At 71.5% G+C, this 55,871-nt stretch carries 54 protein-coding genes and 7 pseudogenes (1 of these 61 running past the window's edge); 24 read left to right on the top strand and 37 right to left on the bottom strand.

Annotation, left to right across the window (positions count from 1 at the left end):
- Positions 1–1,482, top strand: a pseudogene (locus tag R2740_RS03115) (amidase) (it extends 14 nt beyond the left edge of the window).
- A 1,043-nt stretch (positions 1,483–2,525) separates the two neighbouring features.
- Here R2740_RS03115 and R2740_RS03110 read toward each other — a convergent pair.
- Positions 2,526–2,951, bottom strand: a complete 426-nt coding sequence (locus tag R2740_RS03110; RefSeq protein ID WP_371301233.1) for a pyridoxamine 5'-phosphate oxidase family protein — start codon at positions 2,949–2,951, stop codon at positions 2,526–2,528.
- A 102-nt stretch (positions 2,952–3,053) separates the two neighbouring features.
- Here R2740_RS03110 and R2740_RS03105 point away from each other — a divergent pair, with 102 nt between their 5' ends.
- Both R2740_RS03105 and R2740_RS03100 read left to right on the top strand, forming a co-directional pair.
- Positions 3,054–4,574, top strand: a complete 1,521-nt coding sequence (locus tag R2740_RS03105) for an AMP-binding protein (RefSeq protein WP_371301232.1) — start codon at positions 3,054–3,056, stop codon at positions 4,572–4,574.
- A 161-nt stretch (positions 4,575–4,735) separates the two neighbouring features.
- Positions 4,736–5,722, top strand: coding sequence for an LLM class flavin-dependent oxidoreductase (locus tag R2740_RS03100; RefSeq protein WP_371301231.1), 987 nt, complete (start codon positions 4,736–4,738; stop codon positions 5,720–5,722).
- A 20-nt stretch (positions 5,723–5,742) separates the two neighbouring features.
- Here the strand turns inward: R2740_RS03100 and R2740_RS03095 are convergent, their stop codons facing one another.
- Positions 5,743–6,726 carry a TIGR03619 family F420-dependent LLM class oxidoreductase gene (locus R2740_RS03095; protein ID WP_371301230.1) on the bottom strand — a complete coding sequence of 328 codons (984 nt, stop codon included), beginning with the start codon at positions 6,724–6,726 and terminating at the stop codon, positions 5,743–5,745.
- Between the two features lie 62 nt (positions 6,727–6,788).
- On the opposite strand from R2740_RS03095, the gene fgd reads away from it, so the two are divergent.
- Positions 6,789–7,802, top strand: coding sequence for a glucose-6-phosphate dehydrogenase (coenzyme-F420) (gene fgd, locus R2740_RS03090; protein WP_371301229.1), 1,014 nt, complete (start codon positions 6,789–6,791; stop codon positions 7,800–7,802).
- Between the two features lie 330 nt (positions 7,803–8,132).
- Here fgd and R2740_RS03085 read toward each other — a convergent pair whose 3' ends face one another.
- The 9 genes from R2740_RS03085 to R2740_RS03045 all read right to left on the bottom strand — a co-directional run bounded on the left by R2740_RS03085 (position 8,133) and on the right by R2740_RS03045 (position 17,618).
- On the bottom strand, positions 8,133–8,834 hold the full coding sequence (locus tag R2740_RS03085; protein WP_371301228.1) for a biotin/lipoate A/B protein ligase family protein: 702 nt from the start codon (positions 8,832–8,834) through the stop codon (positions 8,133–8,135).
- A gap of 30 nt (positions 8,835–8,864) precedes the next feature.
- On the bottom strand, positions 8,865–9,308 hold the full coding sequence (locus R2740_RS03080; RefSeq protein ID WP_371301227.1) for a thioesterase family protein: 444 nt from the start codon (positions 9,306–9,308) through the stop codon (positions 8,865–8,867).
- Positions 9,305–10,249: a 3-hydroxyacyl-CoA dehydrogenase NAD-binding domain-containing protein gene (locus R2740_RS03075; protein ID WP_371301226.1), complete on the bottom strand. Its 945-nt coding sequence runs from the start codon at positions 10,247–10,249 to the stop codon at positions 9,305–9,307. The genes R2740_RS03080 and R2740_RS03075 overlap by 4 nt, the downstream gene beginning before the upstream one ends.
- Positions 10,246–11,133 (bottom strand): 3-keto-5-aminohexanoate cleavage protein, encoded by an 888-nt coding sequence (locus R2740_RS03070; protein WP_371301225.1) that lies wholly within the window; start codon positions 11,131–11,133, stop codon positions 10,246–10,248. The genes R2740_RS03075 and R2740_RS03070 overlap by 4 nt, the downstream gene beginning before the upstream one ends.
- The gene (locus R2740_RS03065; RefSeq protein WP_371301224.1) at positions 11,130–12,293 is read right to left on the bottom strand and encodes a serine hydrolase domain-containing protein; all 1,164 of its coding nucleotides are present in this window, start codon (positions 12,291–12,293) and stop codon (positions 11,130–11,132) included. Before R2740_RS03065 ends, R2740_RS03070 begins: the two co-directional genes overlap by 4 nt.
- 5 nt (positions 12,294–12,298) lie before the next feature.
- Positions 12,299–14,098 carry an ABC transporter ATP-binding protein gene (locus R2740_RS03060; protein WP_371301223.1) on the bottom strand — a complete coding sequence of 600 codons (1,800 nt, stop codon included), beginning with the start codon at positions 14,096–14,098 and terminating at the stop codon, positions 12,299–12,301.
- A 73-nt stretch (positions 14,099–14,171) separates the two neighbouring features.
- The gene (locus R2740_RS03055) at positions 14,172–14,960 is read right to left on the bottom strand and encodes an ABC transporter permease (protein ID WP_371301222.1); all 789 of its coding nucleotides are present in this window, start codon (positions 14,958–14,960) and stop codon (positions 14,172–14,174) included.
- A complete protein-coding gene (locus R2740_RS03050; protein ID WP_371301221.1) occupies positions 14,957–15,994 on the bottom strand; it encodes an ABC transporter permease in 1,038 nt (345 codons plus the stop codon). The genes R2740_RS03055 and R2740_RS03050 overlap by 4 nt, the downstream gene beginning before the upstream one ends.
- A gap of 10 nt (positions 15,995–16,004) precedes the next feature.
- Positions 16,005–17,618 carry an ABC transporter substrate-binding protein gene (locus R2740_RS03045; protein ID WP_371301220.1) on the bottom strand — a complete coding sequence of 538 codons (1,614 nt, stop codon included), beginning with the start codon at positions 17,616–17,618 and terminating at the stop codon, positions 16,005–16,007.
- 137 nt (positions 17,619–17,755) lie between these two features.
- On the opposite strand from R2740_RS03045, the gene R2740_RS03040 reads away from it, so the two are divergent.
- On the top strand, positions 17,756–18,475 hold the full coding sequence (locus tag R2740_RS03040) for an IclR family transcriptional regulator (RefSeq protein ID WP_371301219.1): 720 nt from the start codon (positions 17,756–17,758) through the stop codon (positions 18,473–18,475).
- 29 nt (positions 18,476–18,504) lie between these two features.
- Here R2740_RS03040 and R2740_RS03035 read toward each other — a convergent pair whose 3' ends face one another.
- The 3 genes from R2740_RS03035 to R2740_RS03025 all read right to left on the bottom strand — a co-directional run bounded on the left by R2740_RS03035 (position 18,505) and on the right by R2740_RS03025 (position 21,905).
- Positions 18,505–20,739: an arylsulfatase gene (locus R2740_RS03035; protein ID WP_371301218.1), complete on the bottom strand. Its 2,235-nt coding sequence runs from the start codon at positions 20,737–20,739 to the stop codon at positions 18,505–18,507.
- 114 nt (positions 20,740–20,853) lie between these two features.
- Complete coding sequence (locus tag R2740_RS03030) at positions 20,854–21,384, bottom strand: nitroreductase family protein (protein ID WP_371301217.1); 531 nt, start codon at positions 21,382–21,384, stop codon at positions 20,854–20,856.
- 56 nt (positions 21,385–21,440) lie between these two features.
- Complete coding sequence (locus tag R2740_RS03025) at positions 21,441–21,905, bottom strand: TetR family transcriptional regulator C-terminal domain-containing protein (RefSeq protein WP_371301216.1); 465 nt, start codon at positions 21,903–21,905, stop codon at positions 21,441–21,443.
- 499 nt (positions 21,906–22,404) lie between these two features.
- On the opposite strand from R2740_RS03025, the gene R2740_RS03020 reads away from it, so the two are divergent.
- Entirely contained in the window at positions 22,405–23,562 is a 1,158-nt protein-coding gene (locus tag R2740_RS03020; protein WP_371301215.1) for an acyl-CoA dehydrogenase family protein, read from the top strand.
- A gap of 5 nt (positions 23,563–23,567) precedes the next feature.
- Positions 23,568–24,371: an enoyl-CoA hydratase-related protein gene (locus R2740_RS03015; protein WP_371301214.1), complete on the top strand. Its 804-nt coding sequence runs from the start codon at positions 23,568–23,570 to the stop codon at positions 24,369–24,371.
- 7 nt (positions 24,372–24,378) lie between these two features.
- Here the strand turns inward: R2740_RS03015 and R2740_RS03010 are convergent, their stop codons facing one another.
- Together R2740_RS03010 and R2740_RS03005 are read right to left on the bottom strand one after the other, a co-directional pair.
- Positions 24,379–25,755, bottom strand: a complete 1,377-nt coding sequence (locus R2740_RS03010; RefSeq protein ID WP_371301213.1) for a M24 family metallopeptidase — start codon at positions 25,753–25,755, stop codon at positions 24,379–24,381.
- Between the two features lie 49 nt (positions 25,756–25,804).
- Positions 25,805–26,701, bottom strand: coding sequence for an NAD(P)-dependent oxidoreductase (locus R2740_RS03005; RefSeq protein ID WP_371301212.1), 897 nt, complete (start codon positions 26,699–26,701; stop codon positions 25,805–25,807).
- Between the two features lie 104 nt (positions 26,702–26,805).
- On the opposite strand from R2740_RS03005, the gene R2740_RS03000 reads away from it, so the two are divergent.
- Entirely contained in the window at positions 26,806–27,525 is a 720-nt protein-coding gene (locus tag R2740_RS03000) for a cupin domain-containing protein (RefSeq protein WP_371301211.1), read from the top strand.
- Here the strand turns inward: R2740_RS03000 and R2740_RS02995 are convergent.
- The 4 genes from R2740_RS02995 to R2740_RS02980 are packed head-to-tail and all read right to left on the bottom strand — an operon-like array spanning position 27,501 to position 30,317.
- Positions 27,501–27,812 (bottom strand): hypothetical protein, encoded by a 312-nt coding sequence (locus tag R2740_RS02995; protein WP_371301210.1) that lies wholly within the window; start codon positions 27,810–27,812, stop codon positions 27,501–27,503. The genes R2740_RS03000 and R2740_RS02995 overlap by 25 nt on opposite strands.
- Positions 27,746–28,582 carry a zinc-binding dehydrogenase gene (locus tag R2740_RS02990; protein ID WP_371301209.1) on the bottom strand — a complete coding sequence of 279 codons (837 nt, stop codon included), beginning with the start codon at positions 28,580–28,582 and terminating at the stop codon, positions 27,746–27,748. Before R2740_RS02990 ends, R2740_RS02995 begins: the two co-directional genes overlap by 67 nt.
- Positions 28,579–28,887 carry a Dabb family protein gene (locus R2740_RS02985; protein WP_371301208.1) on the bottom strand — a complete coding sequence of 103 codons (309 nt, stop codon included), beginning with the start codon at positions 28,885–28,887 and terminating at the stop codon, positions 28,579–28,581. The genes R2740_RS02990 and R2740_RS02985 overlap by 4 nt, the downstream gene beginning before the upstream one ends.
- The gene (locus tag R2740_RS02980) at positions 28,884–30,317 is read right to left on the bottom strand and encodes an amidohydrolase family protein (protein WP_371301207.1); all 1,434 of its coding nucleotides are present in this window, start codon (positions 30,315–30,317) and stop codon (positions 28,884–28,886) included. Before R2740_RS02980 ends, R2740_RS02985 begins: the two co-directional genes overlap by 4 nt.
- Before the next feature lie 141 nt (positions 30,318–30,458).
- On the opposite strand from R2740_RS02980, the gene R2740_RS02975 reads away from it, so the two are divergent.
- A complete protein-coding gene (locus tag R2740_RS02975; RefSeq protein WP_371301206.1) occupies positions 30,459–31,184 on the top strand; it encodes a ketopantoate reductase family protein in 726 nt (241 codons plus the stop codon).
- A 16-nt stretch (positions 31,185–31,200) separates the two neighbouring features.
- On the opposite strand, the gene R2740_RS02970 is transcribed toward R2740_RS02975, so the two are convergent.
- Both R2740_RS02970 and R2740_RS02965 read right to left on the bottom strand, forming a co-directional pair.
- Positions 31,201–31,911 (bottom strand): SDR family NAD(P)-dependent oxidoreductase, encoded by a 711-nt coding sequence (locus tag R2740_RS02970; protein WP_371301205.1) that lies wholly within the window; start codon positions 31,909–31,911, stop codon positions 31,201–31,203.
- Positions 31,912–31,971: 60 nt separating this feature from the next.
- Positions 31,972–32,361 carry a ketopantoate reductase family protein gene (locus tag R2740_RS02965; RefSeq protein ID WP_371301204.1) on the bottom strand — a complete coding sequence of 130 codons (390 nt, stop codon included), beginning with the start codon at positions 32,359–32,361 and terminating at the stop codon, positions 31,972–31,974.
- Here R2740_RS02965 and R2740_RS02960 point away from each other — a divergent pair.
- Complete coding sequence (locus tag R2740_RS02960) at positions 32,356–32,505, top strand: hypothetical protein (protein WP_371301203.1); 150 nt, start codon at positions 32,356–32,358, stop codon at positions 32,503–32,505. The two genes, R2740_RS02965 and R2740_RS02960, sit on opposite strands and share 6 nt — an antisense overlap.
- Positions 32,506–32,587: 82 nt before the next feature.
- On the opposite strand, the gene R2740_RS02955 is transcribed toward R2740_RS02960, so the two are convergent.
- Entirely contained in the window at positions 32,588–33,007 is a 420-nt protein-coding gene (locus tag R2740_RS02955; RefSeq protein WP_371301202.1) for a ketopantoate reductase family protein, read from the bottom strand.
- Positions 33,008–33,192: 185 nt separating this feature from the next.
- Here R2740_RS02955 and R2740_RS02950 point away from each other — a divergent pair, with 185 nt between their 5' ends.
- From R2740_RS02950 to R2740_RS02930, 5 genes are all read left to right on the top strand, one after another.
- On the top strand, positions 33,193–34,458 hold the full coding sequence (locus R2740_RS02950; RefSeq protein ID WP_371301201.1) for an amidohydrolase family protein: 1,266 nt from the start codon (positions 33,193–33,195) through the stop codon (positions 34,456–34,458).
- Positions 34,452–34,628 carry a hypothetical protein gene (locus tag R2740_RS02945; RefSeq protein ID WP_371301200.1) on the top strand — a complete coding sequence of 59 codons (177 nt, stop codon included), beginning with the start codon at positions 34,452–34,454 and terminating at the stop codon, positions 34,626–34,628. The genes R2740_RS02950 and R2740_RS02945 overlap by 7 nt, the downstream gene beginning before the upstream one ends.
- Positions 34,629–34,749: 121 nt before the next feature.
- A complete protein-coding gene (locus tag R2740_RS02940) occupies positions 34,750–36,135 on the top strand; it encodes an amidohydrolase family protein (protein WP_371301199.1) in 1,386 nt (461 codons plus the stop codon).
- Entirely contained in the window at positions 36,132–36,851 is a 720-nt protein-coding gene (locus R2740_RS02935; RefSeq protein WP_371301198.1) for an ABC transporter permease, read from the top strand. The genes R2740_RS02940 and R2740_RS02935 overlap by 4 nt, the downstream gene beginning before the upstream one ends.
- A gap of 111 nt (positions 36,852–36,962) precedes the next feature.
- Positions 36,963–37,181, top strand: coding sequence for a hypothetical protein (locus R2740_RS02930; protein ID WP_371301197.1), 219 nt, complete (start codon positions 36,963–36,965; stop codon positions 37,179–37,181).
- Positions 37,182–37,431: 250 nt separating this feature from the next.
- Here the strand turns inward: R2740_RS02930 and R2740_RS02925 are convergent, their stop codons facing one another.
- Positions 37,432–37,602, bottom strand: a complete 171-nt coding sequence (locus tag R2740_RS02925; RefSeq protein WP_371301196.1) for a hypothetical protein — start codon at positions 37,600–37,602, stop codon at positions 37,432–37,434.
- Positions 37,603–37,668: 66 nt separating this feature from the next.
- Here R2740_RS02925 and R2740_RS02920 point away from each other — a divergent pair, with 66 nt between their 5' ends.
- The 6 genes and pseudogenes from R2740_RS02920 (at position 37,669) to R2740_RS02895 (ending at position 40,934) form a co-directional block, all read left to right on the top strand.
- Complete coding sequence (locus tag R2740_RS02920; protein ID WP_371301195.1) at positions 37,669–38,346, top strand: substrate-binding domain-containing protein; 678 nt, start codon at positions 37,669–37,671, stop codon at positions 38,344–38,346.
- Between the two features lie 141 nt (positions 38,347–38,487).
- Positions 38,488–38,544 (top strand): annotated as a pseudogene (locus tag R2740_RS02915) (hypothetical protein); the annotation flags it as partial.
- A gap of 91 nt (positions 38,545–38,635) precedes the next feature.
- Positions 38,636–38,833: pseudogene (locus R2740_RS02910) on the top strand (hypothetical protein); the annotation flags it as partial.
- A 385-nt stretch (positions 38,834–39,218) separates the two neighbouring features.
- A pseudogene (locus R2740_RS02905) lies at positions 39,219–39,326 on the top strand (hypothetical protein); the annotation flags it as partial.
- 86 nt (positions 39,327–39,412) lie between these two features.
- Positions 39,413–39,601, top strand: a pseudogene (locus tag R2740_RS02900) (hypothetical protein); the annotation flags it as partial.
- 181 nt (positions 39,602–39,782) lie between these two features.
- Positions 39,783–40,934, top strand: coding sequence for an ABC transporter permease (locus R2740_RS02895; protein WP_371301194.1), 1,152 nt, complete (start codon positions 39,783–39,785; stop codon positions 40,932–40,934).
- Positions 40,935–41,113: 179 nt separating this feature from the next.
- On the opposite strand, the pseudogene R2740_RS02890 reads toward R2740_RS02895, so the two are convergent.
- The 6 genes and pseudogenes from R2740_RS02890 to R2740_RS02865 all read right to left on the bottom strand — a co-directional run.
- A pseudogene (locus tag R2740_RS02890) lies at positions 41,114–42,255 on the bottom strand (dihydrolipoamide acetyltransferase family protein); the annotation flags it as partial.
- A 19-nt stretch (positions 42,256–42,274) separates the two neighbouring features.
- Positions 42,275–43,018 carry a transketolase C-terminal domain-containing protein gene (locus R2740_RS02885; RefSeq protein WP_371301640.1) on the bottom strand — a complete coding sequence of 248 codons (744 nt, stop codon included), beginning with the start codon at positions 43,016–43,018 and terminating at the stop codon, positions 42,275–42,277.
- On the bottom strand, positions 42,991–43,422 hold the full coding sequence (locus R2740_RS02880; protein ID WP_371301193.1) for a hypothetical protein: 432 nt from the start codon (positions 43,420–43,422) through the stop codon (positions 42,991–42,993). Before R2740_RS02880 ends, R2740_RS02885 begins: the two co-directional genes overlap by 28 nt.
- 95 nt (positions 43,423–43,517) lie before the next feature.
- On the bottom strand, positions 43,518–43,883 hold the full coding sequence (locus tag R2740_RS02875; protein WP_371301192.1) for a thiamine pyrophosphate-dependent enzyme: 366 nt from the start codon (positions 43,881–43,883) through the stop codon (positions 43,518–43,520).
- Between the two features lie 21 nt (positions 43,884–43,904).
- Positions 43,905–44,135 carry a hypothetical protein gene (locus tag R2740_RS02870; protein WP_371301191.1) on the bottom strand — a complete coding sequence of 77 codons (231 nt, stop codon included), beginning with the start codon at positions 44,133–44,135 and terminating at the stop codon, positions 43,905–43,907.
- Positions 44,132–44,449 carry a hypothetical protein gene (locus R2740_RS02865; RefSeq protein ID WP_371301190.1) on the bottom strand — a complete coding sequence of 106 codons (318 nt, stop codon included), beginning with the start codon at positions 44,447–44,449 and terminating at the stop codon, positions 44,132–44,134. The genes R2740_RS02870 and R2740_RS02865 overlap by 4 nt, the downstream gene beginning before the upstream one ends.
- A 601-nt stretch (positions 44,450–45,050) precedes the next feature.
- Between R2740_RS02865 and R2740_RS02860 the strand changes: the two are divergent.
- Positions 45,051–45,236 (top strand): annotated as a pseudogene (locus R2740_RS02860) (GntR family transcriptional regulator); the annotation flags it as partial.
- Between the two features lie 95 nt (positions 45,237–45,331).
- Complete coding sequence (locus R2740_RS02855; protein ID WP_371301189.1) at positions 45,332–45,592, top strand: FCD domain-containing protein; 261 nt, start codon at positions 45,332–45,334, stop codon at positions 45,590–45,592.
- Positions 45,593–48,854: 3,262 nt separating this feature from the next.
- Here R2740_RS02855 and R2740_RS02850 read toward each other — a convergent pair.
- From R2740_RS02850 to R2740_RS02825, 6 genes are all read right to left on the bottom strand, one after another.
- Positions 48,855–49,745, bottom strand: coding sequence for a hypothetical protein (locus tag R2740_RS02850; protein WP_371301188.1), 891 nt, complete (start codon positions 49,743–49,745; stop codon positions 48,855–48,857).
- A 61-nt stretch (positions 49,746–49,806) separates the two neighbouring features.
- The gene (locus tag R2740_RS02845) at positions 49,807–50,412 is read right to left on the bottom strand and encodes a GNAT family N-acetyltransferase (RefSeq protein WP_371301187.1); all 606 of its coding nucleotides are present in this window, start codon (positions 50,410–50,412) and stop codon (positions 49,807–49,809) included.
- Positions 50,409–50,891, bottom strand: coding sequence for a molybdenum cofactor biosynthesis protein B (locus tag R2740_RS02840; protein WP_371301186.1), 483 nt, complete (start codon positions 50,889–50,891; stop codon positions 50,409–50,411). The genes R2740_RS02845 and R2740_RS02840 overlap by 4 nt, the downstream gene beginning before the upstream one ends.
- A complete protein-coding gene (gene moaC / locus R2740_RS02835) occupies positions 50,884–51,354 on the bottom strand; it encodes a cyclic pyranopterin monophosphate synthase MoaC (RefSeq protein WP_371301185.1) in 471 nt (156 codons plus the stop codon). The genes R2740_RS02840 and moaC overlap by 8 nt, the downstream gene beginning before the upstream one ends.
- A complete protein-coding gene (gene glp, locus R2740_RS02830; RefSeq protein WP_371301184.1) occupies positions 51,354–52,571 on the bottom strand; it encodes a gephyrin-like molybdotransferase Glp in 1,218 nt (405 codons plus the stop codon). The genes moaC and glp overlap by 1 nt, the downstream gene beginning before the upstream one ends.
- A complete protein-coding gene (locus R2740_RS02825; RefSeq protein ID WP_371301183.1) occupies positions 52,564–53,970 on the bottom strand; it encodes a UTP--glucose-1-phosphate uridylyltransferase in 1,407 nt (468 codons plus the stop codon). Before R2740_RS02825 ends, glp begins: the two co-directional genes overlap by 8 nt.
- Before the next feature lie 22 nt (positions 53,971–53,992).
- Here R2740_RS02825 and R2740_RS02820 point away from each other — a divergent pair, with 22 nt between their 5' ends.
- Entirely contained in the window at positions 53,993–54,619 is a 627-nt protein-coding gene (locus R2740_RS02820) for a 5-formyltetrahydrofolate cyclo-ligase (protein WP_371301182.1), read from the top strand.
- Here the strand turns inward: R2740_RS02820 and R2740_RS02815 are convergent.
- On the bottom strand, positions 54,579–55,871 hold a 1,293-nt coding region (locus R2740_RS02815; RefSeq protein ID WP_371301181.1), incomplete at its 5' end, for a penicillin acylase family protein. The genes R2740_RS02820 and R2740_RS02815 overlap by 41 nt on opposite strands.

Below are 55,871 nucleotides of genomic sequence, written 5' to 3'. Positions count from 1 at the left end.
GTACCTCAGCTCCGACGCCACCGCCCTCGCCGCACTGGTGGCTGACAAGCAGGTCACCGCTGCGGAGCTGTTGTCGCTCGCGCGGCAGCGCACCGATCAGGTCAACCCGACGATCAACGCGGTTGTCAGGATGCTGGACCAGGTCGCCGACGCCCGGGCCGCCGAGCAGCTGACGGGCCCCTTCGCCGGCGTACCGTTCCTCGTCAAGGACCTCGCTCAGGAGTACGCCGGCTTCCCCACCAGCAACGGCTCACGCGCGCTGGCGAACGACGTCGCCGAGGAGCACGCGGTGGTCACCCAGCGCTTCCTCGACGCCGGACTGGTCGTGTTCGGCAAGACCAACACCCCCGAGTTCGGCGCGAAGGGCATCACCGAGGACGACTTCCTCGGGCGGGCTCGCAACCCCTGGAACCCGGCCCACACCCCGGGCGGGTCGTCCGGCGGCTCCGGTGCCGCCGTGGCGGCGGGGATCGTCCCCGCGGCGGGCGCCAACGACGGCGGCGGGTCGGTCCGCATCCCGCGGCCTGCAACGGTCTGGTCGGCCTCAAGCTCAGCCGCGGCCTCACGCCGTATGGCCCCCAGGGCAGCGAGATGATGTTCGGGATGGTCACCCAGGGAGTGGTCTCCCGCACTGTCCGGGACAGCGCCGCACTCCTCGACGCGATCGTCGGCGCGCCGGCTCGCTACGCGGCGTACGTCGCCGGGGCGCCCGACCCGTTCCTCCCTCGGCTGGACCAGCGCCCTGCCCGCCTGCGGATCGGGTTCACGGTCGCCTCGGCCATCAACCCCAGCCCGGACCCGGAGGCGGTCGCCGCGGTGGAGAGCGCGGCCACCGTGCTGACCGAGCTCGGCCACGAGGTCGAGCCCGTCGAGCCGCCCCACGACGACGAGGCGCTCGCGCGTGACTTCCTGACCATCTGGTTCGCCCAGCTCCACGGTCAGATCCGCTCGATCAAGGCGCGCCTCGGCTCATCCGACAGCGCCTTCGCCGCGGACTCCCTCGCCGTCGCCGAGATCGGACGAGCCGCGGGCGTCGGCGCTCTCTTCGCCTCGCTGGACAACGTCAACACGCACATCCGCGCTCTCGATGACTTCCACCAGCGCTACGACCTGTTGCTCACTCCGACCCTCGCCAAACCCCCGCTGGAGGTGGGTTCGGTCGACACCCCGGCGATGCTGCAGCGCGCCTCTCGGGTCATCGCCAAGGTTCGCGCCGGCAAGCTCCTCAACGCGACCGGCATCCTCGACCAGCTGATCACCGACAACCTCGGCTGGGTGCCCTACACCCAGCTGGCCAACATCACCGGCCGACCCGCGATCTCCGTCCCGCTCCACTGGACCGCCGCCGGGCTCCCGCTGGGCGTCCAGTTCGTCGGCCCCCTCGCCTCCGACGGCCTCCTGCTCCGCCTTGCCGCCGAGCTCGAGCAGGCACGGCCCTGGTTCCACCGCTACGCCGAGCTGCACCCCTCGCTGAGCACCTAGACCTCGGCCTCGTCCGCGACCGGTGGCCGCCGCGGCGGCACTGGGAGAACGTCGTCTTCGCCCGTGGAGAGCTCCTGGCGGGTGCGCGGATCGCGGCAGAGTCGGGCGAGCGTAGCCGCCCCCAAAGCGGCTAACCTGAGCGCTACGGAGCCGGGCAATCCGTGGGTCTGTGGCGCCCAAGACCTCAGCCGCCCCGTTGGCAAGCGAGCCGAGCGGCGCACGTCTAGACGATCCCACAGACCCAGCCAGGCACCTGCGCAACGGCAGAGCTGCGCACGCCTGGCAGCAGAGCCGGATGGATCAGTCGGCTCCCGGAGACTCTGGAGTCGAACCACCAAATCTCGGCAACAAGCCGGTCGCGTCGCCCCCCGTTGGGAGGCCAACGAGCCTCACGACGCCGACTGCCAAGAGCCGAAACACCTCCCACGAGCTATCAACCTCGTGCACAGCGGCGTGTTCAAATCGCAGCGTTCCGGGGCCAACCCGTTCGGGTTCTTGAAGGGCCCCTGCGAGCACGCCTCCGACGTATCCGAATGGAAGACCCACCCGGGCGCCCCCGAACTTGCCGGGGGCAGGACTACCCACATCGACCGTGGTCGCAACATGCACAGCGAGGTACGGGTACTCGTGTGGCTCGAAAGTCGCGCCGAGGACCCCGTACTCACCCATGCCGCCGAAGCCCGCTCGGTACCCCCATCCCGCAGCGCGCCTGATCGCAGAGGCCGGCGCGGTACCTCGCCAACGCCAGTACCCGGTCACCTGGCCCACTGACGACACAACTGACACCGGAGGTAACTCGTCCACCCACGCGACAGCCTCACCGGCTGGACGGCTGAACTCGAGCTGCACTGGGCCATCGTGACAGCGTGACCGCGCCCGCAGCCGCTCATCGGCGAAGTTGGGCATGGAGCCAGGCCCGATCCGGGCGGCCGACCGTTGGGGGTCGGGCTCGCATGGCCTACCGACTGGCCGTGGGCGCGGAACCCGCCAGCCAGCGGTGCGGCGGACCTCGGTTCGGCCCCGGACCGCGTCGAAGGCACCCCTCAGTCGCCCACGGCCGCCCAGCCCGTGACGCCGACGATCCGGCAGACGAGGATCCGATGGAAGGGGCGGTCGACGTACTGCGGGACGGCCCGAGCCAGCCGGAAGGCGAGGTCGTCGAGCAGGGCCGGCCCAGGGTCGGCGACGTGGGACAGCTCAGCCCGCACCCACCACAGCCGCGACCAGTCCTCGAGCTCCCAGTGCTCGACCAGCAGGGAGGCGCGAGGGTCGGCCTCCAGGTTGGCCTCGCGCTGCAGGCGCGCGGACGACTTGGGCTTCACGGTGTCGATCGGGACGCCGACGTGGCCGTCGCTGACGGCGTAGACGACCGGCTGCGGGTCGGGCCCACGACGCGGGTGGAGGGTGCACAGCACCCCGTGCACCTGCCCGGCGAGCCGGGCCCGGGCGTCGTCCTCGTCCAGTCGCACCCTGCCAGCGTGACCCATCGCGCCGACCCTGACCATCACGTGGTCCTCAACGCGACCACGAGCACCTTGACCCGTACGACGACCGGCCGTCAGGTTGTGGGCATGAACCTCGCCAGCTGGGTCGAGCGCAACGGACGCCGGCTCCGGGACCGGCCTGCCCTCGCCGAGGGCACCCGCGTGCACGCCACCTGGGCCGAGCTCGCCGCGCGGGTGGCGGCGGCGGCCGGCGGGATGCGCGACGAGCTCGGGCTCGCGCCCGGCGACCGGGTCGCGATCGTGATGCGCAACCGGCCGGAGTACCTCGAGGCACAGTTCGCCGCCTGGCACGCCGGCCTGGTCGCCGTCCCGGTCAACGCGCGGCTGCACCGCGAGGAGATCGCCTACGTCCTCGGCCACAGCGGCACCCAGGTCGTCGTCACCGACGAGGAGCACGCCTCCGACGTCGAGGCGCTGGTCGGCAGCGTCGCGTCGCTGCGCACGGTCGTGGTCGCCCCCGGCCCGTCGTGGGACGCCCTCATCGGAGCCGACCCGATCAGCCTCGTCGACCGGGGTCCGGACGACGCGGCCTGGCTGTTCTACACCAGCGGCACCACCGGCCAGCCCAAGGGCGCCACGCTGACCATGGGCAACCTGCTGATGGCCTCGCTGAGCTACTACGCCGACATCGGCGCGATCGCCGACCACGACAGCGTGCTGCACGCCGCGCCGCTCTCCCACGGAGCCGGGCTCTACGGCCTCCCCCATGTCGCGAAGGGCGCGGTCAGCGTGATCCCCGCGTCGGGCGGGCTCGACGGGCCCGAGCTGCTGGAGCTGCTCGAGCGCTGGCCCGGCATGTCGTTCTTCGCCGCGCCGCTGATGGTACGACGGCTGGCCGGCGACCCCGCCCTCCGCGACGCCGACCTGACGGCCCTCAAGACGATCATCTACGGCGGCGCCCCGATGTACCTCGCCGACCTCGAGGACGCGCTGGAGACCTTCGGCCCGCGACTCGCCCAGATCTATGGCCAGGGCGAGACACCGATGACGATCACCGGGCTGTCCAAGGCCGACCACGGCGACCGCGACCACCCCCGCTGGCGGGAGCGGATGCAGAGCGTCGGCTTCCCCCGCACCGACGTGGAGGTGCGGGTCTTCGACGACGACGACCAGCCGCTGCCCGCCGGTCAGGAGGGCGAGGTCGTGGTCCGCGGCCGGGTCGTGATGGCGGGCTACTGGAACCAGCCCGAGGCGACCGCCGAGACCCTCCGGGGCGGCTGGCTGCACACCGGTGACATCGGCAGCTTCGACGACGACGGCTTCCTCACCCTCCACGACCGGTCCAAGGACCTGATCATCAGCGGGGGGATGAACATCTACCCCCGCGAGGTCGAGGAGGCACTCCTCACCCACCCGCAGGTGGAGGCGGTCGCGGTCGTCGGGCGTCCCGACCCGGAGTGGGGCGAGTCGGTGGTCGCCTTCGTGGTCGCCGGCGATCCGGCGCCGACCGAGGCGGAGCTCGACCAGACCTGCCTGGACCGGATCGCCCGCTTCAAGCGGCCCAAGGACTACCACTTCGTCGACGCGCTGCCGGTCAACAACTACGGCAAGGTGCTCAAGCGCGAGCTGCGCGAACGGCTCCGTTGAGCGGGATCCGGCTCCGTTGAGCGGCGTTGAGGAAACCATGAGCAGCCGAAGCCTTGTGAGCCTCCGCGGCCGCTGGTGAGGATCGTCACACGGGTCCGGACCGGGGTCCACCCCACGAACCCCGGCCGGCCTGGCGCCCGATCCCGAGGAGATGTCCGCCCATGAAGCTCGCGCTCTATCTGCCCACCTACCGCAACCACGTCACGGTCCAGGAGCTCGAGGATCTCACCGACCTCGCGGAGGAGCTCGACTTCGACTCGGTGTGGACCCTCGATCGGCTCGTCACACCGGAGGCCTCCGACCGCGGTGAGCTGCAGTACTCCTTCGGCATGATGAAGGAGTTCCCCACCCAGCTGCCGGTGGAGGCCCGGGGCAAGTGGTTCCAGGGCTGGCCGATCCTGCCGTGGCTGGCCGCCCGCACCGAGAAGCTGCGGATCGGGATGAGCATCACCAACACGCCGTTCCGAGGGCCCGCCCTCTTCGCCGCCGAGTGCGCGACCATCGACCAGCTCTCCGGTGGCCGCCTCAACGTCGGCATCGGCTCCGGCTGGATGCCGGAGGAGTTCGCCGCGGCCAGCGTCCCGGAGCGCTTCGCCCGCCGGCACTCCCACGTCCGCGAGACGATCGAGATCTGCAAGGGCGTGTGGACCAACGAGCTCTTCGAGTACCACGGTGAGCACGCCGACTTCGAGCCCTGCGGCTTCGGCCACAAGCCGGTCCAGGACCCGCACCCGCCGATCTACTTCAGCGGGCTGCGCGATCCCAAGCGCTCGGCCAACCGCGTCGCGAAGTACGGCCTGCACGGCTGGATCGGCATCCAGGACACCCCGCGCGAGCTCACCGAGTGGCGGACGGCGATCGCCCGCGAGCTCGAGGAGCTCGGCAAGTCGATCGACGACCTCGACATGTGCAGCATGATCTGGTTCACGATCACCGACGAGGACGTCGACCAGACCGACAACGGCAAGGTGTCCAACATCCTGGTCGGCAGCGAGCGGCAGATCACCGACATGCTCAAGCGCTACCAGGAGGCGGGCCTCACGATGCCGCTGCTGTGGCCGCCGTTCGCCGACGTACCGGTGTCGAAGACCCTCGACGACATGAAGCGGCTGAAGAACGACATCATGCCCAAGGTCGAGGCCTCCTGAGCCACGAGTACGCCGACCGGTCAGGCCGAGACGTGCGCCGGGGCCAGCGCCTCGAGCACGTGCTCGGCCTCGGCCGTGGCCGCTTCGGCATCCACGTCGGGCGAGCCGATCCGGGGCATGAAGTTGAGGTCGACGAAGACCTCGGTGACACCCTGGGCGCGCAGCATCGCGAAGTCCTCCAGCACCTGCTCACGGGTGCCGTGCAGCGGGCGGCGGTCGGGACCCGGGTCCGCGTCGGCCAGGTCGACCAGCGAGCGGACCACGAACCGCAGGGCGTCGGGGTCGCGGCCCGCCTCCCGGGCACCCTCGCGCACCAGCTCGATGGGCTCGGAGATCCGGCTCAGGTTCTGACGACTGCTGCTGATCCACCCCTGCGCGAGCCGGCCGGCGCGACGCAGCGCGGCCGGCGCGGCACCGCCGAGGAGCAGTGGCGGATGCGGACGCTGGACCGGCTTGAGGCCGGTGCGCGAGCGGGGCACGGTGTAGAACTCGCCGGCGTACTCGACCGGGTCCTCGCCCCACAACGCCTGCAGGCACTGGAGATAGTCCTCCATCCGCGCTCCGCGGCGGGCGAAGGGAACCCCGGCGGCGGCGTACTCCTCCGGCATCCAGCCGATGCCCACCCCGACGGTGAGCCGGCCGCCGGCAAGATGGTCGAGCGTGGTCGTCTGCTTCGCCAGCCAGGCCGGCGCGACGAACGGCGCGCAGATCGTGGCGGTGCCCAGACCGATCCGCTCCGTGTGCCCGGCGACGTAGGCGAGCGGCAGCAACGCGTCGTGGACGGCCTGGTAGGCCGGCGAGTCGGCCGGCCGGTTCGCCGGGTTGCCGACCGCGTCGCGAGCCGCGGCACTTCCGGTCTCCGGCACCAGCAGCCGCTGGAAGCTCCACAGCGACGCATAGCCGAGCGCTTCGGCCCGGCGAGCGACGCGAAGCATGGTGGCCGGGGTGGCCCAGCTGCCCGACACCGGCAGGCCGAACCCGATCAGCGGCAGGTCCTCGCTCATCCTTCGATCCTGCCACTCGACGCCAGCGTCCGACCTCCCCACAGACAGGGCATCATCGACTCATGACTTCTGACCTCACCATCGGCTACAAGGCCTCGGCGGAGCAGTTCGGCCCGCGGGAGCTGGTCGAGCTCGGAGTCCGGGCCGAGCAGGTCGGCCTGGAGAGCGTGATGGTCAGCGACCATCTCCAGCCCTGGCGGCACGAGGGCGGCCACGCGCCCAACGCACTGGCGTGCCTCGCGGCGATCGGCGAGCGGACCGAGCGGGTGGTGCTCGGCACCAGCGTGCTGACCCCGACCTTCCGCTACAACCCGGCGGTGCTGGCCCAGCAGTTCGCCACCCTCGCCCTGCTCGCGCCCGGCCGGGTGATCCTCGGCGTCGGCAGCGGCGAGGCGCTCAACGAGATCTCCGTGGGGTTGGCCGAGTGGCCCGACTTCAAGGAGCGCTACGCCCGGCTGCGCGAGTCGCTGCGACTGCTGCGTGCACTCTGGTCGGGCGAGCGAGTCACCTTCGAGGGGGACTACTACCGCACCGTCGACGCCACGATCTACGACCGCCCCGAGGCCGGCGTACCGATCTATGTCGCGGCCGGCGGCCCCCAGATGGCGAAGTACGCCGGTCGCGTCGGCGACGGGTTCATCTGCACCAGCGGCAAGGGCATGGACCTCTACACCGAGGCGTTGCTGCCCGCGGTGGCCGAAGGGCTGGCCGCGCGGGACCGCGCACCGGCCCACTTCGGCCGGATGATCGAGATCAAGCTGTCCTATGCCCCCACCCGCGAGGAGGCGCTCGAGAACTGCCGCTTCTGGGCGCCACTGTCGTTGAGCGCGGAGCAGAAGCATGCGCTGGACGACCCGATGGCGATGGCCGCGGCGGCAGACGCGCTCCCCATCGAGCAGGTCGCCTCCCGCTGGATCGTCGAGACCACCCCCGAGGGTGTCGTCGACGCGGTCCGCCCCTACGTCGACGCCGGCTTCGACCACCTGGTCTTCCACGCCCCCGGCCACGACCAGGAGGCCTTCCTGTCGTCCTTCGGCGCCGAGGTGCTGCCGCTGCTGCGTGGCCTGGTGGGCTGACCCTCCCCCACCACTCGGACAGACAATCGGCTCCCACGGGTCGAACGTCTCGCGTGGCGCCCGCCGGCGATGCCCCCATTGTCTGTCCGACCGGCTGCTCCCGGGGATCTGGGCAACCTTGCCCTCGGATGCGGCTCGGCACGATGGACTGGCCGAGGTCAGGGCCTCGAGGTCCGGGCGTCATGCGTTGCCCACCCCGCGCCCCGGGACGTCATACGCTCCGACCTGCCTGGCGACCACCTCGTATGACGTCACTCAGCACCGGCCACGTCGCGGCGCTTGTCGGGCGGCGCCGGCCTGGCCCGCGCACTTCGCCCGGTGAAGCGCCGCCTACGCCTCCGTCCGTACGACGTCCGCAACGGCCCCGAGGATCGCGTCGGAGACCTGGCCGAGCGTGACGTCCGGCAGGGCGTCGGCCACGCAGCCGACCGTCTCGGGCCGCAGCTCGAGGCCCAGGGCGGCGTACCCGTCGACGAGCGCCGCGCGGGCCCGGTCGGCGCCGTGGACCATCACCACCGCGCTGAAGAGGAAGCCGCGGCCGGTGAGCCGCTGGCCGGTGCCGACCAGCTTGGTGAGGCCGGCGTGGTTGACGCTGAACTCGCCCTCGCAGTACTCCCCCGGCACCCGACCCACCCGGGCGTCGACGCCCAGCGACCGCAGCGCCGCGGCCAGCGCCTCGCCCATGAGAGAGAACCGCTCTCGCAGGTGCCGCGTCGGCTCGGGATGCGGCGCAAGCAGCTGCAGCACCAGCGAGCCCTCGTCATAGACGGCCAGCCGGCCGCCGACCGGGCGCAGCACCGGCGGGTAGCCGTGCGCGGCCACCGCCGTCGACGCCGCCTCGAAGCCCGGCAGCAGCGTGTCACGACGGCTGAACGCCGCGGTCGGCCGCGCCGCCGCCAGCGCCAGCACCGCTCCCTCACCGGCCACCAGCCCGGAGACCCGCGCCCGCGCGCCCTCGAGGTCGTCGACGAGCACCCGCGCCTCGACCGGGTCCAGCACCCGCACGGGTCCGTCGCCGAAGGGGCCGCTCACCCGGGCGAGCCTAGCCCGCGACGACCGATCTCAGGAGCGCAGCCGGATGCTGCGCCCGGCCTCCGGCGGTGGCTCCACCAACAGCCGGTCGAGCTCGGCGCGCACGGGGTCGGGGAAGGGCGTGACCCGGTCGGTGGCGGTGGAGACGTGCAGCCCGAGGATCTCCTCGGTGGCGCGCAGGGTGCCGCCGACCCAGAGCTCGTGCCAGATCCACACCCCCTTGCTCGACACCCCGACGACCTGCGAGCGGGTCTCGATCTCGTCACCGTCGGAGACCTCGTCGAGATAGCGCACGTGGGCCTCGGTCGTGAAGACCGACGTCTGCTGCGCGGTCCGGTGGTCGGCGTCCATGCCGATGGCGTCGAGCACCGCATCGGTGGCATAGCCGAGGACCAGCACGTAGTAGGCCTCGGACATGTGGCCGTTGTAGTCGACCCACTCGGGCAGGCAGCGGACGTGGGTGACGACCGTCATGCCCGACCGAGGGCCCTCAGGATCGCGATCACGCCCGCGTCCCGCTCGCGGTTGAGCTCGTCGATGGTGCGGCCGGCGGCCTCGTCCTCGCAGCCGGCGATCATCGCGTCGCGCAGGTCGTCGGTCAGCTCCGGCGAGATCAGCCGGGTCCACGGCGACTCCAGCGCGGGGCCGAAGTGGTGGAGCATGTGCGCCATCCCGCCCTGACCGCCGGCCAGGTGGAAGGTGAGGCACGGCCCGTGGATCGGCCAGCGCAGCCCGGGGCCGTCGGTGATCGAGAGGTCGATCTGCTCGACCGTGGCCTCGTTGGCCGCGACCATGTGCAGCGCCTCGCGCCACAGCGCCTCCTGCAGCCGGTTGGCGATGAACCCGGGGACCTCGCGGTCCATCGTGATCACCGACTTGCCGGCGGCGGTGAAGAACGCCGAGGTCCACTCGACGACCTCCTGGGTGGTCTTCTCGCCGCCGACCACCTCGACCAGCGGGATGAGGTACGGCGGGTTGAAGGGGTGGCCGACGATGGTGCGCTCGGGCGTCGCGCAGTCGACCTGCATGTCGGACATCAGGTAGCCCGACGTCGAGGACGAGATCACGATGTCGGGCGCGGCCACGGCGTCGATGTCGGCGAGCAGCCTGCGCTTGAGCTCGAGCGTCTCGGGCGCACTCTCCTGGATGACGTCGACGCCGTCGACCGCGGCCGCCAGGTCGGGCTCGAACCGGAGCCGGTCCTGGCTGGCGCCGTCGGCGAGCCCGAGCTCGGTGAGCGCCGGCCAGGCCTGCGCCACCAGGTGCCGCAGCCGGTCCTCGGCGCCCTCGCTCGGGTCCCAGGCGACCACGTTGTAGCCGCGGCCGAGGAAGTGCGCGGCCCAGCCGCCGCCGATGACGCCGGTGCCGACGCAGGCGACGGTGCGGACGGCGTCGGGCGCCGGCCGCCCGCTCACGAACGGCTCCGCAGGCGCAGGATCTCGCGGGCGTCGTCGGGGGTGGCGACGCTGGCGCCCATCGCCTCGACGATGGTGCGGGCCCGCTCGACCAGCTGGGCGTTGGTGGCCTTGACGCCGCGGGAGAGGTAGAGGTTGTCCTCCAGGCCCACCCGCACGTGGCCGCCGAGCAGCACCGACTGGGCGACCCACGGCATCTGCATCCGGCCGAGTGCGAACGACGTCCACACCGAGCCGGCGGGGAGCCGGTTGACCATCGCCATCAGCAGCGCGGGGTCGGCCGGGGCGCCGTAGGGGATGTCCATGCAGAGCTGGAACATCGCCGGCGCGTCGATCAGCCCCTCCTCGACGAGCTGCTGGGCGAACCACAGATGACCGGTGTCGAAGATCTCCATCTCCACGCGCACCCCGAGCTCCTGGATGCGCTTCGCGCCGTCGCGCAGGATGTCGGGCGTGCTGACATAGACCAGACTGCCCTCCCCGAAGTTGAGGCTGCCGCAGTCGAGCGTGCAGATGTCGGGCTGCACCTCGGCGACGTGCACCAGCCGCTCCACGCCGTTGACCAGGTCGGTGCCCTCGACGAAGCGCGTCGGCTCCTGCGGGTCGAGCATCAGGTCGCCGCCCATGCCGGCGGTCGTGTTGATGACGACGTCGACGCCGCTGTCGCGGACCCGCTCGACGACCTCGCGATAGAGCGCGACCTCGCGCGACCCCTTGCCCGTCTCAGGATCGCGCACATGGACGTGCACGATGGCGGCCCCCGCTCGCGCGGCCGAGATCCCGGCCTCGGCGATCTGCTCGGGCGTCACGGGCACGTGCTCGGACCTGCCGACGGTGTCGCCTGCTCCGGTCAGAGCACAGGTGATGATGACGTTGCGGTTCACGGGGTGTCCTCCTTCGGTGTCGAGATCGGGGTCGGGGCGACGGGGTCGCCGAGGGTGTCGAGGATCGCGTGCAGGCCGAGATAGCTGAGGTCGCGCGCCTGCCGGTCGACCACGACGTCGTCATAGGGCCAGGCGGAGGTCTTCACCACCACCGCGCCGGTCCGCCGGTCGGCGCAGGCGAACTGGCCGCGGCTGCCGTCGGCGGTCACCCGCCGACCGGCGTCGTCCATCGGCCACCAGTGGAGGCCGAAGCCGGCGTGCGTGGTGATCGTGCTGGGCAGCCGGCCCACCCCCGTGAACGGGTACGCCGGCCGCGCGGCCGCGTCGGCCCAGTCGGCGCCGACCAGCCGCTCCCCCGACGCGGCGACCCCGTCGACGGCGAGCAGCGCCACCCGCGCCCAGTCGCCGGTGGTCGCCGCCAGGCCGCCGCCGGCCATCGCGACACCATGACCGTCGACCGCGACGACGGCGTCGCGGGTGCAGCCGAGGTCGCGCCACAGCCGCGCCGCGTCGTCGACGTAGCCGCGGCCGGTGGCCCGCTCCCGCACCCAGTCGAGCACCTGCGAGTCGGCGGTGTTGTAGGCGAAGCGGGTGCCGGGCGGCACGTCGGGCCGCACCTCGCGCAGCAGCGCCCGCGAGTCGCCGCCCTCGGCGAAGCAGGCGAGCAGCCGCGAGGCGAGGCTGGCGGGGTCGCGGTGGTCCTCGACCCAGGCGACACCGGTGGTCATCGTCAGCACGTCGAGCACGGTGGTGCCGTCGTAGCCGCTGCCGGCGAGCTCGGGGACATGGGCCGTCACCGGGTCGGAGACCGCCAGCGCGCCGTCGTGGACCGCCCGCCCGACGAGGTGCGCCAGCACCGACTTGGTCATCGAGGCACCGAGGAACAGCGTGTCGGGCCCCAGCCCGTCGGCGTACCACTCGTGGACGACGGTCCCGTGGTCGAGCACCAGCAGCGAGGTCGCCCAGGTCTCCGCGAGCCACTCCCCGAGCCCGCGGCGGCGGCCCGCGCCGAGGACCTCCACGGCGAGCCCACGCTCGGCGCGCGGCAGCGCGGCGGCGTCCGGGCGAGCGCCGAGGACGGCGTGGGTCCAGCCGGGGACGTGCTGGGGATCGGTGAAGGTGAGCCCGGCGAGCCGGGAGCCCGCGTTCGTGGTGGGCACCGGCGTCAGTCGATCCTCGGGCTCTTGGAGAGCAGGTTGCGGGTGTAGTCCTCCTGCGGCGTCTCCATGACCGTCACCACCGAGCCGGCCTCGACCACCCGGCCCGCCTGCAGGATCTCCACCCGGGCGGCGATCGAGCGGACCAGGGCGAGGTTGTGGGTCACGAAGAGCATGCTGATGCCACGCTCCTTGCGGAGCCCCTCGAGCAGGGCGACGATCGACCCCTGCACGGAGACGTCGAGGGCCGAGGTGATCTCGTCGCAGATCAGCACGTCGGGCTCGGCGGCCAGCGCCCGGGCGATCGCGACCCGCTGCCGCTCACCGCCGGAGAGCCGGTTGGCCTGGTACTTCAGCATCCGCGGGCCGAGGGCGACCTGGTCGAGCAGCTCGACGACCCGGTCGGTGGCCTCCTTGCCGGACGCCAGGCCGAACAGCTCCATCGGCCGCTTCACGATCTGCTCGATCGTGAGCCGCGGGTTCAGCGAGAGGTAGGGGTTCTGGAAGATGTACTGCAGCCGCTTGCGGTGCACCGCGCTGCGCTGACGGGCGCTGTGGGCCAGCGGCTCGCCCTCGAAGGTGATGGCGCCGGTCCAGTCCTTGTGGAGGCCGCCGATCGAGCGCGAGATGGTGGTCTTGCCGCTGCCGGACTCGCCGACCAGCGCGACCACCTCGGCCTTCGCGAGGTCGAAGGTCACGTTGTGGACGACGTGCTTGCGCCCGTAGAAGACGTCGAGCCCGTCGACGGAGAGGATGACCTCGCGCGCCTTGTCGGGGTCGGAGTCGGGCACCGTGCCGCGGGAGATGTCCCAGTGACCGATCTCCTCGGCGCGGATGCAGCGTACGTCGTGGGCCGGGGCGATCTGGTGCAGCTCGGGCACGGCCTGCGCGCAGGCGTCGACGGCGAACGAGCAGCGGTCGTGGAAGCGGCAGCCGCTCGGCCGGGCGCCGGGCGCGGGCGTGCGGCCGGGGATGCCGGTCAGCGCCCGGGCCTGGCTCAGGTGCGGGATCGAGTCGAGCAGGGCGCGGGTGTAGGGGTGGGCCGGCTCGCGGAACATCTGCTCCTTCGGACCGAGCTCGACGATCTGGCCGGCGTACATCACGGCGACCCGGTCGGCGATGTTGGCGACCACGGCCAGGTCGTGGGTGACGTAGAGCGCGCTGACCCCGTGGGTGCGACACAGCTGGGCCATCGTGTCGAGCACCATCGCCTGGGTGGTCACATCGAGGCCGGTCGTGGGCTCGTCGAGCACCAGCACCTTGGGCTTCGGCAGGAACGCCATCGCCAGCGCGACGCGCTGCACCTGACCACCGGAGAGCTGGTGGGCATAGCGGCTGAGGAACTCGTCGTCGTTGGGCAGGCCGACCTCGGCCAGGCCGTCGCGGGCGCCCTGCAGGCGCGAGGCGTCGGTGCCGATGCCGCGCAGCGCGAGCAGCTCGACGATCTGCTTGCCGATCCGGATGCTCGGGTTGAGGGCGGAGGCCGGGTCCTGCGGGACGTAGGCGATCTCCTCGCCGCGGATCTGGCGGACCTGCTGCCACGGCAGGTGCAGCACGTCGCGATCCTCGAGGAGCACCTTGCCCGAGGAGATGTGCGCGCCGGCGCGGGAGTAGTTGAGCAGCGACGTGCCGACGGTGGTCTTGCCCGAGCCGGACTCGCCCACCAGGCCGACGACCTCGCCCGGCTTCAGCACCAGGTCGATGTCGTTGACGATGTCGATGTCCTTGCCGGTGATCATCACCCCGAGGTCCTCGACGACGAGGCCGCCGACCTTGCCCTGCGTCGGCTCCTGCTCCATCGTGGCCATCAGCCCTCACCTCGCTGCGCCACCTGGGCGATGCCGTCGGCCATCAGGTTGGTGCCGATCGCGAAGATCGCGATCACCAGCACGGGGCCAGCACCGCCCACGGCTGGGTCGAGAGCGCGAGCCGGTTCTCCTGGATCATCTGGCCCCAGTTGGCCGCGCCCGGGTCGGTCGAGAAGCCCAGGAAGCCCAGGGCGCCGACCAGGCCGATGGAGTAGGTCAGCCGCAGACCGCCCTCCGCCAGCAGCGGGGCGCTCATGTTGGGCAGCACCTCGGCGAGCATCACCCGGGTGCGCTTCTCGCCGAGCGCCTCGGCGGCGATCACGAAGTCCCGGGTCACGATGCCGAGCGCCACGCCGCGCGCCAGGCGGGCCACGCGGGGGGCGTGGGAGATGCCCACGAGCAGCACCAGGATCCACGCCGTCGGCTGCTCGACGGCGGTCAGCACGACCAGCGCCAGCAGGATCTGCGGGAAGGAGAGGACCACGTCGTTGCCGCGCATGATGATCTCGTCCCACCAGCCGCCGGCATAGGCCGCCACGACGCCGACCAGGATGCCGAGGACCATGCCGACGAGCGTGCCGAACACCGCGATCAGCAGGATCGAGGTGCCGCCGTACATCAGCCGGCTGAGGACGTCCTGGCCGAGATAGTCGGTGCCGAGGACGCCGTCCTTGCTGAACGGCGGCCCGGCGACCTCGGTCTCGCCGAAGGGGGCCAGGTGGGGACCGATCACCACGAACAGCACCAGCAGCACGGTGATCGTCAGGCCGACGACGAAGCGCTTCTGGCCCATCGCCTTGCGGAACGTCGACGGCTCGGCGGGCGCGATGTCGGGGGGCGGGGCCGCTTCTTCTGCACTCATGACGAGATCGCCGTCCTCGCGCGGGGGGTGAGCAGGATGGACAGCACGTCGGCGATGAGGTTCACCACGACGTAGACGCCGGCGATGATCATGCTCAGCGCCTGCACCATCGGGACGTCGTGGTTGCGCACCGAGTCGACGAGCTGCAGACCGACGCCGGGATAGGAGAAGAGCGTCTCCACCACGACCACGCCGCCGGCGAGCCACGCGAGCTGGAGCGCGATCACCTGGATGCCGGGGACGATCGCGTTGAGCAGCGCGTGCTTGCGCATCACGACCCGCTCGGGGATGCCCTTGAGCCGCGCCAGCTCGACATAGTCGCTGTCGATGACCTCGAGCAGCGAGGCGCGCACGATCCGGGAGACGTACGGCGCCACCGCGAGCACCAGGGTCAGCGTGGGCAGCACCATCGACTTCCAGTTGTCCCACGGGTGCCCGGTGGGTGAGCTGATCGTGACGGCCGGGAAGATCTTGAACACCGTGGTCGCGAACAGCGCGATCAGCAGCACGCCGATCACGAACTCGGGCAGGCCGGCCATCGCCAGCAGCACGGTCTGGATGGCGGTGTCGGGACGACGGCGGCGGTAGTGCACCGAGATCATCGCGATGGCGAACGCCAGCGGGATCATCACGATCGCCGACAGCAGCACCAGCATCGCGGTGTTGGCGACGTTGCTGGCGATCAGCTCGCTGACCGGCTTCTGGCTGGCCAGCGAGGTGCCGAGGTCGCCCTTGAACAGGCCGCCCAGCCACGAGAAGTAGCGCGAGACCAGCGACTGGTCGGCGTTGAGCAGCTCCTCGAGCTGCTTCACCCGGCCCGGGTTGGAGTTGTAGTCGCGGCCCAGGATCGCCCGGATCGGGTCACCCAGGGCGGCGGTGGCCAGGAAGGTCAGGATCGAGACCAACCAGAGGGTCAGCACGGCCAGCCCGAGCCGGCGCACGAGCCACACCACCCACGCCGACGCGCCGGACCGGCGCTTCGGCGGGGCCACCTCCTCCAGCGGGTCCGTCAGGACGGTCGCGGCGTCGGTCATCGGCCGCGCCCTACTGGACGGAGACCTTGTTGAACTTGTAGGACCCGAGTGGGAGGTACTTGCTCGGCTCCAGACCCTGGACGTTGGCGCCGTAGCCGTCGACCTGCTGGCGGAAGCCCCAGATGATGTAGCCGCCCTCGTTGTACTCGATCTCCTGGGCCTGGTGCAGCAGGTCGGCGCGCTTGGTCTCGTCGAGCTCCTGGGCCGCCTGGTCGACGAGGTTGCGGTGCTTCTCGTTGTCCCAGTGGGTCTCGTTGTAGGTGCCGCCGAGGTTGGGCGGGAAGGTGCCGACCACGGCCTGCGGGATGTAGTTGCGGGTGTTCCAGAAGTCCTGGGCGAACGGGTAGGAGAGGTAGTCGTCGCCGTAGAACGGGGTCTTCTTGGTGACCTTGACGTCGACGCCCGCCGCCTTGGCCTGCTGCGCGAACAGGTTGGCCGCCGCCGGCGCCACCGACCCGATGTCGTCGCCCGTGAACAGCTCGACCTGCAGACCCTCCTGGCCGGCCGACTTGAGCAGCGACTTGGCCTGGTCGATGTCCTGCTCGCGCTGCGGCAGGTCGCTGGCGTAGGCCACGTCGAACGGTGCGTACATGTCGTTGCCGAGCGAGCCGTAGCCGCTCAGCGTCTGCTCGATCATCTGGTTGCGGTCGACGATCAGCCGCAGCGCCTGGCGCACCTTGTTGTCGGAGAACGGCGCCGTGTCGACCCGCATCGTGAACGGCACCCACGCGCCGGTGTCGGACACCAGCGCCCCGCCGCCGGCACCCTTGATGGTGTCGATCAGGTTGTAGGGCAGGTTGTCGACGGTCTGGATCTGGCCGGCCTGCAGCGCGTTGACCTTGGCGCTGTCGTCGGCGAAGTCCTGGATCTGCAGCTCGTCGACGAAGGCCGCGTCGCCCCAGTAGTCGGCGTACTTCGTGAAGGTGCTGGTCTTGCCCGGCTCGAACGACTTGTAGGCGAACGCCCCGGTGCCGACCGGGTTGTTGATGTCGAAGTCGCTCGGGATGATGCCGAGGGTGTACTCCGCGAGCAGCGAGTCGAGGATCGCGTAGGGCACCTTGAGGACCAGCTGGAGCGTGGTGGGGTCGACCACCTTGGTCGACTGGAAGTCGATGATCTGGGCGAGCTGGCCGCCCGCCGAGAGCGGCGCCTTGGGGTTGGCGACCCGCTGGATGCTGAACCAGGCGTCGTCGGCGGTGACGTCCTTGCCGTTGTGGAAGGTGACGCCCTGGCGCATCTTGATGGTCCAGGTCTTGCCGTCCTTGGACGACTCGACGGACTCGGCCAGCGCCGGCTCGAGCTCGTAGTTGTTGTTCCAGAACAGCAGCGGCTCGTAGAGGTTGTTGACCCGCGCGATGTCGGGGTTGGTCACCGGCGCGTGCGGGTCGAGGGTGTCCTTGGTGCCGCCGCCGGTGGCGCCGTGAATCAGGATGCCGCCCGAGCCCTGGGCCCCGCCCCCACCACCGCTGCCGCCCCCGCCACCGGAGTCGCCGCCACAGGCACTCAGCAGACCGCCGCCGGCCACGGCCGCGGCCGCGAGGCTGGAGTACTGGAGGAAGAGCCTCCGGGAGAGGCCGTTTCCCTGGCCGTTGGTGCTGCCGCGATGCGAGGGTGAGTTCACCATCCGTACACCTCCTTGGGTGATGCGAACCTAGGGGTGATCCAGATCACGGTCAAGGGCAGTAGGGTCACGGTGTGGTGTCAGCCGCCGACGAAGGTCTCAGCGAGGCTTCTCCGCTGCGCTCGTCGCGTGTCCAGTCCGTGGACAGGGCGGTCCGGCTGCTCAGGTCGCTGGCCGAGAACGGCGACGACCAGAGCCTCGCAGACCTGGCCGCCGACACCGGTCTGAACCGGGCCACCGCCTGGCGGATCCTGACCACGCTGGCCGACCATCGGCTGGTCGCCTACGACCGGGCGCAGGCCCGCTGGTCGATCGGCGAGGGCCTCGTGGGACTGGTCTCGCCCCTCGACCTGGACCGGCTGGTCGCCGCCGCGCGCCCGGTCCTGGCCCACGTGGCCCTGCAGACCGGGGAGACCGCGGCCCTGGCCGTGCTGCGCGGGCGCTCGCTGGTCTACGTCGACGAGGTGACGCCGCCCGCGGTCGTCGCCGCGACCTGGAAGGGGCGGGAGGTCGCCCTGCACGCCACCTCCACGGGCAAGGTGGTGCTGGCCTTCGGCGGCACCCGCGGCCCCGAGCTCGCCGAGGACGCGGAGCTGCCGCGGTTCACCGACCGCACGATCACCTCGCCGGTCGAGCTCGGGGCCGAGCTGACTCAGGCCCGGGAGCGCGGCTACGCGGTCTGCCGGGGTGAGCTCGAGGCGACGTTGTACGGCGTCTCGGCGCCGATCTACTCGCCGTCGGGCGCCCTGCGTGCGGTGATCAGCGTGTGGGGACCCGCGGGCCGGCTGTCCGAGGACCGGTTCGCCGAGCTCGGGGCGGTGGTGGTCGACGCCGCCACCGCGATCAGCGGTCAGCGCTAGCCGGTCGCCCGCTCGATGCGGGGCGTGGGTCAGTCCATCGCCCGCAGGGCGCGCAGGTCCTCGGTCTCGTCGGCCGACGGCGGCCGCTCGGCGAGCAGCACCCGGACCCGGTGGACCTCGCCGTCGAAGGCGTTGTCGGCCGGCGGGTAGTCGGGCGAGACCGGGGAGCCGAGGTCGACGCCCACGTCGAGGGTCTCGTCGAAGGCGAGGTAGTAGGCCGCGGTCGCCGGCACCCGGCCGCGGGCCACGGACTCCCCGTCCACCAGGAGGTCCACGTCGGCGGGCCCGCCGGGAGGCCCGTCCTCGAAGGTGACCACGGCCGTCACGGTGGCCGCCCCCTCGGGGAGCACGCCACCCCGCACCACGGTGAGGTCGCGGCCGAACCGGTTGTAGGCGTAGCGCAGCTCGCCGGAGACGGCGTACAGCGACCAGCCGCCGAACCGGCCGCCCTGCGCCACCAGCACCCCCGTCGCCGCCGGCCCGGCGGTCAGGTCGACCTCGAGACGGTGCGTCCGGTTCTTGAGGTTGGGCGCGACCTCCTCGGTGAGCCGGCGGGTGCGGCCGTCGTAGTCGAAGTCGAGACGGCCGGCGCGCGGGTCGGCCCGGCCGGCGAGCTCGGGGTTCTCGCGCTCGGTCACCCGGTCGTCGAGCGGGAACACCTGGTGCCGGCCGGCCTCGGCCTCGAAGACCGCCTGCAGCTCGGCGACCCGGTCGGGGCGCTCGCCGGCGAGGTCGCGGGCCTGGCTCCAGTCGGCGGTGGTGTCGTAGAGCTCCCACCGGTCGTGGTCGAACGGGCGCGGCTCCTCGACCATCTTCCAGGGCACGGAGTGCTGTGCCGAGGCGGTCCAGCCGCGGTCGTAGATGCCGCGGTTGCCGATCATCTCGAAGTACTGCGTGGTGCGCTGGTCGGGCGCCTCGGCGTCGTCGAAGCAGTAGGCCATGCTGGTGCCCTCGAACCGCTGCTGCTGCACGCCGCCGACGCGGTCGGGCAGCTCGAGCCCCGCGGTCTCCAGCAGCGTCGGCAGGATGTCGATGACGTGGTGGAACTGGTGGCGGACGTCGCCGCGCTCCGCGATGCCGGCCGGCCAGTGGACGACCAGCCCGTCGCGGGTGCCGCCGAAGTGCGAGGCGACCTGCTTGGTCCACTGGTAGGGCGTGTTCATCGCGAGCGCCCAGCCGACGGGATAGAGCGCGTACGTCGTCGGGGAGCCGATCTCGTCGAGGGCGGCGTCCATGTCGTCGACGTCGTCGGCGAAGCCGTGGCCGACCAGGTGCTCGTGGGTGGTCCCCTCGATGCCACCCTCGCCGGAGGCGCCGTTGTCGCCCAGCAGGTAGACGAACACCGTGTCGTCGAGGTCGCCCCGCTCCTCGAGCGCCTCGAGCAGCCGGCCGACCTGGGCGTCGGTGTGCTCGGCGAAGCCCGCATAGGTCTCCATCAGGCGGGCCGCCACCCGACGAGCCGGCTCCGAGAGCTCGTCCCAGTGCGGGACGCCGTCGACCCAGGGCGCCAGCTCGGTCTCGGGCGGGACCACGCCGAGCTCCTTCTGGCGGGCGAGGATCCGCTCGCGGGCGACGTCCCAGCCGTCGTCGAACCGGCCGGCGTACCGCTGGATCCAGTCGGGCCACACGTGCAGCGGCGCGTGGGTCGCACCGAACGCCAGGTAGAGGAAGTACGGCGACTCGCCGTCCTGGCCGGCCACCCAGTCGACGGCGTGGTCGACCAGGTCCTCGCTGAGGTGGTAGCCCTGCTCGGGGAGCCGGTCGGGCTCGACCGGGGTCGTGTCGTCGTAGAGCAGCGGGTACCAGTGGTTCATCTCCGCGCCCATGAACCCGTAGAAGTGCTCGAAGCCCTCGCCGGTGGGCCACCGGTCGAACGGCCCGTCGGGCCCGATCTCGCTGGGCGGGGTCTGGTGCCACTTGCCGAACGCCGCGGTGCGGTAGCCGGCGCCGCGCAGGATCTGGGCGAGGGTGGCGGCCTGCTCGGGGCGGCGGCCGTTGTAGCCGGGATGGTCGGTGGACATCTCGGTGGTGACGCCCATGCCGACGGAGTGATGGTTACGCCCGGTCATCAGGGCCTGCCGGGTCGGCGAGCACAGCGCCGTCACGTGGAAGCGGCTGAACCGGAGCCCGCCCGCGGCCAGCCGGTCGGCCACCGGCATCCGCACCGGCCCGCCGTAGCAGCTCGACGCGCCGAAGCCCATGTCGTCGACCAACACCATCACGATGTTGGGGCGCCGCGGCGCCGTCGACCCGCTTCCTGACAATCCGACCTCCTCGACGTCCGCCGGCTGGATCCGGCGCCACGGCCTCGCCGGCCGGGGGCAGCCTGACAGACGAGAGGCCCGGCGCGCATCCGGACGGCCTCGACCGCTCGAGGCTCAGCCGATCATCAGGTCGTCGATCCCTCGTCGCTGTCGACCGCCCGGGTCGGGACCGACCGGACGCCCGACGGCGAGCATCGTGAGCACCTCCCACCCGTCGTCGATCCGCAGGTGTGCGGACAGGCCGTCGAGGTCGAAGGCGCGGAACTGCCGGCAGCCCAGTCCGAGCGCATGGGCCTGGATCGTCAGGTGGGCCACCGCCTGACCGACGTCGTACTCCGCGAAGTCGGAGTACGGCCAGTCAGTGCCGGCGACCCGACGGTGCACCAGGTTGACCACCAACGCAGAGGCGTCGGGTGCCCAGCGTCGCGAGCTCGGAGCCAGGAGGGGCACCAGCGCCGCGTGCTCGTCCGTGCCTCGCCGGGCCAGGTGGAAGGCCCACGGCTGCGAGTTGCCCGCTGACGGCGCCCATCGGGCCGCCTCCAGGAGCAGGGTGGCGTCGCGGTCCGTGAGGTCGCAGGCGGGGTCGAAGGTCAGCGGGCTATACCGGTCGCGCAGCAGCGGGTGCAGGTCGACACGATGGTCCATGGAAGGTACGACGCCGCGCGCCGGCAACACATTCCCGGCCGGTTCCCCGCAGCCCGTCAGGACGACGGCAACAGCTCGGCCGCCACGAACTCCGTCAGGATCCGGCGCATCTGGGGACCCGTGATCGTGGGACTCCCCGTCGCCACCTGGATGCCCAGCCCGTCGGCCAGGGCCGTGAAGCGGGTCGCCACGGCCGCGGCGTCGACGGGCCGGAAGACGCCCTGCCGTTGCCCGCGGACGATGGTCCGCTCGACGACGCTCCGCCAGCCCTGGTAGTAGCGATGGTGAACGGCGCGCAGGTCGGGCCGCAGCGCCGACTCGGCCCAGACTTGCAGCCAGACGCTCCACTCGCGCCGCACCTGCCCGGTGTCGGGGACCTGGTGGTCGATCAGGAGCTCCAGCCGGGCGCGGGCGTCGTCCTCCTCGCGCAGCGCCTCGCGCTGGCGCTCGAAGGCACGGCGTACGGCGTCGTCCATCGCCGCCGCGAGCACCTCCTGCTTGCTGGCGAAGTGGTAGTGCACCGCGGCCGGGCTGGTGACCTGACAGCGCCGCGATGTCGGCGACCCGCACCGCGTGCATGCCGCGCTCGGAGATCAGCTCCCACGCGGCGGCGACGTAGCGGTCCCGGCGGTCGTCCGTGCGGCTCGGCTCCGGGTCCGCCTCACCGATCGCCGGCGCCGGGCCGCGCCCCTCGAGCAGCCAGGTGAGGTCGACCTCGGCGAGCTCGGCGATCCGCACGGCTTCGGCGAGCGTCAGCCGCCGGACACCGTGGAGCGACTTGGACAGCTGGGTGGGGCCGAGCCCGATCTCGCGGGCCGCCGCGCGATGAGTCGGCGCGATCCGGCGCAGCGCCAGGCGGAGCCGGGCGGGGAGGGCGTCGTCCACGCGGAGCAGACTAGCGCGGGCCGTTGCCATGATCGCAACCCAGTCGCCGGCTGAGGGCCGAGAGTGCCATGCTTCTGGGACCTTCGGTCCCATCCATGACTGATCTGTCAGTCAGATCCACCCGAGGAGATCGCCGTGTTCGACTTCGCCATGACCGACGAGCAGCGTGCCGTCGTCGAGGTGACGCGCGCGTTCGTGGAGCGCGAGCTCTACCCCCACGAGGAGGAGGTCGAGCGCACCGGCGTGCTCCGGCCCGAGCTGGCGACCGAGCTGCGGGCCAAGGCCCTCGCGGCCGGGCTCTATGCCGCCAACATGCCCGAGGAGGTCGGCGGCGCCGGGCTCGATGCCGTCACGCTGGTGCTGGTCGAGAAGGAGCTCGGCAAGGCGAGCTATGCACTGCAGTACACGACCGTCGCCCGCCCCTCGAACATCCTGATGGCCGGCACCCCCGAGCAGCAGGAGCGCTACACGCTCCCCTGCGTGCGCGGCGAGCGCATCGACTGCCTCGCGATGACCGAGCCGGACGCCGGTTCCGACGTCCGCGCGATCCGCACCCGAGCCGTCCGCGAGCCGGGCGGCTGGCGGATCCACGGCACCAAGCACTTCATCAGCCACGCCGACGAGGCCGACTTCGTGATCCTCCTCGCGCGCACCGGCACCGACGACGCCGGCCGCGGCACGATGTCGATCTTCCTGGTCGACCTGGACACTCCTGGGGTGTCGGTGCGCGAGGGCTACCGCAACGTCTCCCACCGCGGCTACACCAACTCGATCCTCGACTTCGACGAGGTGCATGTGCCGGCCGACGCGCTGCTGGGTGAGGAGGGCGAGGGCTTCGCGCTGGCCGGCACCTGGCTCGGCGCGACCCGCCTGCAGGTGGCCGCCACCTGTCTGGGTCGGGCCGAGCGGGCGCTGGAGCTGTCGGTCGGCCATGCCGCGACCCGGCAGCAGTTCGGCCAGCCGATCGGGCGCTTCCAGGGGGTCGGGTTCAAGCTCGCCGACATGACCACCGAGCTGCGGGCCGCCGAGCTGCTGACGCTCCACGCCGCGTGGAAGGCCGACCGGGGCACGGCGACCGACGCCGACATGGCGATGGCCAAGGTGAAGGCCAGCGAGGTACTCGCGATGGTCGCCGACGAGGCGATCCAGATCCACGGCGGCATGGGGCTGATGGACGAGCTGCCGCTGGAGCGGATCTGGCGCGACGCCCGGATCGAGCGGATCTGGGACGGCACCTCGGAGATCCAACGGCACATCATCGCCCGCTCGCTGCTGCGGCCACTGGGAGCATGAGCCCCATGACCGAGTCCCCCACGCCGGGCCCGACGCTCCGCACCCGCCGCGACGGTCGGGTCCTCGAGGTGACCCTCGACCGGCCGCCCGCCAACGCCATCGACCTGACCACCAGCCGGGCGATGGGCGAGGTGTTCGCGGACTTCCGCGACGACCCCGAGCTGCGGGTCGCGATCCTGCGCACCGAGGGCGACCGCTTCTTCTGCGCGGGCTGGGACCTCAAGGCCGCGGCCGGCGGTGACCCGGTCGACGGCGACTACGGCGTCGGTGGCTTCGGCGGGCTGCAGGAGCTCCCCGATCTCAACAAGCCGGTGATCGCCGCGGTGCACGGCATGGCGGTGGGCGGCGGCTTCGAGCTGGCGCTGTCGTGCGACCTGATCTATGCCTCGTCGGTCACGCGCTTCGGGCTGCCCGAGATCAACGCCGGCACCCTCGCCGACGCGGCCACGGTCCGGCTGCCGAAGCGGATGCCCTACCACGTGGCGATGGAGCTCCTGCTGACCGGACGCTGGATGGCCGCCGACGAGGCCGCCCGCTGGGGGCTGGTCAACGAGGTGCTGCCCGACGAGGACGCCGTACTCCTGCGCGCGTGGGAGGTCGCCCGCCTGCTCGCCGACGGTCCCCCTCTGGTCTTCGCCGCGATCAAGGAGACCTCCCGGGCCGCCGAGTCGCTGGGCTTCCAGGACGCGATGGACCTGGTCACCTCGGGGTCGCTGCCGACGGTCGCCGCGCTCTATGCGTCGGAGGACCAGCTCGAAGGTGCCCGGGCCTTCGCCGAGAAGCGACCACCCGTCTGGAAGGGCCGCTAGCCCGGCGCTACTCCTCGCCGCGGCCGGCGGCGGTGTTGAGGTGCGACTGCGAGTCCCGCTCCAGGCTCAGCGCGCCGCCTGTCGCGTAATAGCGCTTGCCGGCGACGAGGAGCTCCTCGGCAGGGAACTTGGTGATCACCTCGGCACCGTCGGCCCGGACGATCACCTCCTCCTCGATCCGGGCCGCACCCCAGCCGTCCTTGGCCGGCCAGTAGGTCTCCAGGGCGAAGACCATGCCCTCCTCCAGCACCTCGGGCGCGTCGAAGGACGTGTAGCGGCTGAAGATCGGCCGCTCCCAGATGCTCAGGCCGACGCCGTGGCCGTACTGCAGCGCGAACGCCGCCTCCTCGGACGGGAAGCCGAACTCCTCCGCGGTGGGCCAGACCTCACAGACATCGGCGGTCGTGACCCCGGGCTTGACCATCGCGATCGCCTTGTCCATGTACTCCCGGCAGATCTTGTAGGCGTCGCGCTGTGCGGTCGAGGCACTCCCCACGGCGAAGGTGCGGTAGTAGCAGGTGCGATAGCCGTTGTAGGAGTGCAGGATGTCGAAGAACGCCGGGTCCCCGGGCCGGATGATGCGGTCGGAGAAGACGTGCGGGTGCGGAGAGCACCGCTCCCCGGAGATGGCGTTGACCCCCTCGACGTGCTCCGAGCCGAGGTCGAACAGGGTCTTGCTGACCAGGCCGACGCACTCGTTCTCGCGGACCCCGGGGCGCAGGAACTCATAGAGGTCCTCGTAGGCCGCATCGACCATGGAGGCGGCCTGAGTCAACAGGCCGATCTCGTCGGGAGTCTTGATCCGGCGGGCCTCGAGGAAGACCTGCTGGCCGTCGACGACCCGGATCCCCAGCTGCTGGAGGGCGAAGAGCACCGGCATCTCCACGATGTCGACGCCCACGGGCTCGTTCTGGAGCCCGCGCTCGGCGAGCACCTCGTAGATCTTCTTGGCGACGTCCTCGGCGCGGCGGGCCCCTTCGCCGATGGCGCCGCGAAGCGTCGAGATGCCCGCACGGGCTCCCGAGCCGACCTCCGCCTGGGCGCCGTGGTGCGGCTCGTGACCCGTCATGCCGGCGTCGGTGTGCGCGGCGTCCAGCCAGGTCGCGTGGAGCTGGTGGTGACGCGCCGCGGAGCCGAAGTCCCACAGCACCGGGGCACCGCCGCGCGGCAGCACCGCGAAGCGGATCATCTTGTCCATCGCCCAGGTGCCGATGTGGGTGCCGGTCATGTAGCGGATGTTGTGGAAGTCGAAGGTCACCACGGACCCGAGGTCGGACTGCTTGAGTGCATCGTTGAGCCTGGCCAGGCGCTGCGTCCGCAGCCGCTGCATGTCCAGCCGGTCTTCCCAGTCGACGCTCATGGGCCCGTAAGTGGGTGACGCCATCTCCACTCCCTTCGTTAACTCTAACTTAACAGGATGGGTAGGTTCTTCGCTAGGACTGAACACCGTTGTCCAGGGAGGCGCGGGTGACCTGGGCAATGGCCGACCAGTCGGACTCGCCCAGCCCGGCGGCGATCGCCTGTTCGAAGACCTCGGTCAGCACCCCACCGGTCGGGAGGGTCAGCCCGGCGCGCTCGGCGGCGGCGAGGGCGAGGTTGAGGTCCTTCAGGCCGAGGGTGGCCGTGAAGCCGGGAGGGAGGTAGCGCTCCTCGGCGATCATCGCGCCGTAGGTGGCGTAGACGACGCCGGGGAAGAGGCTGTCCCCCAGCACCTCGACGAAACGCGAGGTGTCGATGCCCGACTGCTCGAGCACCGCGATCGACTCCCCCATCGCCTCGAGCGCATGGATGATCAGGTAGTTGGTTGCCACCTTCACCCGCAGGCTGTTGCCCACCTCCTCGGCGGTCTCCCCGAACCTCCAGGTCCGCTTGCCCAGTGCGTCGAACACCGGCTGAGCACGCTCCAACGCAGCCGCCTCGCCGGAGCACAGGACCGTCAGTTGGCCGGCCGCGGCCAGGGGTGAGCGGCCGAGGACCGGCGCGGCGACGAAGCCGACGCCGTGCCGCTCATGGAGCGCGGCCATCGACTCAGCGGTGAGGGGGTCGATGGTGGCCATGGAGATGTGCACGCTGCCCTCCGGCAGCGCCGGAAGCAGCTCCTCCCCGAACACCTGCTCGAGGGCGGCGTCGTGGGCGAGCATCGAGACCGCCAGCCCGTCGGCGAACACACCGTGCGGCCCTTCGGCCACCCGGGCCCCGCGCTCCACCAGCTCGGGCGGTACGCCGGAGCGGTTCCACACCGTCACCTGGAAGTCGCGGTCGAGCAGGCGCGAGGCCATCGCGGCACCCATGGTGCCGCTGCCGATGAGACCGACGGAGAGCACGAGCATCAACTCCTAGGATGTGACCAGCGGGCAGCGGGCACCCGACGCGGGCCACCCCGCGTCACTCTGTATAGTACGGATGAACACTCGACACCTTCTCCGGGGGAACCGTGGACAACGAGATCGGACCTCGCCTTCGCGAGGCACGCACGGCCCGCGGGTCGAGCCTGCGGAGCGTCGCCCAGGCGGTGGGCGTCTCCGCCTCGCTCCTGTCCCAGGTGGAGACGGGCAAGACCCAGCCCTCGGTCTCGACGCTCTACGCCATCGTCAACCACCTCGGCATTTCGCTCGACGACCTGCTGGGCATCGGGTCGACGTCGGCCACCTCCGACCAGCAGGCCTCCGGTGCCGCCCCGACCCAGCCGCCCGTGCAGCGGTCCGAGGACAACCCGGTCCTCGAGATGGAGAACGGCGTCCGCTGGGAGCGGCTGGCGGGTGGGCTGGACGATGCCACCGAGTCGCTGCTCGTCACCTATGCCCCCGGAGCCGCGAGCTCGATCGAGGGCAAGCTGATGCGGCACTCGGGCGTGGAGTTCGCCTACCTCGTCGAGGGCGAGCTCACCCTGCAGCTCGAGTTCGACACCTACGTGCTTCGCCCGGGCGACTCCTTGCAGTTCGACTCGGTGCGTCCGCACCTCTACCACAACCACGGTGACGTCCCTGCGCGCGGCATCTGGGTCGTGATCGGGCGTCGCGCACAGAACCTGTCGCTGCCGGCGGCGCCGCAGCTCGGCGAGGTCGCCAACGGCGGCGCGACCCTCACCTCTGCGGTCGACGTCCTCGCAGCCATGGAGCGCCTGCAGCCTCAACAGGCCGAGCCTTCCTCCTGAGGACGACGCGAGTGGTCGGCCGGGCGCGGCGCTGCCGCCCACGGGTCGACGAGCAGCTTGTTGTGCTGTGTCCTCCCCTCCGCCAGCGGCACCAGCCCTCGGTCGACGACCTCGGCGAGCGAGATCACCTCGGGGGCCATCGACATCCAGTCGAGATCGAGCTCGAGCAGCCGGACCGCCTCGGGGAGGTCCTGGGCCAGCACGTGCGCCACCGTGCCGATCACCGAGAACTCGTCGAGGGTCCAGCGCGCGAGCGCGGCGGGGAACGGCTCACGCTGGATCCCCACCGGCACCACTGTGCCGCCCCGCGGGACCGCGGCGAACGCCTCCTCGAGGCCGGGGCGGACCCGCTCGCCTCGAAGATCACGTCGGCGCGCAGCTCGCGGGCGGCGAGGAAGTCCGCGAGCGGGGTGGTTCCGGCCAGCACGACCTCGGTCGCGCCCAGTCGCTTCGCGAGACCAAGTCGCTCGCGGTCGAGATCGGACACCACGACGGTGGCGCCCAGGGCTGAGGCCGCGACCGTCAGGTAGCCGCCGATGCCGCCCACGCCGATCACGACGGCGACCTGTCCCGCAACCAGGCCGCTGCGGCGTACGGCATGCACGGCGATGGCCATCGGCTGGGCCATCGCGAGCGTGTCGACGCTCAGCCCCGTGTCGCTGACGTCGAACAGCGTGGAGGCGGGGACCACGGCGTGACCGGCCAAGCCCCCGTCGCGGTCGAAGCCCACGGTGTGGTAGCCCAGGCACAGGTTGGTGCGGCCCTCCCGGCACCGCGAGCAGGAGCCGCACGAGACCCCCGCGCCGCTGACGACCGTCGCGCCGACGGCGAGACCGTCGACGTCTTCTCCGACCTCCTCCACCACGCCGACGAACTCGTGGCCCAGCACGACCGGCGGGACGGCCAGCACCGGTCCATGCGACCACTCGGCGCCGTCACTGCCGCACATGCCGCAGGCCCGCACCCGCACCAACGCGTCGGCGGGACCGAGCTCCGCGAGCGTCCGATCCTCGATGCGCACGTCGCCGGCCGCGTGGAAGACGGCCGCCCGGGTCATGACAGCATCGCCCGCTCCACCTCGAGCTGGGCGGCGTCCCGGCTCTCGATCATCCACTCGAGCCAGTCGGCATAGACAGCCCGGTGCGCGTCGGAGTCGAGGTACGCCGACAGCCCGGCCTCGTCGTCGACGACGGCCGCGACCGCGAAGTCGGCCCCGGGGCGCAGCCGGAGGTTGGTGCCACAGACATAGCTGCGGATCTCGGGGATGGAGGCGGCCATGGTGCGCAGGCCGGCCGTCAGACCCGCCACGTCCTCCTCGGTGACCGTCGGCTTCCAGCGGAAGGTCGCCACATGCAGGATCACCCGTTGTTCTCCCCGCCGTAGGAGTAGGGGTTCGGGATCGGCTCGTCCTCGGGGAGCTCGGGGTGCATGCCCGCGTCCCACTGGTCGCCGATCGTGCCGCGGACGAACTCCACGGAGGCGGCCACGGCGTCGCGGGCCGGCCCCACGTCGAGGTCGATGCGCCGGCCGTCGTACTTCACGACCTTGCCGTCGACGACGACCGTGTGGATGTCGGCCGTGTTGGCCTGGTAGACCACGTGCGCGTAGGGGTTGAGGATCGGCGTCATCGCCGGCGACTGGTCGTTCTTGATCAGCAGGAGGTCGGCCTTCTTGCCGACCGTGATCGAGCCGATCGAGTCCTCCATGCCCAGTGAGGCGGCGCCGCCCATGGTCGCCGCGCGGACGATGTCCTCGGCGCGCATCTTGTTGGCCACGATGGTCTCGCCCTTCGCGTGGGCCTCGAGGTGGTCACGCGACCGGTCGGCGCTGAGCGTGGCTCGCATCGCCGAGAAGAAGTCCGCACTCCACCACACACTGGTGTCCATCGACAGTGAGAAGGGAATGCCGTGACGGCGGATCGCCCAGGTCGAGGGATAGCCCTGCCCGGCGCTCTGCTCGCTCTCGGTCGCCACCGAGACGGTGCCGCCCGTCGCCGCGATCATCTGATAGCTGTCCGCGCTCAGGCTCGAGGCGTGCACGTAGGTCACGTCCGGCCCCATGCACCCCGCGTCGTACATCCGCTTGACCTGGTCGTCACCGTTGGCACCCCACACGCCGGCGTGGGTGGTGACCCGCAGCCCCAGGTCGCGAGCGGCCCGGAACGCGGCCTCCTCCTGGAAGGTCTCCGCGTCGGTGACGTCGAAGGCGACACCCAGCGTCACCAGGTCGCTCTTGGTGGCGTTGCGCTCGACGAAGGCCTTGAACTCGGGCGAGGTGGACCAGTCCCAGGGAGCACCCATGTAGTTGCCGTAGGCCAGCACGAACCGTCCGGGGATCTCCTGGAACGCCTGGAGCGCGGCCTCGCCGTGGTCGGGGGTGCGCAGTCCGTGCGACCAGTCCAGCGTCGTCGTCACCCCGGTGTCGACGGACTCCAGGGCGCTCAGCAGGTTGCCGGCGTAGATGTCCTCGGGCCGGAAGATGTCACCCCAGGTGAGGTAGTAGAAGACGAAGTACTGGCTCAGCGCCCAGTCGCCGCCGTAGCCGCGCAGCGCGGTCTGCCACATGTGCCGGTGGGTGTCGACCATGCCGGGCATCAGGATGCCGCCGCGGGCGTCGATCTCGATCGCGGACTCCGGGGCCTCGAGCTGGGGACCGACCGCGGCGATCTTGTCGTCGACCACGAGCACGTCGGCGTCGTCGAGGACCCCCTGGGAGTCCACGGTGATCACGAGTGCGTTGCGGAAGACGAGCGGACGACCAGCCTCGAACTCACGGGGACCGAGATCAGCCATGGCGTTTCCTCCTGGTAGACAATTTAAGCATTACTGCACACACTACTGAACGGACGGCCGCCCGGCTAGGGTCCGGACACGGGCACCGGAGAACCGGTCGTGGACAGGCCGGGTGAACAGACCGAGGGGCAGGGAGGTGCCATGACCGGACGGCGGGTGGCCGTGCTCGGCTCGGGGGCCAACGGCACGTCGATCGGCGTCGACCTGGCCCGCGCGGGGGTCGACGTGACGCTGATCGAGCAGTGGCCCGGCCACGTCGAGGCGATCCGCACCACCGGCGCCCGGGTGGCGGTCGGGGCCGAGGTGCAGGTGGCGCACCCGCCGGCCCTGCACCTGTGCCAGGTCGCCGACCTGCTGCGGCACAGCGGGTCCGTGGAGCTGTTCGGCGACATCCGCTCGGCGAAGTGGATGAAGCTCGTGAGCAACTGCTCGGTGCTGGTGCCGACCGCGGCTCTGAACCTGCCGATGGCCGACGCCATCGAGGTGCCGGGGTTCCGAGCGCTGATGGTCGCGGCGGGCCAGGAGGCGCTGGACGTCGGAGTCGCTCGGGGGCACGCGATGCTGCCGATCTTCGGGCTGGAGGGCGACGACATCGCCCGGCCCGACCAGGTGGTCGAGGTGATGCTGGACCGGCTCTACGAGCGGTTCGTCAAGCCCGGCGCGACGACCACGATCCTGCACGACTGGGAGAAGGGACGGCGCAGCGAGGCGGGCGACCTCAACGGCCTGGTCGGTCGCCTGGGCCGGGAGCTGGGGGTGCCCACACCGGTGAACGACGCCGTGCACGCGCTGGCCCGCGAGGTCGAGACGGGCCGGCGCAGCCCGGATCCGGGAAACGCTCGTGTCCTTCTGGCAGCGCTGGGCTGACGGCGCCACCCCGGGCTCAGGTGACGTTGACCGCCCGGTCGACGTACAGGTTCTGCGCGGACATCCCCTGGTTGTCCAGCAGGAAGCGGGTGACGCCCACGACGTCGGCCATCGTGGCCAGCTCCCCGCCGGGCGTGCGGGCCTTGACCGCGTCGAGCGCGGCCAGCTTGTCGGCCCAGAACGGGCTGTCCCCGATGATGCCCGGGTGGATCGCGTTGACGCGGATGGGCGCCAGCTCGAGCGCCAGCGTCGTGACCATGCCGGTCACCCCGCCGTTGATGGTGGAGACCGTCGTCGACCCGGGGTACGGCGCGTCCTTGGCGCGACCGCCGAACAGGACGACGCCGGTGGCCCGCTCGGGCACGAGCCGCTCCCCGAGCGCGTGGATCACCTCGGTGTAGCCGACGAGCTTCAGCGTGACCAGCGCGATGGCGCCGGCGATGTCGTAGTCCTTGACGGTGTTGGCGTCGCGATAGATGGCCGACAGCACCAGCCCGTTGACCGGCCCCAGCCCGGACAGCGCGGCCGCGATGGTCTCCGGCGCCGAGAGGTCGAGCGCGAGACCGGTGGCCGCCCCGTCGATCGTGGCCGCGACGTCGCGGGTGCGCGCCTCGTCGCGACCGGTGATCACCACGTGCTCGCCGCGGCGTGCGGCGTCCTTGGCGATCTCGAGGCCGATGCCGGAGGTGCCTCCGACGACGACGGTGGTGCGGGTGGGTTCGCTCACGATGGTCCTCTTTCGGTCAATGGTCGTCGTGGTGGTGGTCGGGGCCGGCGGCCGACCCGGTCACCGACGGTGCGTGGTCGCCCTAGGGCCCCAGCAGCAGGTCGAGGTTGTCGCGACTCCGTTCCAGGTCCCGGCCTCGATCCGGGTGGCCAGCTCGACGGTGCGGGCGTTGTGGGGTGCCTTCTCACCCTGCCCCTCGAGGACCTTCACCACCAGTCCGTTGACGTCCTCGACCTCAGCGCGCCTGCCCTTCATCCAGTCCTGGAGCACGGTGGTCAGCGTGTCCGGTCGGGAGAACCGCTCCAGCACCTCGCCCAGCAGGTCCTCGGCGTACTGGTCGGGACCCGTCACGTCCTTGTCGGTGAGCCCGAAGATCGGGACCAACGTGCAGCCGTCGGCGATGGCGGCGCGGGCGGCCTCCTTGCCGCACTCGACCATGAACTCGTGCACGCCGGGGATCCGACCGCCTCGGCCAGGGGCGCGTCGAGGATCGCGGAGGGCACCAGCTCTCCGGCGTTGGCCACCAGCTTCATCCACTTCGACGACCTGATGTCGGTGGAGATCTCGACCTCGCCCGCATGGCGGAGCACCTGACGGACCTCCTCCTCGCGCCCCCGGGCCCGGTCGTCGTAGGCGCCGACGGTGAACCACGACTCCGAGGGGGCGTTCTGTCGCGTCACGACGCCGGGCTCGAACATGTTGGAGGCCATCTCGATGACCGCCCGATCGTCCGGGAGGGTCCGACGATGTCGGCCATGTCGTCGATGGTCATGCCGTTCTGCAGCCCGACCACCAGCCCGTCGTCGGCCAGCACCGGCTTGACGAGCTCGACGGCCCAGCGGGTGTCGTAGGCCTTGACCAGGACGAAGACGAGGTCGAACGGCTCGCGCAGGGTGGCGACCTCGCACAGGTGCAGCGCGCGCACCGGCGTCACCTGGGTCTCCTCGGGCAACCGCACCTCGATCCCGTTCGCCCGCATCGCCTCGACGTGGGCCGGCCACTGTTCGATGAACGTCACGTCGAGGCCGGCGCGGGTCAGGTCCGCGGCGATGGAGGCGCCCTGGGCGCCGGTGCCGATGAAGCCGATGCGGGTCACGATCTCTCCCTCTGGAAGGCGGCCGACCACAGGGTCAGGTTCCTCGAATGTACATCTAGACTTCACGCCGTGTACAGGATAGAAAGACATGATCACGGGCCGGACCGGCGAAGTGACCGCCGTACCCCGCCCGTGACGACAGGTTCGTTCACTCGAACTGAATCCATCCGACGGAGGTCAGCGCCATGGTCGACAGGCTCCTCATCCAAGGCGCCGCGGTGGTCACGATGGACCCCGAGCTGGGCGACCTGGAACGGGCCGACATCCTCGTCGAGGACGGCCGGATCGCCGCCATCCGGCCCGACCTCCAGGTCGACGCCGAGGTGATTCGGGCCGACACCATGATCGCGATGCCGGGCATGGTCGACACCCATCGCCACACCTGGCAGACCGCGCTGCGTGGCATCCTCGCCGACGGCAACATCCCCGACTACCTCCGCGGGATCCGGCTGCAGATGGCCCCGCGCTACCGCCCCGAGGACATGTACGCCGGCAACTACGTCGGCGCCCTGGACGCGATCAACTGCGGGATCACCAGCGTCGTGGACTACTGCCACAACATCCTGGAGCCGGACCACGCGCACGCCTCGGTGCAGGGCCTCCTGGACGCCGGCATCGGCGGGCTCTACGCCCACGGGATGACGCCGGTCACCGAGAACACCTGGTCGGAGAGCCGGGGAGGGACCGTCGGCGGTGACGGCAACCCGGCCAGCTACGCCACCCGCGAGCACCTGGCCCGGCAGATCAAGGACACCCACTTCGCCGCCGACGGGGTGCTCCGCTTCGGCATGGCGCCGCAGGAGCTTGCCATCACGCCCGAGGCGGAGGTGGTCCGCGAGTACGCCCTCGCTCGCGAGCTGGGCGCCCGGATGACCCAGCACGCCAACCAGGTGATGGTGCGACAGCTGTTCAAGGACGTGGAGGCGCTGCACCGGCTCGGCCTGCTCGACGACGACCTGCTGCTCGTGCACTGCACGTTCAACACCGACGAGGAATGGCGGCTGCTCGAGGACACCGGGGTGATGGTGTCGGTCTGCGCCGAGACGGAGATGCAGATGGGCATGGGCTACCCGGCGATCGAGGAGGTGACCCGCCACACCCCGGGTCCCAGCCTCGGCATCGACTGCGTCAGCGGCAACAGCGGCGACCTGATCACCCACAGCCGCCTGGTGCTGCAGGCCAGCCGCTACCGGGCCGACGAGCCCGGATACCAGCAGTGGCTGGCGCCCCAGGAGATGTCGTGGACCACCCACGACGCCCTCTCCTGGATCACGATCAACGGCGCGAAGGCCGCCGGGGTCGCCGACGTGGCCGGGTCGCTCACCCCGGCAAGCGGGCCGACGTGGTGCTGCTCGAGATGGGCGGGATCAGCCAGGCCGGGTGGAACCGCCACGATCCGGGCGGCGCGATCATCTCCCAGGCCGGCCTCGGCTGCGTCGACACCGTGCTGATCGACGGGCGGGTCGTGAAGCGGCACGGCGAGCTGGTCCACGTCGACGTCGCCGCCGCCCTGGCGACGCTCGAGGAGTCCCACGAGCACCTCTATCGCGAGATGCACGACCACGGCGGGTTCATCCCGCAGCCCCCGGTGGACATCCCGCTCTACCGAGACCGGGCCTGAGTTCAACGTGACTTAACGAATTGGTAACCGCTGCTTGACGGCCATTCACTGTGACTTCTAGTCTCCGTGCTGTGACCGCACTCACACCTCGAGCCGAGGTTGGCGAAGGAGCTCCGACACCATGACCAAGCGCACCCTGCTCCGCGGTGGCACCGTGATCACGGCCCAGACCGTCGGCGAGGTCCTCCCCGACACCGACGTGCTGATCGGCGAGGACGGCACGATCGAGGCGGTGGGCCCAGCGCTGGACGCGGAGGCCGAGGTGCTCGACGTCTCCGGCCGTGTGGTGCTGCCCGGATTCGTCGACACCCACCGCCACACCTGGCAGTCGGTGGTCCGCAACGTCGCCTCCGACTGGTCGCTGACGGAGTACCTCGCCGGGCTGCACACCGGCCTGAGCAAGTACTTCCGCCCCGAGGACACCTACGCCGGCAACTACCTGGGCGCACTCGAGGCGCTCGACGCCGGCATCACGACGCTCGTCGACTGGTCGCACAACCTCGCCACGCCGGCCCACGCGGACGCCGCGATCGCCGCCCTGAAGGACACCGGGATGCGCGCCGTCTTCGCCCACGGCGGCGGGTCGCGGCAGTGGGGCGCCCCCCTCCCCTCGCCCCACGACCACCCCGCCGAGGACGCCCGCCGCATCCGCGACCAGTACTTCTCCGACAACACCGGGCTGGTCACCATGGCGCTGGCACTGCGCGGCCCGCAGTTCACCACGCCCGAGGTGAACGCCCACGACTTCGAGCTGGCCCGCGAGCTCGACCTGCGCGTGACCGTGCACGTCGGCGACGGCTACTGGGGCAAGTCCGGGCCGATCCGCAAGCTCCGCGACGACGGCTTCCTGTCGGACCGGACGACGTACGTGCACTGCTGCACGCTCGGCGACGACGAGCTGCAGATGATCGCCGACTCCGGCGGCACGGCGTCGTGCGCACCCGACGTGGAGATGCAGATGGGGCACGGGTTCCCCGCCACCGGGCGCCTGCTGAAGGCGGGTGTCCGGCCCACCTTCTCCATCGACGTCTGCTCCTCCAACGGCGGCGACATGTTCGGCACCATGCGCACCGCCATCGGGATGCAGCGGGCTCTCGACAACGCACCGTCGGTCGACACCGGCGAGGTCCTCGAGCGGATCGACCTGAGCTGCGGCGACGTGCTGCAGTTCGCGACGCTCGACGGCGCCCACGCGGCCGGCCTCGACCACGTGACGGGCTCGATCGCCGTCGGCAAGGCCGCCGACCTGGTGGTCCTCGACGACCGATCGCTGGCGATGACCCCGCTCAACAACCCGCTCGGCGCGGTCGTCTACAACGCCCACCCGGGGCTGGTGCGCGACGTGTTCGTGCAGGGCAACCGGGTCAAGAAGGACGGCGTGCTGGTCGGGGTCGACTACGACCGGCTGCGGAGCACCGCGGTGGCCTCCCGCGACTACATCGTCGGCGAGATGCCAGAGGCCCATCTCGACGGCTCGTGGCATCCGGACCTGGCCACCCAGCAATGACCGCCACCACCGTGGCGGCGCGCGAGGCGCCCGCCAACCGTCGTTCGGCGACCGCCGAGCTGCTGTCGTGGCCGGGGACCCGCGCGCTGATCGCGGTGCTGGCGCTGTTCGCCGTCAGCCCCCTGTTCGCGACCGGCAGCGTCAGCAGGATCGCGCTGCTGTCGATGCTTCCGTTCGCGGCGCTGACGGCCACCGTGGCGATCGGCCAGACCCTGGTCATCCAGCAGGGCGGCCTGGACCTGTCCATCCCCGGGGCCGTGACCCTGGCCGCCCTGATCGTGGCGAAGTTCGGCGCCGCCGACTCGTGGGGCCTGACCACCGCGGTCCTGGTCGCGATCCTCGGCACCTCGCTCTTCGGGATGCTCAGCGGACTGGTCGTCGCCGTGTTCGGCCTGCCCCCGCTGGTGGTGACGATCGCCAGCCAGGCACTGCTGGTCGGCATGGTCCAGGCGGTGTCGGGTGGCTTCGGGGCGCAGGTCACCCCGCAGCTCAGCAGCTTCGCGCTCAGCCGCTACGGCGGCATCCCGGTCCTCGCCCTGTTCGCCGTCGCTCTGGTGGTCGTCGTCCACGTGGTCCTGAAGCTGACCCGGGTCGGCGGCGCTTCGAGCTGGTGGGTGAGAACCCGCACAGCGCGAGCAACATCGGGATCCCGAGCAGGCCCTACGTCGTCGCGGCGTACTGGCTGGCCAGCATGCTGGCGGCCATCGCGGGCGTGATGCTCGCTTGCTGCTGCGCAGCCCCACCCTGACGGCAGGCGACAACTACCTCCTGCCGTCGATCGCTGCCGTCGTGCTGGGAGGCACGGCCCTGACCGGCGGGCGAGGAGCGTGGTCGGCACGGCCCTCGGGGCGCTCTTCCTCGCCCAGCTGAGCCAGCTCGTGGCCACCTTCACCCAGGCCACCGCGGTTCAGAACATCGTCCAGGCGCTGATCATCGGCGTCGGGATCGTCGCCCAGCTCCAGTTCGGCGGCGGCCTCGTCGAGGCTCCTGAGCCTCGTCGGAGGGAAAGCAAGTCCAGGCACAACGTCACGACCGACTCGCCCTGAGGAGTTGCAGTAGATGTTGACAACCACACGAGGTACCCGCCGAGCCGGGGCGACGATGGCCGTCGTCGCCGCGCTCGCGCTCGCAGCCTGCTCATCGACGAACAGCACCACCGGTGCCTCGGACACCTCAGTCGAGCGACGGCGCCGCCGCGCCTGACATCGCCGCCGGCAGCGTCGGCACCGTCGACCAGTTCGCCAGCATGGACGACGTCTGCGGAGACAAGCCGATGAAGGTCGGGGTCGTCGACGGCTACGGCACGAACTCCTGGTCCAAGACCGTGCTCGCGGAGATCGAGAGCGAAGCGGCGAAGTGCCCGCCATCACCAGCGTCGACTTCGCCGCCGGCGCTCGGCGACCTGGCAACGACCACCTCGGCGATCACCAGCATGGCGCCGGGCGGCGTCGACATCATCCTGGTCATCCCCGACGCCGGGCCCGGCAAGGCGCACGTCCCGGCCATGAAGCAGGCGACCGACGCCGCTCGATCGTGGTGCCGTTCGCCTCCGACCCGGAGGGCACGGCGGGCACCGACTACCTCGACTACGTCGACCAGGACCCGAAGTACTCCGGCAAGACCTGGGCGCAGTGGGTGGCCGACCAGCTCGGCGACAAGGGCGGCAACGTGGTCTTCCTCGGCGGTCCCGCCGGCGCTGCGGTCTCGGAGCAGGAGTTCGTCGGCGTCAAGGAGGTGCTGGCGGACAACCCGCAGCTCAAGCTGCTCACGCCGGACCCGGTCGTCACCAACTGGGACCCGGCCGAGGCACAGAAGGCGATGGCCGGCCTGCTGGCGAAGAACGACAAGATCGACGCCGTCATCGCCGACTACGGCGCCGTCGCCGCCGGTGTCATCCGGGCCTACGAGAGCGCGGGCATCTCGGTGCCGCTGCTGACGTCGACCGACGACAACTCGCTGAGCTGCGGGTTCGCGGACATCAAGGCGAAGAACCCCGCCTATGAGCTGGCCACCGTCACGTCCCGCACCTGGATCGGCCGGGTGGCTCTGCGCAAGGCGGTCGCGGAGTTCCAGGGCAACAACGACACCGAGCCCTCGATCTACGAGTTCGCGCTGGCCGAGGACTCCACCGGGCAGACCGACGGTGCCAAGGCTCCCAGCGACGCCTGCCTGCCGGACGCTCGCCGGACGCCTCGCCGTCGTCCCTGCTGACGTCTGCTGAGTTCGCGAAGATCTTCAGCTGATGGCAGAGCCGACCAGCGTCGTACCCTCCTCGTCCTGACCGAGATCACCAAGACCTACCCGGGCGTCAAGGCGCTCAGCGGCGTCAGCGTCAGCGCCGCGCCCGGCAAGGTGCACGCGATCCTCGGTGAGAACGGCGCGGGCAAGTCGACGCTGGTCGGCATCGCCGCGGGCTCGGTCGTGCCGGACTCCGGCACGGTCGAGCTCGGCGGCGAGGAGTTCGCTCGGGTCCGGACTCCGGGAGGCACGCGAACGCGGCCTGGCGATCGTCTACCAGACGCCCGCGCTCGCGCCCGCCCTCTCGGTCCTCGACGCGGTGCTGCTGCTGGTCCCCGACGCCCTCCGGCCCGCCCGGCGCGACGCGGCGAGCTGGCTGACGCGGCACTTCGCGGACCTCGGGCTCGACCTCGACCACACCATGCTCGTCTCGCAGCTCACCCCGCGCGAGGCGCACCTGGTCGAGATCGCGGCCGCCCTGGCTGCCGAGCCCCGGGTGCTCGTCCTGGACGAGCCGACCGAGGCACTGGGCACCGAGGAGACCCGCTGGCTGTTCGACCAGATCGCCGACCTGCTCGCGCGCGGCGTCGCGATCGTCTACATCACCCACCGGATCCCCGAGGTGATCGAGATCGCCACCGACCTCACCGTGCTCCGCGACGGCCGGGTCGTCGGCGAAGGGCGGGTCGCCGACTTCACGGCCGACGAGATCGTCGAGGCTGATCATCGGTCGCTCCCTGGAGACGACCTTCCCGGCCAAGGCCGAGCCCGGTGCGGACGACTCGACGCCGGCGCTGGAGGTCCGGCAGCTGTCGGGCGCAGGGTTCACCGACGTCTCGTTCGCGGTGAGCCCCGGCCAGATCGTCGGCCTGGCCGGCGTCGAGGGCAACGGTCAGCGCGAGCTGCTGCGGGCGCTGGCCGGCGGCGGGAGCACGTCCGGCTCCGTCCTGATCGGCGACCGCGAGGTCAACGTGCGGTCCACGCGAGCCGCGCGAAGATCGGGCATCGTGTTCCTGCTCGAGACCGCCTCGGCGAGGCGATGTTCGGCAAGATGTCCGTGCGGGAGAACGTCGTCGCGCCCTCGCTGGACGTGGTCATGCCCACCAGGTTCGTCCACCGCTCACGGGAGTACCGCTTCACCCGCGAGGCGATCTCCGGCCTGGCGGTGAAGACCCCCACCCTGGAGACGTCGGTCTCCTCGCTCTCCGGCGGCAGCCAGCAGAAGGTGCTGCTGGCGCGGGCCCGGATCGGCAGTCCCCAGGTGGTCCTCGTCGAGGAGCCCACCCAGGGGGTCGACGCGGGTGCCCGGGTCGAGATCATGCCTTCCTCCGCCAGATGGCCGAGTCGGGGATCGCCGTCGTGGTGCTCTCCACGGACGCCGTGGAGATCGAGGGCCTCGCGACCGCGTCGTGGTGTTCTCGCGAGGACGCGTCCAGGCGCTGCTGAGCGGCGACCAGGTCACCGAGCGGTCGGTGACCGGCGCCGCCGTGATGTCGACCGGCGTGTCCGACGTGGTCGGCCGCGCGCCGGCGCGGAAGCCCAAGGCCCGGCTCCCGTCTCGGCTCGGCCACGAGCTCAACACCGGCCTGCTGCTCCTGCTCACCCTCATCCTGGCCATCGCCACGTCCACCAAGGACAGCGCGTTCCTCAGCCCGCTCAACACCAGCCAGCTGCTCGCCGCCAGCTCGGTGCTCGTGCTCGCCGGTCTCGCCCAGCTGCTCGTCGTGATGACCGGGGGCATCGACCTCAGCCTCGGCTCCGTGGTCGCGCTGTCCGGCGTCGTGGTGTCCTTCAGGCCAGGCCGGTGGCGCCTACTTCCTGCTCGGCGTGCTGCTCGCCCTGGGTTCTGGACTCGTGGTCGGTCTCGTCAACGGTGTGCTGGTGACCAGGCTCGGCTGCCCGCCGTCATCGCCACCCTGGTCACCTCGATCGCGGTGGTGGGCACCGCCCAGGTGCTGCGCCCCTATCCCGACGGCAGCTCCTCGCCGGCCATCATGACCGCCATCGGCACCGCCATCGCCGGCGTGCCGTTGGTGCTGGCGGTGGCGGTCGGACTCGCCGTCGCGATCTGGTTCATCCTGCAGCGGACCGCGCTCGGACGGTCGTTCCGCGCGGCCGGGTCGGACCCGGTCAAGGCCAACCGGATGGGCGTGAGCGTGCCGGCCATGCGCCTGCTCGCCACGACGGCGGCCGGGGTGCTCGCCGCGCTGGCGGGGCTCGCGCTCTACTCGCGCACCGGGATCGGGGACGCCAACACGGGCCAGGCCCTCACGCTGGCGTCGGTGACCGCGATCGTGATCGCGGGAGCGAGCATCTTCGGCGGCTCCGGGTCGGCGATCGCGGTGGCCGCCGCGGGCATCCTGCTGCAGACGATCTCCAACTCCATCGCCTTCCTGAGCCTCGGGCTGGCCTGGCAGTTCTGGCTCCAGGGCGTCTTCGTGCTGGCGGCCGCCATCCTCCCGATGCTGGTGCGTGCGCTGCGCAACGCCCGCGACCGGCGGGAGGTCGCCCAGCCGAGCCCGCGACCTGGCGAGGCGGCGGCCTCGGTGCCGCAGGAGTAGCGCCCGCCCCGCCGGGCCGGCGTACGACGGACCGGTCGACCCGGTGAGCCCGGGAGCACCGACCGGTCAGGCCAGGATGCGAGCAGGTGCCTCGAGCAGCCCCAGGAAGCAGCGCATCCACCTGCCGCCGCGGCGCCGTCGACGCATCGGTGGTCGACGGCCAGGGTCACCCGCATCACCGAGCCGACGGTGACCGCACCGTCGACCACGACGGCTCCTCACGCACCGCCCCGACCGCGAGGATCGCGGACTGGGGCGGGTTGATGATGGCCGCGAACTCCTCGGTGCCGAACATGCCCAGGTTGGACACCGACACCGTGCCGCCCTCGATCTCGGCGGGTTGCAGCCGCCGGTCCCTGGCCCGGCCGGCCAGCTCGCGGAGCTCGGCCGCGACCCGGGTGACCGTGCTGACGTCGACGTCGCGGAGCACCGGCGTGACCAGCCCCTCGGGGGTGGTCACGGCCACGGCGACGTCGACGGCGGCGAACCGGCGTACGGCGTCACCGGTCCACTGCACGTTGAGATCGGGAACCAGGGTGTGCGCGCGGGCCACCGCCTTGACGACGAGGTCGTTGATCGAGACCTTCACGCCGCCGTCGGCGACCCCCTCGTTGATCTCGGTGCGCAGCGCCAGCAGCCGGTCGACGCGGGCGGTGCCACGGACGTAGAAGTGCGGCGTCGACTGCTTGCTCTCGGTCAGCCGGCGGGCGATCGCCTGCCGCATCCGGGACGCGGGGACGTCGGTGAAGCCCGCGTCCGTCGTCTCGGCCGGGGCTGCGGAGGAGGCAGCAGCGACGGCCTCGGCCGCGGTGGGTTCGGCCCGGCCGCGCGAGGCGAGGTAGTCCTCCACGTCGCGGCGCCGGATCCGGCCGCGGGGGCCGCTGCCCGGGATGTCGGCGAGCTCGATGCCGGCCTCGGCGGCGATCCTCCGGGCGAGCGGACTCGTGAAGATCCGCGGCCGGCCGTCGGCCGCCGGCGCGGCGTCCTCCTCTGCCGTCGCCTCGACCGCCGGCTCCGGCTCCGGCTCCGGCTCCGGGGCGACCGCGCCCTCGGAGAGCCCCAAGGTGCTCACCAGGGCCTCGACCGCGGCCGGTGAGGACTCGTCGTCTCCCCAGATCGCGATCGGCGCGCCGACCGCCACCTGCTGGCCCTCGGGCACGAGCAGCCGCAGCAGCACGCCGGCGGCCTCCGCCTCGATGTCCACGACGGCCTTCTCGGTCTCGACGGTGACCAGCGCATCGCCCGCGGCGTAGCGCGCGTGCGGCTCGACCAGCCAGGTCGCCAGCAGCGCCTCGGTCGTGTTGGCCGCGACCTCCGGCATCCTCAGCACCTCGAGCACGTCAGGCCCCCAGACCCTCGGTCGCGGCGATCTCGGTGAGCTTCGCGACCGCCTCCTCGGTGCGCGCGAACGCGGCGCGCTCGAGCACCTTGCTGATGCTCGGCGACGCCTCGCCGCCGTGCAGCCGCTCCACGGGGGCATCCAGCCAGTCGAACAGCCGGCGGGCGATCTCGTCGCCCAGCCAGCCGCCGTACGACGTGCCGACGGCGCCCTGCTCGGCGATCAGCACCCGGTTGGTCTTCTCGACCGAGGCGGTGATCGTCTCCCAGTCGAGGCTGGCGCGGTCCAGCCAGCGCAGGTCGATGACCTCGGCGTCGACACCGGTCTCGGCGACGGCGTCGAGCATCGGCTGGGTCATCGCGCCGTAGGTCAGCACGGTGAGATCGGCGCCCTGTCGGCGGACCGCGGCCCGGCCGACGGGGAGGCAGTGGTCGAGGTCGCCGGGCAGGCCCGGGCCGGTGGAGGCATAGAGGTCGACGTGCTCGAGCACCACGACAGGGTCGTCGCAGGCGAGCGCGGTGTTCATCAGGCCGGCGTAGGGCGTGGACGGCGCCACGATCCGCCAGCCGGCCGCGGTGGCGAGTCCCCCGCCGGGTCCATCGAGTGCTGCGAGCCGTAGCCGGTGCCCATCGCGGTCTTGGTGCGCAGCACCAGTGGCGCCGCGCCGGTGCCGCCGAACGTGGCGGGCCTTGCCGATCTGGTTGAACAGCTGGTCGGCTACGGCCCACATGAAGTCGGCGTACATGAACTCCACGACCGGGGCGGAACCGTCCGTCGAGCGCCGATGCGCCGCCCAGGCCCGTGAAGGCGTTCTCGGAGATCAGGGTGCCGAAGGACCCGGTCGGGGTAGGCGTCCTTGAGGCCCTTGGTCGCGCCGTTGGTGCCGCCGCTGAGCCGGTGCACGTCCTCACCCATCACGACGACGCGCGGGTCGGTGGCCATCCGGCGGTTCATCACCTGGGAGACGGCGTCGATGAACTTCACGTCCTCGAGCGCGTCGGCGTGGTCGGCCACGTCGGTGAAGGTGACCTGGGCCAGCTCGCTCAGGTCGCCCCGGACGCCGACGTCGACGAACGCGGGGTCGGGCCACTCCTCGGGCCGGATGCGCCGCTCGCCGGGCTTGCCGCCGGGCAGCGGCTCGAGAACCACCTCGCCGATCTCCGCCCATCAGCGCCTTGGCACCGTTGCAGGCGGCCTCGACCTGGTCAGCGGAGAGGATGCCGCGCCGGATCCAGGTGACGCGGTCACCTCCAGCGGGTCGCGGCTGCGCCACTCGGCCTCCTCCTCCTTGCTCCGGTAGCGGAAGGCCGAGCCCGGGAAGGGGCCGTTCTGGTGGAAGAAGCGATAGACGTCGGCCTCGACCAGGGCCGGCCCCCTGCCCTCCGCAGGTGCTGGAGCGCCTCCTGCATGGTGGAGTGGACGGCCAGCGGGTCCATACCGTCGACCTTCCAGGACCGGATGCCGAAGCCCGGTCCGCGAGCGGACCGCGTCTCCGCCGTCACCTCCGAGACCGTCGACACGGCGTACAGGTTGTTCTCGACGAACAGGCACAGCGGCAACGACCAGGCCGCGGCGAGGTTGAGCGTCTCCAGCGTGAGGCCGATGTTCATCGCGCCGTCGCCGAAACCAGGTCACGGCGACGGCGTCGGTGCCGGCCAGACGGTGGCTGAACGCGGGCCCGCCGCGAGCGGCACGCCACCGCCGACGATCGCGTTGGTGCCGATCGCGCCGGCCTCGAGCCACTGCAGGTGCATGCTGCCACCGCGACCGTGGCTGAACCCCTGCTCCAGGCCGCAGATCTCGCGCAGCGTGCGCAGCAACGCCGACCGGACGTCGTCCGGCCAGGGCTGGAGTGGGATCACCTTCGGGTGCAGGGTGGTAAGCACCTTGGCCCGGGAACTGGTGGTGCCCGCGGTGCGGCGTTGACGGTGTCGGCCGAGGTCCAGGGTCGGGCGAGGCCGACGCACCGCCCTCCTGGCCGATGCTCCGAGTGCGCCGGACCGTGCACCAGACCCGCGGCGGCCAGCTCCAGCACCAGCTCCTCGAAGGTCCGGACCAGCAGCAGCTGGCTGGGCATCGCGGTCAGCGGGTCGGGGGCGGCGGCGTCCCAGTCGTCGGTGGTGACCGTCAGCTGCGTCCACTGCGCACCGGGCACGAGGTCGTGGCGCATCGGCATCGCACGGCTCCTTCCAGGAGGATCTGCCCGCCAGCCTGGCAGATATTGGATCAATCATCCGATAGTGGTGTTCTGTGCGGATGTGAGCAGACTGGCGGTTTCGGATCAACGGCGAGGTGTTCGTCATGCTTTGCCCGGGCTCAGCCGACTCGACCACATCGGCTTCCGCCAGTGCCGGACCTCGACCAGGCCCGCCAGCTTGACCGACGATGCTCGGCTGCGACTGCTCCTCCCTCGGTCCGTTCCAGGCCGACGACGACTGGATGCACGACCACCTCAACGTCGACCCGCGCACGGTGATGCGTCAGCTGCGGTTCTACCGCTGCGGTGAGCAGGCGGTCTTCGAGGTCTTCGAGTACGACGCCCGCGAGCGCCGCTCCGAGCCCCCGCGCAACAGCGACGTCGGCGGCCACCACGTGGCGCTCTACGTCGAGGACCTCGACCCCGCGGTGGCCTACCTGCGCGAGCGCGGCGTCACGGTGCTGGGCGACCCGAGCGACGGGCGCGAGGGCCTCGGAGGGTCAGCGCTGGGTCTGCTTCCTCCGGCCCACGGGATGCAGTTCGAGCTGGTGTCCTACCCGGCGGCAGGCCTTCGACCACGATCGAGCGGTTCGGCGGGGGCGCCTGTGGCTGCGACGCCAGGCCCGGCCCCGGCGTCAGCAGCCAGCGGATCGCCGAGACGCTCCGCGAGGAGATCCTGTCCGGCGAGATCCGTCCCGGCACCTGGCTCCGCCAGGACGAGATCGCCACCCGCCTCGGCACCAGTCGACTCCCGGTCCGCGAGGCGCTACGCATCCTCGAGACCGAGGGCCGAAGCCGACTGCTGCCGCGGCGGTCGGGTGCCGGTGCTCGACCTCGATCCAGGTCAACACGCTCTACCGGATGCGCAGGCGGCTGGAGCCGCTCACCCTCATCCTCAGCCTGGAGAACCTCCACGACGAGCAGGTGGAGGAGATGGCCGACCTCGAGGGCGAGATCGAGGCCAACACCGATACCGCCCGCTTCCTGGCCCTCGACCGCGACTTCCACATGGCGTCGTACGCCACCTGCCGAGCGAGCAGCTGCCCCAGGCGACCACGATCCGACTGGCGGAACTCCACCTTTACCGCCGCTGGACTGGAGCTGGCGGCACCGACCGGATGACGGTGGTCAACGCCGAGCATCGACTCATCCTCGACGCCGTCCGGCGCCACACGACCGGACGCCGAGCGCTTCCTCGTTGCTCATCCGACGGACCGGGTGGAGCTGACCCAGCACCCCGAGCTGTTCGCCGTGCTCTGGGGCAGGGCCGACCTCGGCGGCGGTGACCCTGCCGCAGAGGACCTCACAAGTGGAGCTGAGGGTGCCTGGAGTTCACAGCATAGGTCACAGGTGACAGGTCGCTGGTGAGTCGCGACATCAGTCGCACCTTGCTGGAGTCGGCGGCCAGGGTCGCGGCCATGTCCCAAACTCGTGTCGCTGTCCTTAAGGTCGTCTCCAAGCAGCTCAGCGTGACCCAGGCCGCCGCCGAGTACGGGCACAGCCGGCGGCATCTTCAACGGTACGGCCCGCTACCGCCAGGGCATCGACGCGGTCGGCCCGCGGTCGCGGCGACCGCGGTCCAACCGCAGGCCCTCCGAGGTAGGTGCGGGACCGGATCATCGCGCTCGGGCTCAACTGACCACCGACGGTCTGGACGCCGGGCCGGTGACGATCGCCTGGCACCTCGAACGAAGGCCACCGGGCACCCTCGACCTCGACGATCCAAACCAAGGCAAGGTCGAACGCTTCCAGCGTTCTCAAACGCTGGCTCGCAAGCAACCCACTGCTGCGACCCCAGCCACCCTCCAGGTCCAACTCAACCGGTTCCGGCAGATCTACCCAGCCAGCACCGTCCGCGCCGCAACTCGACCGACGTACCCCAGCCACCGCCTACCACACACTCCCCAAGGCCAGGCCCGCCAGCCCCGGACCAGCGGCCACTACCGACTGCGCTACGGCCGCGTCGACGACAGGGCAAGATCTCGATGCGCCGCGCCGACAAGATGCACCACCTCAGCATCGGCTACCACCCACCGCGGCAAACGTCCTGGTCATCGCCGGCGACACCACCGTCGCCATCGGAGCTCGACCGGCGAGGTCCTTGCCACCCACAACATCAACCCACCAGCACTACTGGCATAACACAAAGAGCCCCGACGATGGCCGGGAAGCTCCGGCGAGTGACATGTCGCGACTCAGGTGAGACCTGCTGTCGCGACTCATCACAATGGTGGAGCTGAGGGTGCCTGGGTTCACGACATAGGTCACAGGTGACAGGTCGCTGGTGAGTCGCGACGTGGTGCACCTTGCTGGGTCGGCGGCCGGAATTCGACCATGTCCGAAAATCGTGCTGTCGCCAAGGTGCGTCTCAAGCAGCTCAGCGTGACCCAGGCCGCCGCCGAGTGGGTACAGCCGGCGACATCTTCAGCGACACACAGCTGCTGCCGCCAAGACGGCATCGACGCGGTGACCCGCGGTCGCGGCGACCACGGTCCAACCCGCAGGCCACCTCCGAGGTAGTGCGGGACGGATCATCGCGCTCGGGCTCCAGCTGACCACCGACGGTCTGGACGCCGGGCCGGTGACGATCGCCTGGCACCTCGAACACGAGGCCACCCGGGCACCCTCGACCTCGACGATCCGTCGGGTCCTGCACACGGCCAGGCTGATCCGTCCTGAACCGAAGAAACGCAGGTCGTCCTACCGGCGGTTCCTGGCCGCAGCCAGCGAGTGTTGGCGGTCGACTTCACCCACTGGCGCCTGGCCGACGGCACCGACGTCGAGATCCTGACCTGGCTCGACGACCACTCCCGCTACCTGATCTCCTGCACCGTCACACCCCGTCACCGGCGACATCGTGGTCGAGTCGTTCCTAGCCGCAGGCAACGAAAACGGCTTCCCAGCTGCGACTTTGACCGACAACGGCCGCGTCTCACCGCCCGCCACGGTGGCGGAAGAACGCCTTCAGTACCTCTGATCGCCCTACGGATCACCCAGAGAAGACGCAGTGCGAACCGCACCCCAGCCAGGCAAGGTCAGGCGCTTCCAGCAGACCCTCAAACGCTGGCTCGCCAAGCAACCCACTGCTGCGGCCAGCCACCTCCAGGTCCAACTCAACCGGTTCGGCAGATCTACAACCAGCACCGTCCGCACCTGACTCGACCGACGTACCCACAGCCGCCTACCACCTCCCCGGGAGGCCAGGCCACCGGCGGTCCCCAGCGGCCACTACCGACTGCGCTACGACCGCGTCGACGACTGGGGCAAGATCTCGATGCGCCGCGCGCCCGACCAGTGCACCACCTCGGCATCGGCTACACCCACCGCGGCAAAACCGCGTCCACCAGCCATCGCTGACGACACCGTACACCATCGAACTCGAAACCGGCGAAGGTCCTCTCCTACAACATCAAGCCCCGCCAAAGCACTACTGGGCCAACACACAAGAGCCCCCGGCCGATAGCCGAGCTCCAGGCTGGTGACGCATGTCGCAGCTCAGGTGAGACCTATGTCGCGACTCATCACATGTTGGAGCTGAGGATTGAACTGACCTTCTCATTGCGAACGAGACGCGCTACCAGCACCGCCGCAGCCCGGATGCGTCGTACGACGCGAGGAAACAGTAACTCAAAGCCGCAGCGGCGTACCGAATCGGTTGCGGGGTCAGTCCCGGCGCCTGAGCAGTACGCCGGTGAACGGCTGCACGGTGCCCCAGGGGGTGTGGTGGTCGTCGGACGCGGTCGCGGCGGCCCGAAGCCGGGGAACTCGGCGGCGAGGTCGTCGGCGAAGATGCGCGACGGGGAGGCCGCTGCAAGGTGGTCGGGCCGTCGGGTCCGAAGGTCACGCTGACCACGAGCCATCCGCCGAGGCGCAGGTGGCGCCGGGAGGCGCAGTGACGGCGGCGCTCCACCGGCTCGGTGAGGAAGTGGAAGACGCCGCGGTCGTGCCGACCGCGACCACGCCGACCGAAGGTCGAGATCGAGGACGTCGGCCTCGACAGACTCGGCAGCAGCGGCGTTGTCCAGCCGGGCGCGCGCCGTCGCGAGCGCGTGGTGGCCGAGAGGTCGACCACGGTCACGGCCTCGCTGGCAGCCCCTCCCGACCAGCCGTAGAGCCAGCGCCGACCAACCACCGGCGTCGAGGATCGCGGCGTCGTGGGGAAGGCGGCCTACTCGATCAGGCCCAGGGACAGGGCGGCACCGGCTGCACCCACCACGACACGTCGGTCTCCGACTTGCCCGCGTGGGCACCTCCCCAGGCGCTCCCGGCGGAGGTGTTCAGGGTAGGAGGGCGCCGTCTGTCGGCGGAGAATCTACCTGTCCGGATAATTCGGCCGGCGTCACCGTCTGCGACGCCTCACCGCCCCGTCTGCGACGCCTCGGGGTCAGCCGGCGGCGCCGGCGGCGCGCTGGCCGCCGGAGGCGTCATCGGCCTCGCAGGCGGCGCGGGCGGCGGCGGCCTCGGCGTCGGCGCGACGCGCCAGGGCGGCGTCGGCCTCGGTGCGGCCGGAGGTCCACACGCCCTCGGCGCCCAGGTCGATACCGCGCACGGTGCGGGTGGCGGCCGGCTTGTCGACGTAGGTCGGCAGCGTCACCGGCACCGGGTCCCACATGCCGGGCTCCGCGGCGGCCACCCGGGCGATCTCGGTGGTCTCGTCCATGTCGAGCTCGTCGGCCACGGCCGGCGTCTCGGCCGGGGCGGGGACGGCGCGGGGCGGACGGCGCCGCGCGGCGCGCTCGCCCTTCACCATCAGCCGGCAGGCGACCAACCAGGCCGCCAGCAGGCCGCCCGGGATCCCGACGTACCCCCACGCGAGCGAGCCGGTCGCCGCCCCGCCGGCCACGGCGGCCAGCGCGAGCAGCAGCAGGCCCAGGACTCGCCGCCGGCGCCGGGTCGCCCGCTGGGCGGCCTGACGCTGGCGGCGCGCCTGCGCCGCACGGACCTCGACAGGAGAAGCGCCGAGAGCCGGACGAGTGGGGGGCACCTGGGCGGCCACGGTCGCGGCAGTGGCCGGAGCAGCGGCGGCAGACACGGCGGCCGAGTCCTCGGCCGAGTCCTCGGCCGGGGCGGACGCCTTGCCCGACACCACCAGCGCGGCCGCGCGCGAGCTGGTCGGCTCGCGACGCGCGAGCACGCGCAGCCGGTCGGAGAAGCGGTCGACGGAGCGGTCCTTCGTCGCCTGCTCGTGGTGCTGGATCGCCTTGGGGATCAGATAGATGGCCCAGGCGACGGCGACGCCGACGAAGAGGAGTACGTCCACATGCGGAATGCCCACGGAGCGCAGCCTAGGAGTGCTTGCGCATCCTGAGGCGGATGTCAAGTGGTGTGTCGGGAAATCACTCGTGTGACTCCAGGGACTGGAGATAGCGCGCGAGCATCCCCTCCGGGCACTCCTCGACGGTCACCGCGTAGATCCGGTGGTCCCGCCAGGCGCCGTCGATGTGGAGGAACCTCGGCGCGTAGCCGACCTCGTGCAGGCCGAGCTTCTCCACGACCCGGAGCGAGTTGGTGTTCTCCGGGCGGATCGCGATCTCGATCCGGTGCAGCCCGCCCGCGCCGAACGCGTGGTCGATCGTCATCGCCACCGCCCGCGGCATCACCCCGCGGCCGGCGTACGCCCGGTCGATCCAGTAGCCCAGCGACGCGAACTGTGCCGAGCCGCGGACGATGTTGTTGACGGTCACCTGACCGGCGAAGCGCCCGTCGACCTCGATCACGAAGGGGTACGACGTCCCGGCGCGCGCATGGTGGCGCATCGCCCGCACCACGGCACGGAAGGTGGCCGCCCGGGGCGACCCTCCGGGTGGGACGGTCGCGTCCCAGGGGCGCAGCCAGTCGGCGCTCCGGTCACGAGCGTCCCGCCACGGCCCCGCGTCCCGCATCTCGATCGGGCGCAGCCGGACCGGGCCGCTGCGCAGCACCGCCGGCCAGCCGATGGTCAATGGTCGCTCCCGGGGATCTGCTCCACGGCGTGCACCAGCCACGGCTCGAGCACGGCGAGGCCGTCCTTGACCCCGCCCTTGGAGCCGGGGAGGTTGACCACCAGGCAGCCGGCGGCGACCCCCGCCAGTCCGCGCGACAGCACCGCCGAGGGGACTCCCTGCGCCACCCCGTGGGCCCGGATCGCCTCGGCGACACCGGGGATCTCCCGGTCGAGCAGCGGCCGGGTGACCTCGGGTGTCAGGTCGGTGGGCGTCAGCCCGGTGCCGCCGGTGGTGAGCACCACCCGCGCGCCACGGGCCACCGCGTCGGCGATCGCCGCGCCGACCGGCTCGCCGTCGGGCACCACGGCAGGGGCCTCGCAGGCGAAGCCGAGCCGGGTCAGGAAGGCCTGGATCAATGGACCGGTCTCGTCGGGGTAGACCCCGGCGGCGGCCCGGTTGGAGGCCACCACCACGGCGCCGAGGAGGGCCTCAGGCACGAGCCCAGTCCCCGGACTTGCCGCCGGTCTTGGACTCCACCCGGATGTCGGTGATCACGGCACCCTTGTCGACCGCCTTGACCATGTCGACGACGGTGAGAGCGGCGACCGAGACCGCGGTCAGGGCCTCCATCTCGACGCCGGTGCGGTCGGCGGTGGAGACCGTGGCGGCGATGTCGACGCCGTCATCGGCGACGGTCAGGTCGACGGTCACCGCGGAGATCGCGAGCGGGTGGCACAACGGGACCAGCGACGGGGTCTGCTTGGCCGCCATGATGCCGGCCACCCGCGCGACGGCCAGCGCGTCCCCCTTGGGGACGCCCTCCCCGCGCAGCAGCTCGACCACCCGTGCCGAGACCAGCACCCGCCCCGAGGCGACGGCGGTGCGGGCGGTGACCTGCTTGCCGGAGACGTCGACCATCCGGGCGGCCCCGGACTCGTCGACGTGGGTGAGCCGGTCCATCAGAACTCCTCGTCGAGGCGGAGCACCTGCACCTGGTCGCCGGCCAGCACCGAGGTCTGGTCCTCCGGCACCACGATCAGACAGTCGGCGGTCGCCAGGTCGCCGATGAGGTGCGACCCGGGCCCGCCGGCGGGGGTGACGGTGCGGTTGGCGTAGGTCCCTCGCATGAACTGCCGCCGCCCGGGCGGTGACGAGAACGCCTTGGTGAGCCGGGCCTCGGTGGTCGGGCGGACGTAGGGCCGCAGCCCCATCATCTTGCGCAGCGCGGGCAGCACGAACATCTGGAAGGAGATGTACGACGACACGGGGTTGCCCGGCAGCGTGAAGATCGGCGTCTCGTCCTCGCCGACGGTGCCGAAGCCCTGAGGCTTCCCCGGCTGCATCTTGACCGGCCCGAACCACACCGACCCGAGCGGAGACAGCGCCTCCTTGACCACGTCGAAGTCGCCCTGGGAGACGCCGCCGGAGGTGACCACCAGGTCGGCGCGCACCAGCTGGTCGGACAGCGCGTCCATGAAGGCCGCCGGGTCGTCGGGGACGATCCCGACGCGATAGGCGATGGCGCCGGCCTCGCGCGCCGCCGCGGCGAGCAGGTAGGAGTTGCCGTCGTAGATCGCGTCGTGCGAGAGCGGGGTGCCGGCGTCGCGGAGCTCGGAGCCGGTCGACAGCACGACCACCCGCGGCCGCGGGCGGACGCGGACGGTGCCGAGCCCGACGGCCGCCAGCAGCCCGAGGTGCCGCGGACCGAGGACGGTGCCGGCCTCGACGAGCAGGTCGCCGGGGGTGACGTCCTCGCCGGCGGAGCGGATGTGCGCGCCGACGGCGGGTGCCTGGGTGATCTCCACGTGGGCCACCCCGCGGTCGGTCCACTCGTAGGGCACCACGGCGTCGCAGCCCTCCGGCACCGGCGCGCCGGTCATGATCTTGGCGGCGGTGCCGGGCGACAGCGCGAGCAGCGAGGCCTGGCCGGCGCCGATCTCCCCGACGACCGGCAGCCGCACCGGGTGGTCCGCCGAGGCCCCCTCGACGTCGGCGGCGACGACGGCGTAGCCGTCCATCGCCGAGTTGTCGAAGGTCGGCAGCGCGATCGGCGCGTGCAGGTCCTCGGCCACCGGCAGCCCGAGTGCGTCCATCAGCGGCTGCGGGAAGTGCGGCAGCTCCTCGATGGTGCCGAGGACGCGGTCGAGGAGGTCCTCGACGGTGATCGGCTCAGCCATCGAGGCCCTCGCCGAGGTCCGAGGAGCTGAGCACGGTCCCGGCGGCGACCCGCTGGGCGCCGTCGGGACGCTCCAGGCTCACGTCGCCGACGACCTGGATGTCGCGGCCGAAGGTCCAGTCGCCGTCGACGCGGAACGCGTCCGCCTCGCGCAGGGACGGGGCGCCTTCGGGGAACCGGCGGTCGAACTCCTCGACCAGCCGGTAGTAGTCGGCGTCGAGCTCGACGTAGGGCAGGTCGTCGGAGCGCTGGTCCATCACGAAGTCGGTGCCGAGGTCGTAGACGTCGGAGCGGAGCACCAGCAGGTCGTTGGTGGTCTTCACCGGCACGAACCGGTCGCGGCCCACCTCGATGGTCTGGGCACCCTCGAAGACCTCGATCGCGGCGCCCATGGCGGACTCGATCTGGACCACCGTGGGCGTGGACGGGTCACTGGGGTCGACGGTCTTCTCGTTGCGGATCAGCGGCAGGCCGAGCACCCCGTCGCGCTCCTCCATCAGCCGCTTCATCTCGGCCACGTCGAACCACAGGTTGTTGGTCGAGGTGAAGCGGTGCCGGTCGAGGTCGGCCAGCGCGGCGCGGTCCTCGGGCAGCGTCTGGGCGGTCTCACGGAGCACGATCCGGCCGTCGACCTTGCGGCGCGCGAAGTGGCCGCCCTTCTTGTCCGAGGCGCTGCGGCGCACCGCCTCGATCGCGAACGGCGCGCCCGAGGCGGCGAACCAGCCCGCGACCTTGGCGTCGGGCACCGCGCCCAGGTTGTCGGAGTTGGAGACGAAGACATGGCGGTAGCCGGCATCGATCAGCCGGTCGAGCAACCCGGTGCCGACCAGCGCGGTGTAGAGGTCGCCGTGGCCCGGGGGGCACCACTCGAGGTCGGGGTCGGCCGGCCAGGAGATCGGCGTGAGGTCCTTGACCCGGAGCTTGGGCTCCTTGTTCTGCAGGAACTCCAGCGGCAACCCGGCGACGGGGAGGTCCTCGTAGCGCGCCAGCGCCTCGAGGGTGTCCGCGCTGGTGCGGAAGGAGTTCATGAAGACCAGCGGCAGCGTGGCGTCGTACTCCCGGCGCAGGTGCAGGATCTGCCGGGCGATGATGTCGAGGAAGGACAGCCCACGGCGCACGCACAGCAGCGACTTGGCGCGGTCCATGCCCATCGAGGTGCCCAACCCGCCGTTGAGCTTGATCACGGCGGTGTGCCGCACCGCCTCGGCCGCCACCTCGGGGTCGACCTGCGCGTCGTCGAGATGGGGCATGTCGACGGGGTCGATCGAGGACTCGGGGATCATCCCGGTCTCGCCGTGCTCGAGCAGCCGGTAGTAGTGCGCGAACACCTCCACCGCGGCCGGGTCGACGCCGGCCTCCACCATCTTCGCTCGTGCTTGGTTCAAACCTGGACTACCCATGTCTCGATCGTAGGCTGGCGGGGTGGACCCGTCACAACCCACGGCGGCAAAGACCGCGGTGCGAGACCGACTCGAGACCTCCCGCAACCGACGCAGCCTCGCCGAGGTGGCGCGCTGCGCCGCGCAGATCGCCGACCACCTGCTCGCGCAGCCGGAGGTACGCCGGGCGGCCAGCGTGGCGGCGTACGTCTCGGTGGGTCACGAGCCCGGCACCGGCATCCTGCTGGAGCGGCTGCTCGCGGCCGGCAAGCGGGTGCTGCTGCCGCTGACCGTGGGCAGCCTCGCTCGGGGCGGCCTCGACCTCGACTGGGCGCCCTACCAGGGCCCCGGGTCGCTGGCCGCTGCCCGGTTCGGGCTGCTGGAGCCGGTCACCGAGCCGCTGGGTCGCGACGCGATCGGCACCCCCGACGCGCTGCTGGTGCCCGGACTGGCGGTGTCGCCGGCCGGGGTCCGGTTGGGCAAGGGTGGTGGCTGCTACGACAAGGCGCTCGCCCGGGTTCCGGTCGGCACCTTCACCTGCGTGCTGCTCTATGCCGACGAGGTGGGCCTCGAGGTGCCGGTCGAGCCGCACGACCGGCCGGTGACCCACGCCGCGACCCCCGACGGCGTCATCCGGCTGCCCCTGGGGCGGCCGGTGGCCGCAGGGTGAGCGTGTCCACGCCGGCCGCCCGCACCGCCGACTCGGTCCACGCCCAGGGCAGCGTCCGGCCGGCGACGTAGAGGTCGGTCTGGTCGACGTAGTGGCTGCTGGCCGGGTGGCCCGACACGCCGGTCAGGTTGATCCACGTCGAGTGGTCGAAGTCGGCGAGCGAGACCACCATCCGCATCGACGGGGCGGCCGTGACGGTGTAGTCGTCGGCGGCGTTCCAGGAGGTCGCGTCGACGATGCTGCCACCTCCGGCGACGGGGTAGCCGGTGCGGTTGACCAGCGCCTCGACGGGGCCGACGCCCGACTTGCCGAGCGTGCCCTCGACCAGGTCGAGCCGGTGCACCCTCCCCCAGGACCAGTCCTCGGGGTCGAGGGACTCGCGTCGGGTCAGCTCGTCGCGGGCGTCGCGCATCGCCTGGCGGAGGATGTCGTCGCGGGTCTCCACCACGTCCTCGGTGGCCCGGTCGTCCCACCAGGAGTCGGTCGGCCGCTCGAGCAGGCGGGTGACCACGGCGAACCAGCGGTCGCCACCGTCGGGCCACAGCGACTCGCGGAGCTCGTCGTGGAAGGTGAGGCGGAGGAGGTTGGACCAGACGGCGTTGTAGTAGGCCGCGGCGGCGCTGTCGGCCGGCTGGTGGCCGTCCCAGTCGCGCAGCAGGTCGGGCCCGACCTGGAAGTACGGCGACCCGCCGTCGTCGACGGCCAGCAGGTAGGGCACCAGCGTGGCGGCCATCGGGTTGAGGTCGTCGAGCTGGATCGCGGACATGTCGGCCACCGAGGAGGTCCCCTGCTGCTGGAGCAGGTCGCGGATCCGCTGGGAGCGATAGCCCTGGTCCCAGTCGCTGGTGAGGTGGAAGGGATAGTCGGGTCCGATCACGGCCTGGTTGGCGGTGACGATGAACCCCTCCGCGGGGTCCAGCTCGTGGGGCAGCGCCTCGAAGGGCACGTAGCGCCCGGTCCAGTCGTTCTTGGGCCGCCAGCCCGCCACCGGCACCAGCCCGGTGTGTCCGGGCCGGCGGATCGGGACCATCCCGGGCGCCTGGTAGCCGATGTGCCCTGCGCGGTCGGCGTAGACGAGGTTCTGGGCGGGCACCGCGAAGTCGCGGGCCGCGGCCCGGAACTCGCCCCAGTCCGAGGCCAGGTCGAGGGCGAGGATGGCGTCGGCGGTGGTGGATGGGGTGAGCGCGGTCCAGGCCAGCGACACGGCGTAGTCGGTGCTCCCCAACGGCGCGGCGTTGGCCCCGACCGTGGC

The sequence above is a fragment of the Nocardioides sp. genome (assembly GCF_041393715.1).
Taxonomy (GTDB): domain Bacteria; phylum Actinomycetota; class Actinomycetes; order Propionibacteriales; family Nocardioidaceae; genus Nocardioides.
Note: the sequence above shows the minus strand (reverse complement) of the source record. Positions and strands in the feature narration are given on the sequence as shown.

Excerpts from the sequence above, each read along its gene's own strand:
- R2740_RS02925 (WP_371301196.1), bottom strand. The coding sequence starts at position 37,602 with ATGACCAGGATGATGTCGACGCCGCCCGGCGCCATGCTGGTGATCGCC.
- R2740_RS02950 (WP_371301201.1), top strand. The coding sequence starts at position 33,193 with ATGGTCGACAGGCTCCTCATCCAAGGCGCCGCGGTGGTCACGATGGAC.
- R2740_RS02875 (WP_371301192.1), bottom strand. The coding sequence starts at position 43,883 with ATGAACATCGGCCTCACGCTGGAGACGCTCAACCTCGCCGCGGCCTGG.
- R2740_RS02865 (WP_371301190.1), bottom strand. The coding sequence starts at position 44,449 with ATGCCGATGCGCCACGACCTCGTGCCCGGTGCGCAGTGGACGCAGCTG.
- R2740_RS03045 (WP_371301220.1), bottom strand. The coding sequence starts at position 17,618 with ATGGTGAACTCACCCTCGCATCGCGGCAGCACCAACGGCCAGGGAAAC.
- fgd (WP_371301229.1), top strand. The coding sequence starts at position 6,789 with ATGACTTCTGACCTCACCATCGGCTACAAGGCCTCGGCGGAGCAGTTC.
- R2740_RS03015 (WP_371301214.1), top strand. The coding sequence starts at position 23,568 with ATGACCGAGTCCCCCACGCCGGGCCCGACGCTCCGCACCCGCCGCGAC.
- R2740_RS02980 (WP_371301207.1), bottom strand. The coding sequence starts at position 30,317 with ATGGCTGATCTCGGTCCCCGTGAGTTCGAGGCTGGTCGTCCGCTCGTC.
- R2740_RS02975 (WP_371301206.1), top strand. The coding sequence starts at position 30,459 with ATGACCGGACGGCGGGTGGCCGTGCTCGGCTCGGGGGCCAACGGCACG.
- R2740_RS02935 (WP_371301198.1), top strand. The coding sequence starts at position 36,132 with ATGACCGCCACCACCGTGGCGGCGCGCGAGGCGCCCGCCAACCGTCGT.
- R2740_RS03100 (WP_371301231.1), top strand. The coding sequence starts at position 4,736 with ATGAAGCTCGCGCTCTATCTGCCCACCTACCGCAACCACGTCACGGTC.
- R2740_RS03095 (WP_371301230.1), bottom strand. The coding sequence starts at position 6,726 with ATGAGCGAGGACCTGCCGCTGATCGGGTTCGGCCTGCCGGTGTCGGGC.
- moaC (WP_371301185.1), bottom strand. The coding sequence starts at position 51,354 with ATGGACCGGCTCACCCACGTCGACGAGTCCGGGGCCGCCCGGATGGTC.
- R2740_RS03055 (WP_371301222.1), bottom strand. The coding sequence starts at position 14,960 with ATGAGTGCAGAAGAAGCGGCCCCGCCCCCCGACATCGCGCCCGCCGAG.
- R2740_RS02825 (WP_371301183.1), bottom strand. The coding sequence starts at position 53,970 with ATGGGTAGTCCAGGTTTGAACCAAGCACGAGCGAAGATGGTGGAGGCC.
- R2740_RS02855 (WP_371301189.1), top strand. The coding sequence starts at position 45,332 with ATGCGCAGGCGGCTGGAGCCGCTCACCCTCATCCTCAGCCTGGAGAAC.
- R2740_RS03005 (WP_371301212.1), bottom strand. The coding sequence starts at position 26,701 with ATGCTCGTGCTCTCCGTCGGTCTCATCGGCAGCGGCACCATGGGTGCC.
- R2740_RS03030 (WP_371301217.1), bottom strand. The coding sequence starts at position 21,384 with ATGGACCATCGTGTCGACCTGCACCCGCTGCTGCGCGACCGGTATAGC.
- R2740_RS02990 (WP_371301209.1), bottom strand. The coding sequence starts at position 28,582 with ATGACCCGGGCGGCCGTCTTCCACGCGGCCGGCGACGTGCGCATCGAG.
- R2740_RS03050 (WP_371301221.1), bottom strand. The coding sequence starts at position 15,994 with ATGACCGACGCCGCGACCGTCCTGACGGACCCGCTGGAGGAGGTGGCC.
- glp (WP_371301184.1), bottom strand. The coding sequence starts at position 52,571 with ATGGCTGAGCCGATCACCGTCGAGGACCTCCTCGACCGCGTCCTCGGC.
- R2740_RS03060 (WP_371301223.1), bottom strand. The coding sequence starts at position 14,098 with ATGGCCACGATGGAGCAGGAGCCGACGCAGGGCAAGGTCGGCGGCCTC.
- R2740_RS02940 (WP_371301199.1), top strand. The coding sequence starts at position 34,750 with ATGACCAAGCGCACCCTGCTCCGCGGTGGCACCGTGATCACGGCCCAG.
- R2740_RS03080 (WP_371301227.1), bottom strand. The coding sequence starts at position 9,308 with ATGACGGTCGTCACCCACGTCCGCTGCCTGCCCGAGTGGGTCGACTAC.
- R2740_RS03010 (WP_371301213.1), bottom strand. The coding sequence starts at position 25,755 with ATGGCGTCACCCACTTACGGGCCCATGAGCGTCGACTGGGAAGACCGG.
- R2740_RS03105 (WP_371301232.1), top strand. The coding sequence starts at position 3,054 with ATGAACCTCGCCAGCTGGGTCGAGCGCAACGGACGCCGGCTCCGGGAC.
- R2740_RS02885 (WP_371301640.1), bottom strand. The coding sequence starts at position 43,018 with ATGTACGCCGACTTCATGTGGGCCGTAGCCGACCAGCTGTTCAACCAG.